51 protein-coding genes (2 of these 51 only partly in view) are annotated in these 57,671 nt (G+C 67.0%); 22 read left to right on the top strand and 29 right to left on the bottom strand.

Annotated features, from left to right (window positions below; all coding sequences use genetic code 11):
* Together OH799_RS32170 and OH799_RS32165 are read left to right on the top strand one after the other, a co-directional pair.
* Positions 1-1,539, top strand: partial view of an arylsulfatase gene (locus OH799_RS32170; protein ID WP_406272082.1) — the 3' portion only. 819 nt of this gene lie to the left of the window's left edge; 1,539 of the gene's 2,358 nt are visible here — the last part of the coding sequence; its start codon lies off the left edge, out of view; its stop codon occupies positions 1,537-1,539.
* A gap of 47 nt (positions 1,540-1,586) precedes the next feature.
* The gene (locus tag OH799_RS32165; protein ID WP_406282785.1) at positions 1,587-2,483 is read left to right on the top strand and encodes a formylglycine-generating enzyme family protein; all 897 of its coding nucleotides are present in this window, start codon (positions 1,587-1,589) and stop codon (positions 2,481-2,483) included.
* On the opposite strand, the gene OH799_RS32160 is transcribed toward OH799_RS32165, so the two are convergent.
* Complete coding sequence (locus OH799_RS32160; RefSeq protein WP_406272079.1) at positions 2,480-3,745, bottom strand: glutamate-5-semialdehyde dehydrogenase; 1,266 nt, start codon at positions 3,743-3,745, stop codon at positions 2,480-2,482. The genes OH799_RS32165 and OH799_RS32160 overlap by 4 nt on opposite strands.
* A gap of 141 nt (positions 3,746-3,886) precedes the next feature.
* On the opposite strand from OH799_RS32160, the gene OH799_RS32155 reads away from it, so the two are divergent.
* The 3 genes from OH799_RS32155 to OH799_RS32145 all read left to right on the top strand — a co-directional run bounded on the left by OH799_RS32155 (position 3,887) and on the right by OH799_RS32145 (position 7,667).
* Positions 3,887-5,260, top strand: coding sequence for a glutamine synthetase (locus tag OH799_RS32155; protein WP_406272076.1), 1,374 nt, complete (start codon positions 3,887-3,889; stop codon positions 5,258-5,260).
* Between the two features lies 1 nt (position 5,261).
* A complete protein-coding gene (locus OH799_RS32150; protein ID WP_406272073.1) occupies positions 5,262-6,353 on the top strand; it encodes an amidohydrolase family protein in 1,092 nt (363 codons plus the stop codon).
* Positions 6,354-6,443: 90 nt separating this feature from the next.
* Positions 6,444-7,667 (top strand): RtcB family protein, encoded by a 1,224-nt coding sequence (locus OH799_RS32145; RefSeq protein WP_406272070.1) that lies wholly within the window; start codon positions 6,444-6,446, stop codon positions 7,665-7,667.
* A gap of 62 nt (positions 7,668-7,729) precedes the next feature.
* Here the strand turns inward: OH799_RS32145 and OH799_RS32140 are convergent, their stop codons facing one another.
* Positions 7,730-8,212: a hypothetical protein gene (locus OH799_RS32140; protein WP_406272067.1), complete on the bottom strand. Its 483-nt coding sequence runs from the start codon at positions 8,210-8,212 to the stop codon at positions 7,730-7,732.
* A gap of 154 nt (positions 8,213-8,366) precedes the next feature.
* On the opposite strand from OH799_RS32140, the gene OH799_RS32135 reads away from it, so the two are divergent.
* The 6 genes from OH799_RS32135 to OH799_RS32110 all read left to right on the top strand — a co-directional run bounded on the left by OH799_RS32135 (position 8,367) and on the right by OH799_RS32110 (position 17,432).
* On the top strand, positions 8,367-9,296 hold the full coding sequence (locus OH799_RS32135) for an alpha/beta fold hydrolase (RefSeq protein ID WP_406272064.1): 930 nt from the start codon (positions 8,367-8,369) through the stop codon (positions 9,294-9,296).
* 247 nt (positions 9,297-9,543) lie between these two features.
* Positions 9,544-11,667: a RecQ family ATP-dependent DNA helicase gene (locus OH799_RS32130; RefSeq protein WP_406272061.1), complete on the top strand. Its 2,124-nt coding sequence runs from the start codon at positions 9,544-9,546 to the stop codon at positions 11,665-11,667.
* 787 nt (positions 11,668-12,454) lie between these two features.
* Positions 12,455-13,594 (top strand): alpha/beta fold hydrolase, encoded by a 1,140-nt coding sequence (locus OH799_RS32125; RefSeq protein WP_406272058.1) that lies wholly within the window; start codon positions 12,455-12,457, stop codon positions 13,592-13,594.
* A 3-nt stretch (positions 13,595-13,597) separates the two neighbouring features.
* Positions 13,598-15,022 (top strand): FAD-binding oxidoreductase, encoded by a 1,425-nt coding sequence (locus tag OH799_RS32120; protein ID WP_406272056.1) that lies wholly within the window; start codon positions 13,598-13,600, stop codon positions 15,020-15,022.
* An 18-nt stretch (positions 15,023-15,040) separates the two neighbouring features.
* Positions 15,041-15,688, top strand: a complete 648-nt coding sequence (locus tag OH799_RS32115) for a hypothetical protein (protein WP_406272053.1) — start codon at positions 15,041-15,043, stop codon at positions 15,686-15,688.
* 37 nt (positions 15,689-15,725) lie between these two features.
* The gene (locus tag OH799_RS32110) at positions 15,726-17,432 is read left to right on the top strand and encodes a GMC oxidoreductase (RefSeq protein WP_406272050.1); all 1,707 of its coding nucleotides are present in this window, start codon (positions 15,726-15,728) and stop codon (positions 17,430-17,432) included.
* A gap of 154 nt (positions 17,433-17,586) precedes the next feature.
* Here the strand turns inward: OH799_RS32110 and OH799_RS32105 are convergent, their stop codons facing one another.
* The 3 genes from OH799_RS32105 to OH799_RS32095 all read right to left on the bottom strand — a co-directional run bounded on the left by OH799_RS32105 (position 17,587) and on the right by OH799_RS32095 (position 19,707).
* The gene (locus OH799_RS32105; RefSeq protein WP_406272048.1) at positions 17,587-18,600 is read right to left on the bottom strand and encodes a hypothetical protein; all 1,014 of its coding nucleotides are present in this window, start codon (positions 18,598-18,600) and stop codon (positions 17,587-17,589) included.
* Positions 18,601-19,180: 580 nt separating this feature from the next.
* Positions 19,181-19,489, bottom strand: coding sequence for a hypothetical protein (locus tag OH799_RS32100; RefSeq protein ID WP_357266391.1), 309 nt, complete (start codon positions 19,487-19,489; stop codon positions 19,181-19,183).
* Positions 19,486-19,707, bottom strand: coding sequence for a hypothetical protein (locus OH799_RS32095; RefSeq protein WP_406272044.1), 222 nt, complete (start codon positions 19,705-19,707; stop codon positions 19,486-19,488). Before OH799_RS32095 ends, OH799_RS32100 begins: the two co-directional genes overlap by 4 nt.
* Before the next feature lie 85 nt (positions 19,708-19,792).
* On the opposite strand from OH799_RS32095, the gene ligD reads away from it, so the two are divergent.
* The 3 genes from ligD (at position 19,793) to OH799_RS32080 (ending at position 23,290) form a co-directional block, all read left to right on the top strand.
* A complete protein-coding gene (gene ligD / locus OH799_RS32090) occupies positions 19,793-20,767 on the top strand; it encodes a non-homologous end-joining DNA ligase (protein ID WP_406272042.1) in 975 nt (324 codons plus the stop codon).
* 147 nt (positions 20,768-20,914) lie between these two features.
* Positions 20,915-21,865 carry a D-isomer specific 2-hydroxyacid dehydrogenase family protein gene (locus tag OH799_RS32085; RefSeq protein WP_406272039.1) on the top strand — a complete coding sequence of 317 codons (951 nt, stop codon included), beginning with the start codon at positions 20,915-20,917 and terminating at the stop codon, positions 21,863-21,865.
* 330 nt (positions 21,866-22,195) lie between these two features.
* Positions 22,196-23,290: a methyltransferase gene (locus tag OH799_RS32080; RefSeq protein ID WP_406272036.1), complete on the top strand. Its 1,095-nt coding sequence runs from the start codon at positions 22,196-22,198 to the stop codon at positions 23,288-23,290.
* Between the two features lie 31 nt (positions 23,291-23,321).
* Here the strand turns inward: OH799_RS32080 and OH799_RS32075 are convergent, their stop codons facing one another.
* From OH799_RS32075 to OH799_RS32035, 9 genes are all read right to left on the bottom strand, one after another.
* Positions 23,322-23,723 carry a hypothetical protein gene (locus OH799_RS32075; RefSeq protein WP_406272033.1) on the bottom strand — a complete coding sequence of 134 codons (402 nt, stop codon included), beginning with the start codon at positions 23,721-23,723 and terminating at the stop codon, positions 23,322-23,324.
* A gap of 88 nt (positions 23,724-23,811) precedes the next feature.
* Entirely contained in the window at positions 23,812-24,717 is a 906-nt protein-coding gene (locus tag OH799_RS32070; RefSeq protein ID WP_406272030.1) for a hypothetical protein, read from the bottom strand.
* A 67-nt stretch (positions 24,718-24,784) separates the two neighbouring features.
* Positions 24,785-25,399, bottom strand: coding sequence for a nitroreductase family protein (locus tag OH799_RS32065; protein WP_406272027.1), 615 nt, complete (start codon positions 25,397-25,399; stop codon positions 24,785-24,787).
* On the bottom strand, positions 25,399-26,379 hold the full coding sequence (locus OH799_RS32060; protein WP_406272024.1) for a ScbA/BarX family gamma-butyrolactone biosynthesis protein: 981 nt from the start codon (positions 26,377-26,379) through the stop codon (positions 25,399-25,401). Before OH799_RS32060 ends, OH799_RS32065 begins: the two co-directional genes overlap by 1 nt.
* A gap of 11 nt (positions 26,380-26,390) precedes the next feature.
* A complete protein-coding gene (locus OH799_RS32055; RefSeq protein WP_406272021.1) occupies positions 26,391-27,311 on the bottom strand; it encodes a nucleoside-diphosphate kinase in 921 nt (306 codons plus the stop codon).
* Positions 27,308-28,399, bottom strand: a complete 1,092-nt coding sequence (locus tag OH799_RS32050) for an SDR family oxidoreductase (protein ID WP_406272018.1) — start codon at positions 28,397-28,399, stop codon at positions 27,308-27,310. Before OH799_RS32050 ends, OH799_RS32055 begins: the two co-directional genes overlap by 4 nt.
* A complete protein-coding gene (locus OH799_RS32045) occupies positions 28,396-28,659 on the bottom strand; it encodes an acyl carrier protein (protein ID WP_406272015.1) in 264 nt (87 codons plus the stop codon). The genes OH799_RS32050 and OH799_RS32045 overlap by 4 nt, the downstream gene beginning before the upstream one ends.
* Positions 28,656-32,219 carry an AMP-binding protein gene (locus tag OH799_RS32040; RefSeq protein WP_406272012.1) on the bottom strand — a complete coding sequence of 1,188 codons (3,564 nt, stop codon included), beginning with the start codon at positions 32,217-32,219 and terminating at the stop codon, positions 28,656-28,658. Before OH799_RS32040 ends, OH799_RS32045 begins: the two co-directional genes overlap by 4 nt.
* The gene (locus OH799_RS32035; protein ID WP_406272009.1) at positions 32,212-34,905 is read right to left on the bottom strand and encodes a phosphoenolpyruvate synthase; all 2,694 of its coding nucleotides are present in this window, start codon (positions 34,903-34,905) and stop codon (positions 32,212-32,214) included. The genes OH799_RS32040 and OH799_RS32035 overlap by 8 nt, the downstream gene beginning before the upstream one ends.
* A gap of 213 nt (positions 34,906-35,118) precedes the next feature.
* Between OH799_RS32035 and OH799_RS32030 the strand changes: the two genes are divergently transcribed.
* From OH799_RS32030 to OH799_RS32020, 3 genes are all read left to right on the top strand, one after another.
* Positions 35,119-35,823 carry an ESX secretion-associated protein EspG gene (locus tag OH799_RS32030; protein ID WP_406272006.1) on the top strand — a complete coding sequence of 235 codons (705 nt, stop codon included), beginning with the start codon at positions 35,119-35,121 and terminating at the stop codon, positions 35,821-35,823.
* A gap of 93 nt (positions 35,824-35,916) precedes the next feature.
* Positions 35,917-36,291, top strand: coding sequence for a hypothetical protein (locus tag OH799_RS32025; protein ID WP_406272003.1), 375 nt, complete (start codon positions 35,917-35,919; stop codon positions 36,289-36,291).
* Positions 36,288-37,364, top strand: coding sequence for a hypothetical protein (locus OH799_RS32020; protein ID WP_406272001.1), 1,077 nt, complete (start codon positions 36,288-36,290; stop codon positions 37,362-37,364). Before OH799_RS32025 ends, OH799_RS32020 begins: the two co-directional genes overlap by 4 nt.
* Before the next feature lie 626 nt (positions 37,365-37,990).
* On the opposite strand, the gene OH799_RS32015 is transcribed toward OH799_RS32020, so the two are convergent.
* Positions 37,991-38,287, bottom strand: a complete 297-nt coding sequence (locus OH799_RS32015; protein ID WP_406271998.1) for a DUF6968 family protein — start codon at positions 38,285-38,287, stop codon at positions 37,991-37,993.
* A gap of 628 nt (positions 38,288-38,915) precedes the next feature.
* Between OH799_RS32015 and OH799_RS32010 the strand changes: the two genes are divergently transcribed.
* Positions 38,916-40,049, top strand: a complete 1,134-nt coding sequence (locus OH799_RS32010) for an IS701 family transposase (RefSeq protein WP_406271995.1) — start codon at positions 38,916-38,918, stop codon at positions 40,047-40,049.
* Positions 40,046-40,210 (top strand): hypothetical protein, encoded by a 165-nt coding sequence (locus tag OH799_RS32005; protein ID WP_406271992.1) that lies wholly within the window; start codon positions 40,046-40,048, stop codon positions 40,208-40,210. The genes OH799_RS32010 and OH799_RS32005 overlap by 4 nt, the downstream gene beginning before the upstream one ends.
* A 14-nt stretch (positions 40,211-40,224) precedes the next feature.
* Here the strand turns inward: OH799_RS32005 and OH799_RS32000 are convergent, their stop codons facing one another.
* Positions 40,225-40,455: a hypothetical protein gene (locus OH799_RS32000; RefSeq protein ID WP_406271990.1), complete on the bottom strand. Its 231-nt coding sequence runs from the start codon at positions 40,453-40,455 to the stop codon at positions 40,225-40,227.
* Positions 40,452-40,649, bottom strand: coding sequence for a hypothetical protein (locus tag OH799_RS31995; protein ID WP_406271988.1), 198 nt, complete (start codon positions 40,647-40,649; stop codon positions 40,452-40,454). The genes OH799_RS32000 and OH799_RS31995 overlap by 4 nt, the downstream gene beginning before the upstream one ends.
* A gap of 194 nt (positions 40,650-40,843) precedes the next feature.
* Here OH799_RS31995 and OH799_RS31990 point away from each other — a divergent pair, with 194 nt between their 5' ends.
* Positions 40,844-41,611, top strand: coding sequence for an XRE family transcriptional regulator (locus OH799_RS31990; RefSeq protein WP_406271986.1), 768 nt, complete (start codon positions 40,844-40,846; stop codon positions 41,609-41,611).
* The gene (locus OH799_RS31985) at positions 41,595-42,068 is read left to right on the top strand and encodes an NUDIX domain-containing protein (RefSeq protein WP_406271983.1); all 474 of its coding nucleotides are present in this window, start codon (positions 41,595-41,597) and stop codon (positions 42,066-42,068) included. Before OH799_RS31990 ends, OH799_RS31985 begins: the two co-directional genes overlap by 17 nt.
* 509 nt (positions 42,069-42,577) lie before the next feature.
* On the opposite strand, the gene OH799_RS31980 is transcribed toward OH799_RS31985, so the two are convergent.
* A complete protein-coding gene (locus tag OH799_RS31980) occupies positions 42,578-42,724 on the bottom strand; it encodes a hypothetical protein (protein WP_406271980.1) in 147 nt (48 codons plus the stop codon).
* A 726-nt stretch (positions 42,725-43,450) separates the two neighbouring features.
* Between OH799_RS31980 and OH799_RS31975 the strand changes: the two genes are divergently transcribed.
* Positions 43,451-45,469 carry a polyprenyl synthetase family protein gene (locus tag OH799_RS31975; protein ID WP_406271977.1) on the top strand — a complete coding sequence of 673 codons (2,019 nt, stop codon included), beginning with the start codon at positions 43,451-43,453 and terminating at the stop codon, positions 45,467-45,469.
* Positions 45,470-45,538: 69 nt separating this feature from the next.
* Here OH799_RS31975 and OH799_RS31970 read toward each other — a convergent pair whose 3' ends face one another.
* The 11 genes from OH799_RS31970 to OH799_RS31920 form a co-directional block, all read right to left on the bottom strand.
* Entirely contained in the window at positions 45,539-46,372 is an 834-nt protein-coding gene (locus OH799_RS31970; protein WP_406271974.1) for a hypothetical protein, read from the bottom strand.
* A complete protein-coding gene (locus tag OH799_RS31965; protein ID WP_406271971.1) occupies positions 46,369-46,974 on the bottom strand; it encodes an ABC transporter ATP-binding protein in 606 nt (201 codons plus the stop codon). The genes OH799_RS31970 and OH799_RS31965 overlap by 4 nt, the downstream gene beginning before the upstream one ends.
* 541 nt (positions 46,975-47,515) lie before the next feature.
* The gene (gene proB / locus OH799_RS31960; RefSeq protein ID WP_406282782.1) at positions 47,516-48,616 is read right to left on the bottom strand and encodes a glutamate 5-kinase; all 1,101 of its coding nucleotides are present in this window, start codon (positions 48,614-48,616) and stop codon (positions 47,516-47,518) included.
* Positions 48,617-48,801: 185 nt separating this feature from the next.
* The gene (obgE, locus tag OH799_RS31955) at positions 48,802-50,256 is read right to left on the bottom strand and encodes a GTPase ObgE (RefSeq protein WP_406271968.1); all 1,455 of its coding nucleotides are present in this window, start codon (positions 50,254-50,256) and stop codon (positions 48,802-48,804) included.
* Positions 50,257-50,377: 121 nt separating this feature from the next.
* A complete protein-coding gene (gene rpmA / locus OH799_RS31950) occupies positions 50,378-50,644 on the bottom strand; it encodes a 50S ribosomal protein L27 (protein ID WP_327113721.1) in 267 nt (88 codons plus the stop codon).
* Between the two features lie 22 nt (positions 50,645-50,666).
* A complete protein-coding gene (gene rplU / locus OH799_RS31945; protein WP_043688633.1) occupies positions 50,667-50,978 on the bottom strand; it encodes a 50S ribosomal protein L21 in 312 nt (103 codons plus the stop codon).
* Between the two features lie 334 nt (positions 50,979-51,312).
* Positions 51,313-54,456: a translation initiation factor IF-2 N-terminal domain-containing protein gene (locus OH799_RS31940; protein WP_406271964.1), complete on the bottom strand. Its 3,144-nt coding sequence runs from the start codon at positions 54,454-54,456 to the stop codon at positions 51,313-51,315.
* A 472-nt stretch (positions 54,457-54,928) separates the two neighbouring features.
* Positions 54,929-55,345, bottom strand: a complete 417-nt coding sequence (ndk, locus tag OH799_RS31935; RefSeq protein WP_357266347.1) for a nucleoside-diphosphate kinase — start codon at positions 55,343-55,345, stop codon at positions 54,929-54,931.
* Positions 55,346-55,480: 135 nt separating this feature from the next.
* Positions 55,481-55,897: a DUF4233 domain-containing protein gene (locus tag OH799_RS31930; RefSeq protein ID WP_406271961.1), complete on the bottom strand. Its 417-nt coding sequence runs from the start codon at positions 55,895-55,897 to the stop codon at positions 55,481-55,483.
* 79 nt (positions 55,898-55,976) lie between these two features.
* Positions 55,977-57,443 (bottom strand): bifunctional tetrahydrofolate synthase/dihydrofolate synthase, encoded by a 1,467-nt coding sequence (gene folC / locus OH799_RS31925; RefSeq protein WP_408976399.1) that lies wholly within the window; start codon positions 57,441-57,443, stop codon positions 55,977-55,979.
* Positions 57,440-57,671 carry the 3' portion of a valine--tRNA ligase gene (locus OH799_RS31920; RefSeq protein ID WP_406271958.1) on the bottom strand. Its footprint extends 2,447 nt past the window's final position, so 232 of the gene's 2,679 nt are visible here — the last part of the coding sequence; the start codon falls outside the window, past its right edge; the stop codon is at positions 57,440-57,442. Before OH799_RS31920 ends, folC begins: the two co-directional genes overlap by 4 nt.

The following is a 57,671-nucleotide window of genomic DNA, read 5'->3' as shown; positions in this document are numbered from 1 at the left end:
ACCGAGCTGTCGCCTATGAACCCGTATTCGAATGTCACCAGCGCAGACGGCAAACCGTGGCCGACGCAGGACACGGTACGAGCGTGGGATTCGCTATCGGAGGACGAGAAGCGGCTGTTCCGCCGACAGGCTGAGGTGTTCGCCGGATATCTGTCCTACACCGACGCGCAGATCGGCAGACTGCTGGACTATCTCGAGGAAAGCGACCAACTGGACAACACGATCATCGTCGCGCTGTCGGACAACGGCGCCAGCGGCGAAGGAGGTCCGAACGGCACCGCGAACGAGATGAAGTTCTTCAACGGATACGTCGACACGATCGATGACAGTTTGGGGAAGCTCGACGAGCTCGGTTCGCCGAGCACATACAGCCACTACAGCATCGGCTGGGCGATGGCGTTCAACACCCCGCACAAACTGTACAAGCGGTATGCCTCGCACGAGGGTGGCATCGCCGACCCGTGCCTGATGTCGTGGCCCGCCGGGATGGCCGCCCGCGGTGAGCTGCGCCACCAGTACCTCAACGTCTGCGATGTCACCCCCACCGTCTATGAACTGCTCGGCCTCACACCTCCGGACACGGTGAAGGGTGTGGTGCAACGCCCCTTGGAGGGGGTCGGTTTCCGGACGCTGCTGGCGGACGCGGACGCGGACGCGGACACCGGCAAGCACACGCAGTTCTACTCGATGCTCGGCACGCGCGGAATCTGGCATCGCGGGTGGTTCGCCAACACCATTCACGCTGCTTGCCCGTCCGGCTGGGGGCATTTCGACAAGGACCGCTGGGAACTGTTCCATCTCGAGCAGGACCGCAGCCAGGTGCACGACGTGGCCGAGGTTCATCCCGAGAAGCTGGAGGAGCTGAAGGCGCTGTGGTTCTCGGAGGCCGAGAAGTACCAAGGGATGCCACTCAACGACCTCGACATCGTCACCACCATGACCCGTCACCGCCCGACATGGGCCACCAAACGGGACAGGTTCGTCTACTACCCAGGCAGCGCGGAGGTGGGACCGGGCGCGGCGCTGGAGATTCAGGGGCGGTCGTTCGCTCTGCTCGCCGAGGCGACGATCACCAGCTCGGATGCGCAGGGGGTGCTGTTCGCCCACGGTGGGCGACTCGGCGGGCACACCCTGTTCGTCCAGGACGAGCACCTTTACTACATCTACAACTTCCTCGGCGAAGAAGAGCAGACCATCGTTTCCGATCGGCCGGTACCGCTCGGCGATCACATCCTCGGGATCCGGTACGAACGCCACGGAACCCGCCCCGACAATTTCACGCCCAGCGGTGCGGCCGTGCTGTACATCGATGAGAACCCGGTTGGCTGCTTCGATGACATGCGGACTCAGCCCATCACGTTCTCCGGTGTGGGAGAAGGAGTCTGCGTGGGCCGTGACAGCGGCCAGTCCGTTTCCGCGCACTACCGGCCACCGTTCCCGTTCACCGGGGGAACCATGCACCAGGTCGTCGCGGATGTGAGCGGGAAACCGTACGAGGACCTGGAAATGGCGGCAGCTGCGGCCTTTTCGCGCGATTGAGAGGACCGCCAGTGGCTACCGCAACCCGCTCCGATGTCCGCCGCGGCATGATCCGGATATCCGGCAGCGGCTTCGCGATGGGATCGGACGACTTCTTCCCAGAAGAGCGGCCGGTGCACCGGGTGCGGGTCGATGCGTTCTCGATCGACCCGTACCCGGTGACCATCGCCGCGTTCCGGCGCTTCGTGAAGCAGACCGGATACGTCACGGTCGCCGAAAGAACTCCCGCAGCCGAGGATTACCCGAACGCGGAGCCAGGGAGCCTGATACCCGGTGGTCTGGTATTTCGGCCTACCGCGGGACCGGTGTCGTTGGACAATTGGCGCCGTTGGTGGCGGTATGTCCCCGGGGCAAGCTGGCGCCACCCGCATGGGCCCGGCAGCACTCTCGACGGACTGGACCGCCATCCGGTCACACAGGTCGCCTACGAGGACGCCGCAGCGTACGCGGCCTGGGCCGGCAAACAGCTGCCGACGGAGGCCGAATGGGAGTATGCGGCCCGCGGCGGATTGGACGGGGCTGTCTACGCCTGGGGCGACGAGTGCGAACCCACCGGCCGGCGCATGGCCAATATCTGGGTCGGCGCATTCCCCTGGCAATTCCACCCCGGCCGAGGACAGAGACGAACACCCGGCACCACGGCGGTCGGCACCTATTCGGCCAACGGTTACCGTCTCTTCGACATGACCGGCAACGTGTGGGAGTGGACCGTCGACTACTTCCGCCCTCGGCACCCGACGCCGGCCTGCTGCGCCCCGTACAACCCGCGGGTGGACGCACCCGAATCAGCAGTGGCACAGCGCTTTCCACGCCGCGTCGTCAAGGGCGGCTCGTATCTGTGCGCGGCTGACTACTGCCTTCGTTACCGGCCCGCCGCCCGACAAGGTCAGACCGAGGACACCTCGACCTGCCATCTCGGCTTCCGGTGCGTTGTCCGCGACTAGACAGGCCGAATCTGCCCTGCACCCCAGACGATCCACTTGGTGGAGGTCAGTTCCGGTAAGGCCATCGGGCCGCGGGCGTGCAGCTTCTGGGTGGAGATGCCGATCTCGGCGCCGAAGCCGAATTGCTCACCGTCGGTGAAGGCGGTGGAGGCGTTCACCATGACGGCCGCGGCGTCCACGCGGCTGGTGAACTCACGGGCGGCGGCCAACTCGCCGGTGACGATGGCCTCGGTGTGGCCGGTGCCCCAGGTATTGATGTGCTCTACCGCCGCGTTCAGGTCGTCGACCACCTCGAGCGCTATGTCGAGGGCGAGATACTCCTCGCCCCAGTCGGCGTCGGTGGCCGGAATCTGTCCGGGCAGGTTGCCGTGGATGGTGACGCCGTGCTCCTCCAGTGCCTTGGTCAGCCTGGGCACGGCCGTGTCGGCGATCGCGGCGTCGATGAGAACGGTCTCGGCCGCGTTGCAGACGCTGGGGCGACGGGTCTTGGCATTGATCACGATCTGCTCGGCCATGTCGAGGTCGGCGGCGGCATGCACGTAGACGTGGCAGTTGCCGGTTCCGGTCTCGATGGTGGGCACCTGCGCGTCGCGGACGACCGCGTTGATCAGGCCCGCGCCGCCGCGTGGAATGACCACGTCGACCAGGCCGCGCGCCTGGATCAAATGGGTCACGCTGGAGCGGTCCTCGCTCGGCAGCAGTTGCACGGCGTCGGCCGGAATATCCTGTGCCACAAGCGATTCCCGCAGCACCGCAACCAGTGCGGCGTTGGAGCGAGCCGCCGAGGACGAGCCGCGCAGCAGGGCAGCGTTGCCGGACTTGAGCGCGAGCCCGAACGCGTCGACGGTGACGTTGGGCCTGGCCTCGTACACCATGCCGACCACGCCGAGCGGGACCCGCACCTGCTTGATCTCCAGGCCGTTCGGCAACGTCGAGCCGCGGACGACCACGCCCACCGGATCGGGCAGGCCGGCCACCTGGCGCAGCCCGGAGGCGATCCCGTCGATGCGGGCCTCGGTCAAGCGCAGCCGGTCGAGCAGCGACTCCTCGATACCGGCCGCCTGTGCCGCGGCGATGTCGGCGGCGTTGGCGGCGAGCACCCGGTCCGCCGCGGCCAGCAGCGCGTCGGCGGCGGCGTGCAGCGCGTCGTTCTTCTGCGCGGTCGTCAGCTGAGCCAGCGCCCGCGACGCGACCCGGGCCTTGCGCGCGGCCTCGTGCACCACCGCGCGGACATCCGGCTCGGTTGTCGTTCCTACCGTCATGGGGTACAGCCTACGCACCCGGTAAACCGCTGATTCCACCGTTCGGTGGTGCCGTGCGGCGCCGCCACGCTTCTACGATCGACGCGACCGGCCCGCACAACCTCGGCTCCGCGCGCGCCCGCGCCTTTTATCGTGGTGCACATGACCACGACGCCGGATCGAATCCCCGCCGATGGCGACGCCGACGTGTTGATCGGCAGGTTGGATGCGTCGATGGTCGCTCTGAGCTTCGTCGACAACGCCGGCATCACGCGGGTGAAGGCGGTGCCCGAGCAGCGGCTCCACCACGCGGCCCGATTCGGAGTCGGCGTCTCACCGTGCTTCGAGACCTTCGCCTTCGACGATCTGATGACGGCCGGGCGATATCTGGGCGGTCCCGACGGCGACCTGCGGCTCGTCCCGGACCTGTCGATGCTGACCGAGCTGGCCTGCCAGCCGGGCTGGGCGTGGGCACCCGCCGACAAGTTCACCCAGGACGGCGCGCGCTTCGTCGCCTGCCAGCGCTACTTCGCGGCACGCCAGGCCGAGGCGGCGCACGCGATGGGGCTTCAGCTGTCGATGTCCTTCGAGACCGAGTGGTCCGTCGGCCGGAACGACGACGCGGACGGCTTCACGCCCGCGATCCACGGCCCCGCGTACGGCATCGTGCGGCTCGGTCAGGTCGCCGAGTACGCCAAGGACCTGGTCGCGACGCTGGCCAGGCAGGGCATCACGGTCGACCAGTTCCACCCGGAATACGCTCTCGCCCAGCTGGAACTGTCGGTCGAACCGTCGCAGCCGGTCGCCGCCGCCGACGAGGCGGTGTTGGTTCGGCACACGATTCGCCAGGTGAGCGCGCGCCATGGGTGGCGCGCGCTGCTGGCACCATGTATCGCGCCGGGCGGTGCCGGTTCCGGAGCACACCTCCACCTGTCCGTGCACGACGACGAGGGGCCGCTGCTCGCCGGCGGCGGGGGCCCGTATGGCATGCGGCGGACCGGCGAAGCGTTTCTGGCCGGAGTGCTGCGAGAACTGCCCGCGCTGGTCGCGGTCGGCGCGGGCAATCCGGCGAGCTTCCTGCGGCTGGAGCCCTCGCGCTGGGCCGGTGTGTGGCAGTGCTGGGGTCGCGAGGCCAGGGAGGCGGCGCTGCGTTTCATCACCGGGGTGCGTGGCACCGAGCAATGGGCCGCCAACGCCGAGATCAAGTGTTTCGACGCGACCGGAAACCCGTATCTGATCGTCGGTTCGGTCATCGCGGCCGGGCTGTCCGGCATCGCTGAGGGGCTACGCCTGCCCACCGAAATCACCGGGGACCCCGTGACTTTCGATGCGGAAGCCCGCATGATGTCGGGTGTGCGCCGACTGCCCACCACGCCGACCGAAGCCGCCGACCGCCTCGCCGAGTCCACGGTGCTGGCCACCGCGATGGGCTCGGAGCTGCACGACGCGCTACTCACCGTGCGCCGAGCCGAAGCGGAGCGGTACGCCGCCGCGAGCGCGGACGAGCTCGTCGCCCTGACCCGTTGGCGGTTCTAGCGTGCTCACCGACGGCGTTCCGCTCACCGACCAGCACTGTCACGGCGTGGTCACCGGCGATCTGGACCGGCCCGGCTTCGAGCGGTTGCTCGGCGAAGGCGCACGCGGCAGTTTCGATTCCGCGATCGGGCTCGCGGTGCGCCGCTGGTGCGCCCCCGCACTCGACCTGCCCGCCCATGTCGGTCCGGACGTCTACCTGCGTCATCGCGCCGGGCTCGGCGGACGCGAGGTCGCCGCGCGGCTGCTGCGCGCGACGGGCGTGACCCGATGGTTTCTCGACACCGGCATCGGCGGCGGGACTGGAGAGTTCGGCGAGCTGGCGGGCGGTGCGGTCCACGAGATCGTGCGTCTGGAAGACGTGGCAGAACACGTCGTCGCCGAGGTCGGCGCGGTGTCGGGTGTCTACGACCGAATCGAAGCGGAGCTGCGTGCCCGGGCCGCGAATGCCGTGGGGCTGAAGACGATCGTCGCCTACCGGTGCGGTCTGGACTTTCCGCTGCACGATCATCCGCCGACCAGTTTCGCGCCCGAACGCAGGCTCACCGACCCGCACCTACTCGGATGGCTGGTCGGTCTCGGCGCACGTATCGGAGCCGAACTCGGCCTCCCGTTGCAGTTCCACACCGGTTTCGGCGACTCGGATCTCCGACTGCACCGTTCGGACCCGTTGCTGCTCACCGACTTTCTGCGCAGGACAACCGGCACCGGGCTCTCGGTGCTGCTGCTGCACTGCTGGCCCTTCCATCGCCATGCCGCCTACCTCGCGCACGTCTTCGAGCACGTCCACCTGGACCTGGGCCTCACCATCCCGTACGTGGGACAGCGCGCCGGGGCCGTGCTCGCCGAGGCGCTGGAACTCGCTCCGTTCCGCGCGCTGTGCTACTCGTCGGACGGCTACGGGCTGCCGGAACTGCACTACCTCGGCGCCCTGCTCTGGCGACGCGGACTCGGCACGCTGATCGACGAGTGGATCGTCGCCGATGCGCTCACCGCCGCCGACGCCGAACAGCTGGTCACCGCACTCGCCCACGGGAACGCCGAGCGCGCCTACCGCGCGGCGCTCGATCGGACGCAGCATCGCTTCGCCGGCTGAGGGGAACGATCGGCCGGTCGAAAATCGGGATGCGTCGCCCGCCCTGGATGCCTACCGTTGATCGTGCAGACCAACGAAAGGATCGAGACCATGTTTCCCCTCGAGCTGCGCGGCACCAAGGCGCAGACGCTGATGTGGGCCCACGAGCACGAGATCGACCAGGCCGCGCTGCAACAGCTGCGGAACATCGCCGGGCTGAAATGGGTCCACGGCGTCCGCGTGATGCCGGACGTACACCTCGGCAAGGGGGCCACGGTCGGCTCGGTGATCGCGATGAAGGGCGCGGTGTCGCCCGCCGCGGTCGGTGTGGACATCGGGTGCGGCATGGAGAGCGTGCGGACCGATCTCACCGCCGCCGACCTGCCGGACAACCTGCATTCGCTGCGGTCGCGGATCGAGGCTGCGGTCCCGGTCGGCTTCCAGGCGCACGCGAACGCGGTGAATGTGACCAAGCTCGGCGGGGACGTGGCCGCGCTCGGCGCGAGCACCGCGACGCTGCGCACGGGCTGGGATCGGTTCTGGGGTTCGTTCAGGGCCCTCAACGACCATGTGCAGGCGCGAGAGTCCAAGGCGCACAAGCAGATGGGCACACTCGGCGGCGGCAACCACTTCATCGAGGTCTGTCTGGACCAGGACGACACGGTATGGATCCTGCTGCACTCCGGTAGCCGCAACATCGGCAAGGAGCTCGCCGAGCGGCACATGACGATCGCGCGGACGCTGCCGCACAACGTCGATCTGCCCGACCGCGATCTGGCCGTATTCGTTTCCGGGACAGCGGAGATGGACGCCTACCGGCGCGACCTCGCCTGGGCACAGGAGTACGCCGCACGCAACCGCGCGGTAATGCTCGCCCTGGTGTGCCGCGCGGTGCAGGACGAATTCACCAGTCGCAAGGTGTGTTTCGAGCAGCCGATCACTTGCCACCACAACTATGTGGCGGAGGAGCTCATCGACGGCGTGCCGATGCTGGTGACCCGCAAGGGCGCCGTGCGCGCGGGCGAGGGTGATCTGGCGTTGATCCCCGGCTCCATGGGCACCCGCTCGTATGTGGTGCGCGGCAAGGGCAATCCGGCCTCGTTCCAGTCGGCCTCGCACGGCGCGGGGCGACGGATGAGCCGCAACGCGGCCAAGCGGCAGTTCAGCGTCGCCGATCTCATCGCCCAGACCGAGGGTGTCGAGTCGCGGAAGGACGCAGGCGTCGTGGACGAAATCCCGGCCGCGTACAAGGACATCGACGAGGTCATCGCCGCACAGCGCGATCTGGTCGACGTAGTGGCGACGCTGCACCAGGTGCTCTGTGTGAAGGGGTGAACACACCGGCGGGATCTCGTGGCGGGCGAGTTGTGCTCGCCGGCTGCGAGATCCGCAGGTGTTCAGCGCCTGCGCAAGGTGGCCGCGATACCGGCCGCGATCAGCATCAGCCCGATGACGAGGGCGAAGCCGCCGAGCACCCAGTTGTGCACGGCCAGGCGCAGTTCGGGCGACAGCACGGATGACTCATCGATCAATCGCCAGGTGTCTTCCGGAGACACGATCTGCATGACGCCTGGCAGCAGACCCCACACCAGGCCCGCGATTACCGTGCCCGCGGGTGAGTACGCAGCCGATAGCGCGACCAGGAACAGCAGCAGCGCGCCGCCGATGATCTGCCCGTTGGAGCCCCATCTGTCGCCCGCACTGCCGACGATCACCCACTGTCTGGTGTCGAGTGCGCCTTTGGCTGCCAAGCCGATTCCGATCGGCGTCACCACCAAACTGATGAGGGTGCCGAGCGCGGTACGCGAAAAATTTCCGCTGGTGCGAAATTGGGCTCCCGGCGGAGCCCAGCCCGCAGGCGGCTGATAGTTACTCGACATTCTTTCCTCCTGCGCGGTTTCCCTGTGACGGAAATATTTTCAGCCCATTGTCCGTCCCGCAGGGTGGATTCGCGGTGGATGCGGTATCAATCGCACGCGAGAAAACGGGGCGCCCGGTCTGGATTCCGCGACCGTTCACCCGATACCATCGGCTATGCCCTGGCGGCCATCGTTCTTCTCGCCCGCTTCGGATTCGGACCCGGCGGCCGGTCCGCCGGAGATCCGCGGCGTGCGGCGGTCGTTCGTCACCGCGCGCGGCGTTCGCTTCCACGTCACGGAGGCAGGGCCCGCCGATGGACGGCCGGTGCTCGCGTTGCACGGCTGGCCACAACACCACTACGCCTACCGCCATCTGCTCGCGGAGCCGCCGGACGGGCTGCGGATCATCGCACCGGATCTGCCGGGTTACGGCTGGTCGGGCCCGGCGCCGCATCGGTGGGCGAAGGAAGACGTCGCGTCGGACGTGCTCGCGCTGCTCGACGAGCTCGGCCTCGACCGCGTCCTGTTGGTCGGGCACGACTGGGGTGGATACATCGCCCACCTGCTCGTACTGCGTGCGCCGGAGCGGTTCGACGCGCTGCTGGCGTTGAATATCGCCCACCCGTGGCAGACGCCGCGCGTTTTCCTTCCGCACGCGTGGCGGTTCCTGGTCTATCAGCCGCCGGTCGCGACGTTCGGCCGGTACCTGCATCAGCGCACCAGGTTCCTGGAACAGCTGATCTTCCCCGGCGCTGTACGCCATCGTGCGGAGTTCGGGCCCGAGGTGGTTCGCGCGTACGCGGACCGCTTCCGTGATCCGGTCTGCGCGCGCACCGCGACCGAGACCTATCGCACCTTCCTGCTGCGTGAAGTACCCCGATCCGCAGGGCGCGGAGAGCGACGCCGCGCAACCGTTCCAATCCGCACCCTGTTCGGTGTCGAAGACGCGGCGATCCACCCTTCACTCGCCGCCGAAGAAACGGCACGGGCCGACGACTATCGCCTGGAGCTGGTGGAGAAATGCGGCCATTTCATCGCAGAGGAGCGGCCGGACCTGGTCCGCGCCCGGTTGGTCGAATTGGCGGCGGCTACCGGGCCCGACTGACCGCACGCGGTCCTTTCGGCGGTGCCTACCCGCACTCCTGCCGGAACGCGTCAGTGGCAGCTCGTGCGGCGCGTGACGACCAGGCCGCCGCGGCCTCGATAGTTTCCGTGCCTGATGGCCGCACGTCGTACCGGCCCCGTCGTTCAGGTGCGGGCGCCGCGCCTCGGAGTTGCGGATGTCACGCCGGTCGGGCTCCGCGGTCGCGGCGCATCGCCGTCTGTCGGTACCGTCGGGCACGATGAAGCGCATGACCACGGCGACCGATGTCCCTGCGATCGACCTCACCGCCCCCGACCTGCGCGAGCGCGCGGAGCATCTGCTGCGCGAGCTGGCCGGACCGGGCGCGCGGCTGCGGGAGGACCAGTGGACCGCCATCGAGGCGCTGGTCGTGCGGCGACGCAGGGCACTGGTCGTACAGCGGACCGGCTGGGGGAAGTCGGCGGTGTACTTCATCGCGGCCAAGCTGCTGCGCGGGGCCGGTCGCGGGCCGACGGTGATCGTCTCGCCACTGCTGGCCCTGATGCGTAACCAAGTGGCGGCGGCCCAGCGTGCGGGGGTGGTCGCCGCGACCATCAACTCGGGCAACGTCACCGAATGGGACGAGATCCACGCGCGGGTCGCCGATGGCGCGGTCGATGTGCTGCTGGTCAGCCCGGAGCGGCTGAACAACCCGGACTTCCGCGACCAGGTTCTGCCCCGGCTCGCCGCGGATGCGGGACTTGTGGTGATCGACGAGGCCCACTGCGTGTCGGACTGGGGCCACGATTTCCGGCCGGACTATCGCCGTATCCGCACCCTGATCGCCGATCTCGGTTCGGACGTGCCCGTGCTCGCGACCACCGCGACCGCCAACGACCGAGTGGTCACCGACGTCGCCACCCAGATCGGCACCGACACCTTGGTGCTGCGCGGCACGCTGGAGCGCGAATCGCTGCACCTGTCGGTGGTCCGCTTCGACGACGCGGTGGAGCGCACCGCCTGGCTCAGCGGCCATCTGCACCGGCTGCCCGGCTCCGGAATCGTCTACACACTCACTGTCGCCGCCGCGCACGATCTGGCCGACGTGCTGAACTCGCACGGCCATCGGGTCGCCGCTTACACCGGCCAGACCGACCCCGCCGAACGCGAGGTGTTGGAGGCCGCGCTGCTGAACAACGAGGTGAAGGCGCTCATCGCCACCTCGGCGCTGGGCATGGGATTCGACAAACCCGACCTCGGGTTCGTCGTGCACGTCGGCGCGCCGTCCTCGCCTATCGCCTATTACCAGCAGGTCGGTCGCGCGGGGCGCGGCACCGACCGTGCCGAGGTGATCCTGCTGCCCGGCCCCGAGGACGCGCGGATCTGGAGCTACTTCGCCTCCGTAGCCTTTCCGCGCGAACATATCGTGCGCGCGGTACTCGACGCGCTGGACTCCGACCGGGCGCTGTCGACGGCGGCGCTGGAACCGCTGGTGGAGCTGAACCGCTCCCGGCTGGACATGGTGCTGAAAGTGCTCGACGTGGACGGCGCGGTACGCCGGGTACGCGGCGGCTGGATCTCCACCGGACAGCCGTGGATCTACGACACCGAACGCTATGAGCGCCTGTCCGCGGCCCGCGAGGTCGAACAGCAGGCCATGGTCGACTTTCAGTCGACTTCCGGCTGCCGGATGGAGTTCCTGCGTCGTCAGCTCGACGACCCTGGACTGCCCGCGGGCCGAGCGGATTCGCCCGGCTGCGGCCGCTGCGACAACTGCACCGGCGCCCGCCCCGACCGCACCGTGGCCGCCGATGCCGTCGCCGCGACCAGAGCTCGCCTCGATCGCCCCGGCATCGACCTCGCTCCACGCAAGCAGTGGCCCACCGGCATGGCGAAGCTCGGAATCCCGTTGTCCGGCAAGATCTCCGGTGGCGCCGAGACCGGCCGTGTCCTCGGCAGGCTCACCGACCTCGGCTGGGGACAGCGCCTGCGCGCGTTGCTCGACGGCCCGGACGCCCCCGTCCCCGACCCGGTCTTCGACGCGTGCATCGCCGTGCTGCGCGAATGGAACTGGGCAGCACGCCCCGCCGCGGTGCTGGCGCTGGAATCCCCCCGCTATCCCGCGCTGACCGCCAGCCTCGCCGCCCGGCTCGCCGAAGTCGGCCGCCTACGCGACCTCGGCACGCTGCGGACCCGGCCGGACCGGCCGCCGGTCTCCGCGGCGAACTCCGCACACCGGGTCGCGGGACTGTTCGACGCATGGGAGGTTCCCGACCTCATCGACGTAACAGGCCCGATCCTGTTGGTGGACACCCTCACCGACACCGGCTGGACGTTCACCGTCACCGCCCACGCGCTACGGGCCGCAGGAGCCGACGCGGTGCTGCCGTTCGCTCTGGCCATGCCCACATAGCGGTGCGCAAGTGCCGAAACAGGCGCGCGCGGCGTGCTGAATCAGATCTACTTCGGGCACAGTAAGATTCGCCGCGCCCGGCGTAGCTGGCGTTGACCTCCGATATCGGCGTCGTCGCGTACGCCGATCGTCCCATCTACGAAACTTGCATACCAGCTCCCCCTCGAACGGCACGGTGACCGCACCGCAGCGGTGCTTATGCCCGCATCGCCCGAAGACTGCCGTAGGCAACCGCGACCTAACACCACGGAAGAAGCTGGAAGTAGGTGGGCGCTTCAAGCAAGAATGAGCCGAGACGGCAGGGCCTGAACTTTGAAACACCATGCGGCACAGTTCTTTCATTCGAGCACAAGACGAGGTCGAGCTGCCTGGAGTCGAGCGCGTTCTGTGCGGCGCCTCATGCTCCTGCCCTGATCACGATCATGGGTCCACGGCGGTAGCAGCACTTCGAAGTCTTGTTGCGGACGTAACCGCCGATCGGCAATGCCTAACAGTGGCCATGTCCACGTCCTGACCATGGGGATCACCAATGTTGCCCCGCCGCCGTACCCGGCGATCACACCGCCGATGTGGAGTGAGTACCAAAAGACCGTTTCGGTACCCCCACCAAGCCCCTACAATAATGATTGTCACAGGGCGAGCACTGTCGGTGAGCAGCAGGTGGGCACTTTCAATGAGCCCATCAACTTTTCCCACCCAAAACTCGGGATCGAGCAAAATCTTGGGATTGACGTATGGCCGATCAGAAGGCCATTGATATCCGCGAACCCCACGGACAGGAATTCCGATGCCTAGGTCTACGGCTGATCCACTCACCAAGATAGAGATTGGTTCGGTGCCCCGTCACGTTCCGCTCTATACGCACACAGGTGTAGAGGATTGCGATTTCTCGGTCCATCCCTTCAACACAGATGATGGTCTGGGGCTGAGTATGCTTCGGTTCCGTCGAGAACCAGCTGACGACGTGGTCCTGGTTATCCATGGCCTCACCACATCCAGTGACATGTTCATCATGCCGGAGCACACCAACATGGTGACATTCCTGCTCAACTCCGGGTTCTCGGACGTCTGGACACTGGACTACCGGATGAGCAATAGGCATCCCTACAACCGCGGGATGCACCGGCACAATATGGACGATATCGCGCTGTACGACTACCCGGCAGCGCTGACCGAACTTCGCAAGCACATCGGTGACCGACGCGTGCACGTCATCGCGCATTGCCTGGGTTCTGTCTCATTCATGATGAGCCTCTTCGGCGGTGCGGTCGACGGCATTGCCAGCGTCATCGCCAACAGCGCCGCGCTCACACCGCGGGTTCCGAATTGGTCCCGGCTGAAGCTGACGTTCGCCCCGACCTTCGTGGAGTTCATACTCGGTCTGCCATACCTGGATCCGCGCTGGCACACGGAGCCGAAGCTGTCGCGCGGGTGGCTGTTTTCCAAGGGTGTCTCGCTGTTCCACCCCGAGTGTGACGAGCCCGCCTGCCACATGCTCAGCCTGATGTGGGGCACCGGCTGGCCGGCGCTTTACAGCCACGACAAGCTGCGCGAGATCACCCACGCCCGCAGCGGTGATCTATACGGCGCCACCGGACTGCACTACTACCGCCACGTTGTCGAGATGGTGCGTGCCGGCCGGGCCGTGAAGTTCGACAGGGATGCCCGATACAACGCACTTCCAGACGACTACCTCGCCAGAGCCGGCGAGATCACCACACCGGTACTCCTGACCACAGGAGGAAGAAACAACGTGTTCACCGATTCCAACATCGTCTGCTACGACCGGCTGGAAGCAGTCGCACCCGGCCGACACGAGTTGGAGATCTTCCCGGGATACGGCCACCAGGATGTGTTCATGGGACGCAACGTTCACCGTGACGTGTTTCCACGAATGCTTGACTTCCTGAAGCGTCAGGCGGTGTGACCTATGAGCCGACCATCAGCACACAGCTACCGGCCCACAAGCCATGAGCGGTGGAACCACGAGACCCTTGCCACCCTGGCCTTCGACTGGGAGCGGATCGGCGCCCCTGGCATCGCCCCCAAGCGACCGTTCAAGGTGTATCTCCCAACCACGACCGAGGAAGTCGTCCGCGCCGTGCGCGAGGCAAAGGAGCTCGACCAAAAGCTCATCGTGCGAGGCCATGGCCACTCCAGCAATAACCTTGTCACCGGGGCGAGGGCGTGTGTGCTCCTCACCGAGTGGATGGACCAGATTGTCGAGATCGACGAGGAGAGGCTCACCTGCACGATGCAGGGTGGCGCCGTCCTCGCGCAGGTCGACACTGCCCTCGCCGAACACGGCCTCGGGCTGTCCATCATCGGCGACCACGACGACATCACCGCCGCCGGTTTCGCCTCGGTCGGAGGAATCAGCCCCGCCTCGCACCGCTACGGCATGTTCGTCGACACTGTGATCGAGCTGGAGTACGTCGACTGGGAAGGCATCGTCCATACGTGTAGCCGGACACACCGACGAGAGGACCTGCTGCGTCTTCTCGCGGGCACCGGGCGGCACGGGGTCATCACGAGCCTCGAGGTGTCGATCGTGCGCGTCGACAAAAGGCGCGAGGTGTTGCGGAACGACAGCTTCGTAACGCTCGATGTGAGCAACTTCATCGAGCGCTCCGGCAAGCTGATCGAGGATCCGGGCGACGCGGTGATGGAGCGTGGGGTGTGGGCGGACCTGCCGGTCACTGGTGGCGTGAACATCCGGGTCGGTCAATTCTCGTCATACCACGAGACGACGCAGAACCCGCTCAAGTCGCTGTACAACCGGGCGGCCTACGGCTACCAGCAGCTGCTCGGCTACTGGGCCGGGCGGCTGCCCGGCCGCATCGACGTAGCCGCGAAGTACCTCGGTTTCGCCGCAATCATGCTGCCGCCCAGCTTCGCCGATTTCAAGAACGTCGAGCGGTTCACCGACCAGATACTCGACTCTACCGTCGGGGATCCGACTCGGATGCTGATCGTGCTCGCTCCTGCAGACAAGTACGGCGTGCTCTTCCGCGAGCTCTACCGCCTCTGTCTGGACGAACGCGACAACAGCGGCGCCATCACCTTCATTTCCTTGTATGTCAAGGCGATCCGTTCGAGCTATCTGTCCCGCGGTGAGGAGGACCGCCGACACTGTGAGCTGATGTTGTATGTCGGCGTGGACCCCGACCGGATGACTGAGAAAATCCTCAACGGGCTGGTCGAGCGGATCGATGCGCTGACCGTCGCGCACAGCGCCTTCCGGTACATGCACACGAGGACGACGGCCGACCCGGTGCGGCGGCAGCTGGTCGACCCGAATACAGCGTACGAGGCTGTCGAACTGGCAACGTCGGACACCGTCAACCCCCGTTGAGCGGCGAGGGAGCATGGCATGCCTACAGGACTGACCTTCCGGGAGAAGATGTTCGGACCGTTCGCCTTCGGCTGTACCGACCCCGGCGACGGAGCCGCGGTGGGCCGGCGGACGAGCTGGGACCTCACGTTGCATGGCACTGTCACGATCGACGACGTGGCCGCGTTCGTGACTGGTCCACAGCATCTCGGCAATCTGTCGGGCGAGATCGAACTGCCCGGCATCGGTGATCGGATTCCCTTCCGGGACGGTGTTTTCAAGCTGTTCGTGCCGAGCCGAGAACCCGGGCTGACGCTGATGGTCTACGAGGCACCATTGCGCGTCAATGGAGTCGATCACTACCTCGCAGGTCGCAAGAATGTCCGCGACGATTTCAGGCTGGATCTATGGCCCGACACCACCACTCTCGAAGTCCGCCTGCATCGAGGCGACAACGCGACAGGCCCGGTAGCCGGCAGCGGAGTGATCCGCCTGTCGGTGTTGGAGCTCTTCGCCTTGCTCGCCTCTGCTCGCACGAAGCATGCCGGGTCCCCGGCCGAATCAGCCTTGGCGGTCGCTGCATTCGGTCGGCTATTCCTGCGCAACCTCGTCGATAGCTACCTGCTGCGACCGACCGCGTATCTACGCACTCGTCACGGAGCAGCCGAGGAAGAAGTTCAGGAATGAACACCTCGATGCACATCTTCACCTGGAGTTGAGAACCATGTCGCAATCGGCACGCCACCACGCCCTCGAGCACGTCGATGCTGTTGTCGTCGGTTCTGGTTTCGGTGGTTCGGTAGCCACCTACCGGCTGGCCGAAGCCGACCAGTCCGTGGTCTTGCTCGAACGGGGCCATGACTACCCGCCCGGAAGCTTCGCCCGCAGCCCCGCCGAGATGCGCCGGGCATTCTGGGACCCCAGCGAAGGGCTGTACGGTCTCTTCGACATCTGGGCATTCCGCGGCTTCGAGTCCGTAGTCTCCAGTGGCCTCGGCGGCGGGTCGCTCATCTACGCCAACGTGCTGCTCCGCAAGGACGAGCGCTGGTTCGTCCACGAGGATCCACTGCCGGGCGGCGGCTACGAGAAATGGCCAATCAGCCGAGCGGACCTCGATCCGCACTACGACGCAGTGGAGCGCATGATCGGTGTGACGCGGTATCCGGTGAACAAGCCCGCGTTCGACACGCCCAAGACGCACGCGATGCGTCAGGCTGCCACCAATCTCGGGCTGGACTGGCAGTTACCGCCGCTGGCTGTCTCATTCGCCTCGAGACCGGGTGATGAACCGGAGGTGGGCGTCCCAATCGTGGAACCGGAGTACGGCAACCTGCACGGCACGCCGCGACGGACCTGCCGACTGGTTGGTGAGTGCGACATCGGCTGCAACGACGGTGCGAAGAACACCCTCGACCACAACTACCTATCCGCGGCCAGACATCATGGCGCCGACCTGCGCAGCCGGTGCGAAGTGCGCATCGTCCAGCCGCTCGAACTCGGTGGCTACGAGGTGGAGTACGTCGAGCACGACCCCACCAGCGAGGGCAAGCGCATCAATACCCGTGCACTACCGACGCGGGTGATCCGGTGCAAAAGGCTGATCCTCGCAGCGGGCACATACGGCACCACCTTCCTGCTACTCACGAACAGGCGCGCCTTTCCCGGGTTGAGCACAGCCCTCGGAACCCGGTTCTCCGGGAACGGTGACCTGCTCACCTTCCTTCTTCCCGATCGCACCATGGCACCGAGGTCGTTCGCGGCCAGCCGCGGCCCGGTAATCACCTCGGCGATCAGGATCGGCGACGACCTCGATAACGATGTCGATAAACGGATCAGCCGCGGGTTCTACCTCGAGGACGGCGGCTACCCCGGGTTTACCGACTGGATCGTGGAACGCCTCGACCTCACGGGCCGGTTCTTCCGCGCAGGCGAGTTCCTCACCCGCTGGCTGCTCGCCCGGCTGCGCCGCTCGCCGGACACCGGGATCAGCGCCGAGATCGCACGACTGATCGGGCAGGGCAGGCTATCGAATGGCGCGCTCCCACTGCTGGGCATGGGCCGTGACGTACCGGACGGAGTGATGGGACTACGCGACGGCCTGCTCGACGTGAAGTGGACCACCCGGACGAGCCTGCATTACTTCGAGCAAGTCCGTGAGACCATCCGCACGATCGCCGATGAGCTCGACGCCAAGTACGTCGACAACCCTGTTTGGTTTTTCAAGCACATCATGACCGTTCACCCACTCGGCGGCGCGCCCCTCGGGCGCAACGCCTTCGAGGGCGTATGCGATGCCTACGGCGAAGTCTTCGGGTACCCGGGTCTCTACGTGGCCGATGGTGCGGCGATGCCTGGACCTGTGGGGGCAAACCCATCGCTCACCATCGCGGCGATGGCCGACCGGATGACCACCCACCTCCTCGAGGCCTAACGGCAATGCCGCGCAATCAGGGGCCTGTCGCGCATTGACCTGTACCGTCGCCAGTTTCGAGTGATGTTGCGGTATAGGCGATTGGTGGTGACGGCATGTTCCAGCACGGATCACTGACGGCCACAGCCCGGCGAGGACGGTATATCTTGTGTTGCTATGTGTTCCCCAGCGCCGCCCACGCCCGCGCCAGGGAACGCCCGATAGGGTCGATGACCCGGCGGTCGTTCCAATACCAAGGGTGGGCCAACGGGGTCCACCCCATCCACCTCGGGCCGACGGACACTCGACGATCCGCAGTGACCTGTTCGCCGTACAAGCCGTTCAGCCGTTTCAATGGCGACGCGATGACGTCATCTGGGTCATAGACATTGACCCACTCACCGCCGATCCCCGGGTTGTGATCAGCGGCGTTCGGATGCGGCACGAGCACCGGCCTTCCCCGATCGGGTAGCCGTCCCGCCCACAGCGCGAGTGGACTGCCCAATGTGTACAAAAACGTCAGAGTTTCGCCTCGTTCGAGCGAGGTGCCGCCGTCCAGGAACTCCCTTGTCCTCGGCCCGACCAGAGATCTCGGTCTCTCCGTCTCCTCTTCGTCCGGGTAGAAGCCGTGCTCGACTTCGAGATCGTAGAAAAAATTGCTCGCGATCACCGTGCCGAGACTGTGCGAGATCACGCACAGGGGGGCCGTCGGACCCGCGACTTCGGCGAGTTCACCGAGCGTATTCGCGACAACAGCGTGCACCTCGTCGTACATTGCGCGTTCCGTGGAGTTGATCTGATACGCAACAGCGTCACCGATGTAGTGCACCGCCAGCCAACGCAAAGTGGGAAAATGGAAGTCGCGGGCACAGGGCAACCACCGTATGAGACCGCTCGCGGCCATTGTCACGAGAGCTGCAGTAGAACCCGCAGCCGCGCGGGTCCCTAGACGATTGAGCGCCCGAAAGTATTCGATCGCGCCAGCGCCGCCCACTCGGTCCAGCAGCTCGTCCTGCCCCGTTTGCAACACGGGCGCCCAGAAGGCCGGCCTGATGACCAGTGCGTCATCTGGATAGACCCCGGAAAAGCGCGCGAAGGATCGCTTGAGCAGGGCAATCGCGGTATCGGCGAAATGCGCGTCATTGATCTCGACGCCATGAATGAAAACAACCGCCAGTCTTTCGCGCATGGTGCCTCATGTCTCGGGCTGTGGTGGTGCCTCATGTCTCGCCGCCATGACCTGCCTGGATCCGTCGCCGCGAAACCTCGTGTGTAGCGGCGTGCAGGTCCGCCTTGTTCCCGAGGATGGAGCTGCGGTGATCAAGGGACCTGGCGGCGACATACCAATCACTCTAGAAGCGGCAGTTCTGACGATGGCTCGTCTTCCTGACACGCGCTGAAGCAGGGAACCACCAATTGTTGGGCAGTCGATATCGGATGGAACTCAATAAAGTATGCGCCCGTGGCTTTCGCCGCACTGGACGCCACGCCGGAGACGAAGGGCCTGAACATGCGCCAAGACCCCCGCAACGAAACACTGGAACCGCTGGGTGAGCAGAAGGGATATATCTTCCGTGATTGGTACGCGGAGCCCACGGGCGATCTAGACCCGGAGAATATTTTCCCATACCGAGTGAGGCCGGTCGGTCAATAGTGATGGTCCATTCTCGAGGAGGACCGCACATGACCGACAATGATCTCACCGACTGCCTTGGACGGGAAGTACGGAGCGATTCGGCCAGCGGGTCGGTGCACGTCACCGCGCCCCCTCACAGACTGAGCGTCGCCCGCAGCCTCGCGTCGAGGGATTCCGTCTCAGCCGCGGTCAGGACGCCGAGCTGTTCGGTGAGCCACGGCCGGTAGGCGCGGAGGAGCTCGAGGGTGTCCGCCCAGCCGTGCTCGGTCCGAGTGGCCAGTACATGGCCCGGGTCCGCGTCGCGCAGCGGGACGACGTGCAGCCAGCGGTAATGCGAGGTGATCACCGCCGAGTCGGACACCAGCACGACGGTCGGACGCCGCGGAAACAAGGCGCCGTCGCGCAGCGTAGGAGAGTAGCGCCAGACCTCGCCGCGCTTCATGCCGCGCCACCGGCGTCGCGCTCGGCGGCCTGGGTGAGCCGCACGTCGTCGTACGCGGCGGCCAGCTCGGCCTCCTCATCGATGACCAGCGCGGTCAGGCTCTCGTGCACGAGCGTGGTGCGCAGCGCGGCGTTGATCATGGAGGAAAGGCTGCGGTTCTGGCGATCGGCGGCCTCCCTGGCCCATGCGGCCACCTGGGGATCCAGTGTGACCGTCACGCGCGCCGCCTTGCTCATACTCGTATGCATACCAGAACGGTGCAACGCCCGAAACCTGTCCGGGGCATCGGTTAGGGTCGGACGGGTGGCCAGCAAGTCTGCGGCGCCGGCTATCGAACTCGAGGTCGGCGGCCGCACGATCCGCATCTCCAACCCGGACCGGGTCTACTTTCCGGAGACCGGCGCAACCAAGCTCGACCTGGTGCAGTACTACCTGAGCGTCGGGGACGGCATCGTCAACGCGCTGCGCGACCGGCCATGCATGCTGCATCGGTTCCCCAAAGGGCTGGCGGGAAACAAAGTGCACCAGAAACGGCTCCCCGCGGGCGCGCCGGACTGGATTACCACTGTGCGGGTGTTCTTCCCACGCTACGGCAGGCACGCCGACGAGCTCTGCGTCACCGAACTCGCCGATGTCATCTGGGCGGTGCAGATGTCGACGGTCGAGTTCCATCCGTGGAACTCCCGCGCCGCTGACACCGAAAGGCCCGACGAGTGGCGCATCGACCTGGACCCGATGCCGGACTGCCCGTGGTCGCGAGTGCGGCGGGTGGCCGGAGTCGTGCGCGAGGTGCTCGACGAACTCGGCGCGGTCGGCTGGCCGAAGACCTCCGGCGGCAAAGGTCTGCACATCTACGTCAGGATCGCGCCGAACTGGGGATTCAAGGACGTCCGCCGCGCCGCGCTCGCCTTCGCCCACGAGGTCGAGCGGCGTGCGCCCGACGACGTGACCACCACCTGGTGGCGCCGCGACCGCGACCCGGAACTGCTGTTCGTCGACTACAACCAGAATGCGCGCGACCACACGATCGCCGCCGCGTACTCGGTGCGCGGCGTCCACGCTGCGACGGTCTCCACACCGTTGCGGTGGGACGAGATTTCCGACATCGATCCGCGCGACTTCACCATGTCCACCGTCCCCGCCCGCTTCGCCGAACTCGGCGACCTGCACGCGGGCATCGATGACGCGATGTTCCACCTGGATCGACTGCTGGAGTGGGCCGACCGGGACAAGGTGGACGCCGAGTTGGACGCGCAGACAGATCTGGACGAGAACTAGCGAGGGCCGATGTGGGCGGGTGCTGTGCGACACTGCGCCGTCCACGACCAGGCGGCGATGCTACCGTCGCTGCGGCGACCGTGGGTCGTCGTTCACCTGTTCGCACCACCGCCGACCACGCCGTATTGCACCGAAGGAGGTCCATCCATGAGCCGACCGGCAGTACCGATCGCGGTGGGCCCGGCCGAACCTCCTCCCGCGCTGGTGGAGAAGGCGGTGCAGGAGGCGGGGGCCACGGTGTCGGAACTCGATGAAGCGCGCGCGCTGGTCTGGGCCGGTGGTCCCGGTGAGTTCCCGGACGAGCTGCCCGCCACCGTCGAGTGGGTGCAGCTCCCCGCCGCCGGCATCGAGGACTGGTTCGCCACGGGCATCTTCACGAAGTATCCCGATGTCCGATTCACCTCCGCCGCAGGCGCTTTCGCGGCAAGTGTGGCCGAGCACGCGCTCATGCTGCTGCTCGCGGGCGTCCGGTATCTTCCCGAACACCTGCGGGCCGTGCGCTGGCGCCAACAGGACTTCTTTCCGCACGTCGGCACGCTGCGCGGCAAGACGGTGACCATCGTCGGCGCGGGCGGAATCGGCCGCGCGCTGATCCCGATGCTGGTTCCGCTCGGCGCACACGTGATCGCGGTCAACCGCAGCGGGCGACCGGTCACCGGTCCCGGCATCCCGGACACCGTCGAGACACTCTCCGCCCACCATCTCGCCCGGATCTGGCCGCGCACCGACCATGTGGTCATCGCGGCGCCCGCCACCCCCGACACCAGGCACCTCCTCGGCGCGGACGAACTCTCCCGGCTCAAGCCGTCGTCCTGGGTCGTCAACGTGGCTCGCGGCAGCCTCATCGACACCGACGCCCTGGTGGCGGCGCTGGCGTCGGGTGCGATCGGCGGCGCCGGGCTGGACGTCACCGACCCGGAACCGCTTCCGGACGGCCACCCGCTCTGGGGGCTGCCGAATGCCATTGTCACGCCACATGATTCGAATCCGCCGCAGCTACGGTTCGCGGCGTTCGCGGATCACGTCGGTGAGAATGTCACGCGGTTCCTCGCCGGACGCGAGCTGCTGGCGCCGATCGATCCCGCCCGCGGGTACTGAGACGAAAACACACCCGAACCGCCGCGCGTGTCGATGTCGGGTAGGCACTCCTCGTCCGACACCCTGGGCTGGTTCGGCGCTGCCAAGACCACCGTCGATTCCGTGATGATTCCCGACCTCTCAGCGCGTCGCACACCAGTGATTTCCACGGGCCGCACAAGCGGAGACCCGTGCTCAGCTGCCCGAAACGACCGACGACCACTGCCCCGCTCGACCATCCGGGGCCGCAGGTCAAGCGCACATTCCCGTGGGTGTGAGCCCGAACGGACCCACTGGGACGTACGCTCCTAGACGAGCGCAGAGCGCCGACCTTCGACGGAAGGGGTCACTATGGTGTCCAACCGGCCGAGAATCCCACCGCAGCGGCTGGTGCACGCTGTCGAATCGGTCCGCACTGTGCTGGCGGTAGCGTTCCGCAAGCTGGTGCCGGGACATATCGCGCTGATGGAGCTGATCGCCGCCGGATGGATCACCCAGGCGATCCATGCCGCGGCTGCGCTCGGGATAGCCGACGAGCTCGCGGCGGGGCCACGGTCGAGTGCGGAGTTGGCCGCGGCGGTCGGCGCCGACGAGGACGCGTTGCGGCGGCTGCTGCGGCTGCTGATCAGCCACGGCATCTTCACCCAGCGCCGGGACGGCAGGTACGCACTGACGCCGATGGCGCGGGCGCTGCGCCGCGACGCCGACGTGTCGCTGCGCGACGCAGTGCTGTTCTTCGGTTCGCCTGGCCACCGCAACCACTGGTCGCACCTGGTCGACGCCGTCCGCACCGGCAAACCGGTCGGCGAGGAGCTGGACGGGATGCCGTTCTTCGACTACGTGCAGAGCGATCGCGAACTCGGCGAGCTGTTCGACCGCGCGATGACGAGCATCAGCACCCTGGCCATGGAACCGCTGTTCGCGGCCTATGATTTCGGCCGCTACGAGACCATCGTCGACGTAGGCGGCGGAGAAGGATCTCTGCTCGCCGAAATCCTGCGCCGCGCACCACGCTCACGCGGGATCCTGTTCGACCTGCCCGAGGTGGTGGAGTCCGCGCCTGCCCGGCTCGCCGAACTCGGCCTGGCCGACCGCTGCTCGGTCGAGAGCGGATCGTTCTTCGACACCGTCCCGAAGGGCGGCGACGCCTACATCCTCAAGCACATCCTGCACGACTGGGCCGAGCCGGAGGCGGGCCACATCCTGCGCGCGGTACGGGCGGCGATGACGCCCGACACGCGGTTGCTGATCATCGAGTTGGTCATTCCCGAACACCCTGGTCCGCACCCGAGCAAGTACATCGACCTGGAGATGCTGGTCAACGCAGGCGGCCGGGAGCGAACCGAGACCGAGTACCGCGAGTTCCTCGCCCGCCACGGGTTCACGCTGACAAGCCTCGTGCCGACCGTGGCGCCCGACAATGTGCTCGAGGCCCGGCCGAGCTAGCGCCTTCCTGGCTCCGTTCCCGCCGCACGGCTTATGGCGCGGCAGGCATCACGAACGCAGCGGTCGCGATTCCCAGTGTGTTGTCGGATACGCATGTGACGCGCATCGCCCTGCCGACCGGCGTCTGCTGTGACTCGAATCCGCTGTAGTAGCCGAACACCGGTTCGGACTGCGCAGGCGGGACGAAGAAGCCGAGGCACTCGGCCTCCAGCACCGAAGTCCCCTCGCCGCTATGACAGAGCGCGGCGGCGTCGGTGAGCCCGCGGTCGACGAAACAGCCTGCCGGTTCGGCGGAGGCGGTCCCGGCTCCCGTGAGGACGAGTCCGGCCGCGATTACCAGCAGACCACCGCCTCCGCTTATCCGCCGCATCATGCGGTGCACTGCAACCCTTTCCTCAGCAACCCCGGTGTGCCCGCCCGGGGCCCGGACCATCACACCATCCTCGAGTCGCAATCCCTCAGAGGTAATCTCACCAGAATCGGGCAGACCGGTCGAGTTCGACACAACCGAAGCGCGCCGTTCAGGGAAGGACCAGAGCCTGCGCGATGAGGACGAGGTAGAGCGCGAGAATGAACACGACCGCGGGAAGCACTGGATGATCCGGCCGAACCCCGGCGACGAACCGCCACGAGCCGAAGGCAGGAATCAGCAACAGCGGCAACGCGATCCAGGCGATCAAACTTCCGAGCCCCGAACGCTCCCACGGCCGGACCAACGCGAGATCGCCCGCCACGGCCACCGCGGCACACAGCAGCGCGGCGGCCGCACTGCCTTTTGCGCCCAAAACATTCGAGTAGAGCATCGCGTCCGAACGCCCGGCCCGGGTCGTCTTCCTCGCGAACTCGAACTGGAGGAAAGCCCCCGCGAAGACGACAGCGACAGCCACCGCCTGCCACCGCGCGCCGACGGCGCCGGTGTCGATCGCCGAAACGATGACATATGCGGTGACCAGTAGCTGCACCGGATAGGTGACAACGAGGTTGAGCAGAATGTTCGTCCGGATCATCTCGAAAAGGCGCTCCATGCCCCACAGCGCAAGCCCGTAAACCAGTGCCGTGGCGATCATCACGGCCGATCCGACCGACAGCGCGAGACTCGCGGCGCCGGCGCCGACCGCTATGAGGACCATGGCAATACGCAGGTCGGCGGCCCTGACCGCGCCGGTGACCAAGGGACGATCGGGATTGTGCACACGGTCGTATTCGAGATCCTTCTGCTCGTCGACCATGCGGAGGTACAACAGCACGAACGCGACGACCACGATGCGCACGACGGTGGCACCGGCCGGATGCCAGTCCAGGCCGGTCACCAGCGCGGCGGTGCCCTCCAGTGCGAGCACCCAGAGGATGCCGTAGAGCAGGTAATGCGGCTTGTACATCACCGCGGTGAAGCGGGTGATCCGTGTGGCGGAGGCGAGCACGCTCATGCTGTGGCCTCCTCGGCATGCGCGGGCACTCCGTGGATACGCAAGCTGCCTCCTCCAGGCCTGACCCTCATGCTGTGCCCCACCGATCCCACATGGTCACCTCGGTGGCGGGCGCGCGTCGAGCGGCCACGGACGGCCCCGGCCGCAGATGCGCCACCGGGATCAGCGCCACCTGTGCCACCTCGTCGAACGGGATGTCGAGCAACTCGGCGATCTCGCGCTCGTAGTACAGATGCGCGGTGGTGAGGCAGGAACCGAGCCCGCGCTCGTGCAGCGCGAGCATGAAGTTCCACACCGCCGGATAGATCGAGCCGTAGAAACTCGCCAGGCGAAGCGGCGAAGCGGGTTCCGGCGGGCGACCGATCGTGCAGACGAGCACCAGCGCGGGCACCTCGTGCAGATGGTCGGCCAGGTGGCGGGCGGAGGACAGGTCGCCGAGCTCGTCGGGGCGCGGGGTGCGGCCGGAAAGGTTGGCGGCGAACGCTTTTCGGTAGTACTCGGCGATCCGCTGCTTCGTCTGGTAGTCCTGCACCACCACGAAGCGCCACGGCTGGCGATTGCTTCCGCTCGGCGCGTGGACCGCGATCCGCACACAGTCCAGCAGATCCTGGCGGGCCACCGTGCGGGTCAGGTCCAACCGGCGACGGAAGGCCCGGGTGGTGGTGAGCAGTTCGATGCCCATCAGATGCCGTCCACGTTCAGGTCCACGTCCTCCTCGTCCGTGACCAGGTCGTCCTCGGCGAATTCGAGGTCGACCGCGGCGGCGACCGCGCCGCATTGGCGGATCTCACAGTGCACCACGGTCCGATCGGCTTGGCTGCCGGTGATCTCGGCGACGCATTCGGCGGGACGGTCCAATTCGACGAACCGCTCGAACATACTGCCGACGCACTCGAGCCGGGGCGGCTGCGGGATCACCATGGCCAGCGCGGTCTGCCTGCACGCCTCGATCAGCAGGCTGCCCGGCACGTGATCGAGCTGGTGGTCGAACAGGAAGGGGTGGTTGAGGTCCGGCGCCAGCGCCGCACGAGCGACCGCGCCGGCCAGCTCTGGAGGGCCGATCACCACGTTGCGCCAGTTCTCCCTGCCCACCGCGGCGCAATCGGCGCGTTCGGTGTGCGCGACGGCGCCGACGAATGGGCCGAGGCCGAGGCTGTCGCGAAACTCGGAGCGCAGCGCCGACCAGTGCTGCGGCGTCGTCCAAGAGAACGATCCGTCGACCGTCATCATCAACTCGGCGCCGGCATCGATTTCGAGCACCATGTCCAGGCCGATCAGCGTGTCACCGCTGTGGTGGCGTCGGGGCACCCGGACCTTCATCACCAGATCCGCCGGCGCCGTGGCGATATTCCACGCAGCGGTGTCGGCGCCGGTGCCGTTGAAGGTGCGCACGATGAAGGCCATCTCCGGCGGCACGCCATAGAACTCGTGGGTGAGCGCGATGGCGCCCTGCCGAGCCGCCTCCATAACCAACAGTGGGTCGTAGTGCAGGCCCAGCTGTCCGGCGTGGTCACCGTAATAAGCGTGCATTCTGGGAAGTTGGGCGCCGACCACGAATTCGTCCTCGCCGAGGGCATCCAGCGAGGTGACGAACACCTCCGACACCGCGCATCGGTGCGCCAACTCGCGGGAGATCGTGCGGAGGTGGGTTGCTGTCTTCACCGTTTGAACATTCACGGTCGTTTCTCCAACCATTCTTGCGCCGACACCGGCCGCAGTGTCTGCGGCTGCGTACCGGTCCGCATGGGAAGTACGTGGGACCCGAGCACGATCACCGACCACGGGTCGAGCTCTCGATCCTCGGCCCACGCGGCGTCCAGCAGGCGCGCGCAGTCCGCGTCCGCCGCCGGATCGAACTCGGACGGAACCGACACCCCGGCCCGCTCGAGGTCGCGCAGGATGCGCTCCAGTGCGTCGCCCCGGTCGAAGCTGCGGGCGGGCACGCGCGCGTATAGGTCTCGGGCGATCGCGACGGCGTCGGACGCACGGTCGGCGCCGGTCGCGATCTGCGTGAGCACCGTCGCCCTGCTTCGCTCGTCGAGGTAGATGGCGAGTTCCCGCAGCACGTCGGCGGGATCGTCGGGCGAGTGCACCAGATTCAGCAGATAGCTGTGGCGCCCGAGCAGGTAACGCAATTCGCCCGGCTTGCGCTTGCGCGGGTCGGTCGCGCCTTTCGCCTCGGTGAGCCGGACCGGGACCGGCAGGTGGCCGTCCTCGCCCCGCACCACCAGCACCAGCACGTCCGCGATACGAACAAGCAGATCGGCCAAGCGCCTGCGCTCGGGCGAGGCGATGTTCCACGTGAAGTACCACAACGCACGGGCCAGGTGCCGGTCCGCCGGGACGCGGCGGGCCGACACGACCCGGAACCCGTTCTCCCCCAGCCACTGCACTGTGGGCTCGATCGCCCTCGCGACGACCGCGTCCGGCTTGAGCAGCAACAGGGAATGCTCCCTGGCGAACTTCCCCGCATCGATACCGAGACGATCCAGCTGATCGACGGTCTCCTGCAGGTAGGTGTCACCCAGGTACGCGTCCACCTTCTCCGGCTGCGGCGTCAGCGCGGCGAGCAGCTCGCGCGGCGGAGCGTTCACCGGTCTGCGCCGTCGAAGTCGTTGCCGGCCAGCACTTCCTCGATACTCGGGAGCGGGACACCGAGGTAGCCGGATTCCAGGCAATGGTCGAGCAGCAACCGCAGATACTCCTTGCCGGTCGGCGGGGAAGGTCTGCCGGTCAACACCTCGGCGTGTGTGGTGTCGAAGACCAGGCGGCGGTGGAAGTAGCTGGTGTAGAGCTTCCCGATTCGCCGGTAGTATTCGCGTTCGATCGCGCCGAGATCCTCCTCACGGAAGGTCGCTGCCGGCACGAACGTCGCGACCTCGAACGACGGGTACTCGGCCAGGACATCCGAAACCTCGCGCACCGACAGCGTGTCGCGGCCGAGTGCGTGCAGCGTGCGCCCGTGTGCCGAGTCGAAATCCAAAACCGCCGCGGCCACCACGTCGGCGACGTGGTCGACCGGCGCCAGCGACAGGGTCGCGTCGTAGCGACCGGGCAGCGAGCGCAACTTGCCCTCGACCATGAGTTTGACGACGGTGTAGAGGTTCTTGTACTCGCGGATCACGCCGGTGTCGCTCGCTCCGGTCACGATGCCAGGCCGCACGACGGCCGAGCGCACACCTTGCTCGCTGGCGGCGCGCACCAACTGCTCGGCCCGAAACTTGCTGCGCTCATAACCGTTTCCGAAGGACTGCCCCAGATCGAGTTCGTCCTCGGCGATGATCCCGCCCCGCATGCCGCACACATACGCGGTACTGACGTACACCAGCGGCACGTCCCACTGCCGGGCGAGGGCGATCGCGTTCGCCGCTCCCCGCACGTTGAGTTCGTCGTACTCGGTTTCGGAGGCGTCGAACGCCGTGGTCGCCGCACAGTGCACGATCATCCCCACCCGCTCGGCGAGATCGTTCCGGTCGCGGTCGGACAGGCCGAAGCCGGGGGCGCGGATGTCGCCCGCGACCGCCGTGCCCGCGCCGATCTCCGTGCCGTCGTTACGGACGATGCGCGCCTTGCTGTGCAGCACGGCAGCGACCGGTCTGCTCGCGGCGGCGAGCCGGGCGACCACTTCGGCGCCGACCAGTCCGGTGGCGCCGGTGACCAGCACCGTGTCACCGCCTGTCACGACGAGCCTCCCGCCACGCTGTGCCCGACCAGGGCAATCACCTCGCCCACCCGGCGGACACCGACCAGTTCCTCCGGCCGGTAGCGCGGCAGGCCGAACGCACGCTCGAGCACCACGGTCAGCTCCATCAGCCGCAGCGAATCGAAGCCGAGGTCCTCCACGAGCCGCCGGTCGTCACCTGCGGGCGCCCCGTGATCGGGCGCCATGGCACGGACCAGCCCACGTACCCGTTCGGCCACTGCGATATCTGCGGCGGTCATGTCCGGCCCCCTTTCCGTAGATGGGGTTGCTGCCCACCCGAGGCCAGCAGGTCGCGCGCCTCGTCCAGGGGCAGTTCGGTGTCGAGATAGCCCGCGATGCGCAGCCAGTCGTACCCGATCGCCAGCGTGCGCCGCCACTGCTCGCGCGAGTCGAACGAGGCGGGGAAATCGGCCGCACCTGCTGTCGGATCGGTTCCCGCGGCGACCCGACGCACCAGGGTGACGAAGTCGTCGAGCATTGCCAGACCAGCCATGGCGTCTCCACCTGCGGCGATGATCTCCGAGAAGCGCACGCGCTGAGCGGAGTCCAGTCCCGCGAGCAGGTCATCACGGTGCGCGGCAGAGGACGGAAGGATCCGGCGCAGCGTCGCGGCGGGAGCCACGTCGGCGGGCAGCGGATGGAAACCGAAGGCGCACAACACTACCCGCACGGACATCGCCACCAACCGATGCGCCGCGATGTCGGCGACCGCGCCCTGGGCGTTCTTCACCGCGCCCGCCAGATCCTCGCGCGCGTTCTCCAGCACGATGTTCGACCACACAAGGTTCAGCGCGCATTCGGTAAAGCGCCGTGCAGGCAGCGGCGAGAGCGTGGCGACCGCATCCGCACGAGCCGCGCCCTCCACTCCGAGCGCGGGCGCGATCGTCGAGGGCACCGGGGTATAGGGCCGCAGCGGTGCGCACATCGCAAGCGCCGGGGTGATGATTTCACCACCGCGCCACTGCAATTCGACCAGCCCGAGCCGGAGGAACTCGGTCAGCTCGACGGAGATGTCGCGGTGCGCGCGCGCCAGCACGTCGGCCAGCGAGTGGCGGAACACCACCGACCGCCACGCTGGGGCGCCGCTGTCGGATAGCGCGAAGACGTCGCTGTCGCCGCGCAAGACGTGGATGCGTGAGCCGATCGTCCAGGTGGTGACGCCGGGGACCCTGGCGAACAAGATCCGCTGTGGATCGTCGACCGGTTCCGCTACGCCGAGGTCCGCGGCCAGCTCCAGCACCTGTTCCCAGGGCCCGGCTTCGGACCGGGCGCGAGCGGTCGCGACGCCGAGGACGCTGGACGGGGTGTCGCGGAAGGCGCATGCCTCATCAGCATCCGCCCACACCGCCGGGTCGCTCAGGTCCCGGTAGCGGTCGATCAGGTCGCCGCCGCCGATCCGATCCAGCTGCTGGGGTAGCCACTTGGTTTCCAAATAGGTTTCGCCGCGACCGGCCGCCCACCCCTTCATCGCCTGGAGCAGCCCGTCGAGCGCCCAGCCGATGGCCTCGTCGCGGGCCCGCAGGATCCACAACGCGGCGGCATAGCGCAGGGCGTGGAGCGCACGGCGGCGCCACCAGTCCGCGATGATGCCCGCGAAGGTGGGATGCGGCAGCAGAGCACGCAACTCGGTGACGTCGGGAGCATCCGGCGCGGTGCGCACCACGGTGGCGCGCAAAAACCGTTGGCAGCGATTGAGCACATCCTCGTCGAGTTCACTGGGTGTCGCGGCGTTCGCCACCTGGTCGAGCCGGCGGCGCAGCTGCGCCACCGAGCAGGTGCGGATCTCCACCCGGCGGCCGTCGACGAACAGCACTGTCGGCAAGGTCGGCAGTTCCTCGTCGCCGGGCGCCAGGACCAGAAAATCCACATCGGAGCCCTCGTTGCCGAAACCTTCGGCGAGCGAGCCCTCGAAAAGGATGGTCGAGTTCGCCGGAACCTCGACGCTGTCCATGGCGTGGGCGAGCAATATGGCCACTCGGTCGGCGGGCAACGTCGGTTTCGGTGTGCCGCCCGCGACGGTGGGACCAGCGACAGATGCGTTCTCCTCGCCTGTCGCCGTCACCTCGGCCACGCCGTCGGAGTACGCGTCCAGCGTGCCCGCCGTCATGATGCCGTCGGCTTCGTGCACCACCGCTTCGGCCAGTTCGCCGTCACGGAACTGCTGCCACATATGCCTGCGGCGCGGCTTGCCGCTGGAGGTACGCCGGATGATGCCGCGCGGTCCGGTAACGATGGTCACCGTCTGCGCGGGCCCGAGTTCACCGCGAATGATCTTGCGCGCCTCCGTGATCCACTCTCCAGGCGCGGATTCCGCGAACAGCGCGATGCCCTGCGAGCCGGGATCGGTGATCGCGACGGCTGCCAGCTTGCCCTTGGTGATCCCGGTTTCCCCGGCCACCCGCGATTCGATGTCCTCCATGAAGACCGAGCGTCCGCGCACTTTGAGGCTCGACCCCATCCGCCCCAGCACGAAAACCTCACCGCGGTGCAGGAACCCGGCGTCTCCGCTGTAGAGCGCGCCGTCGGCGATCCTGGTGGACGCGGTGGCCGAATCGTCGGAGTAGCCGAGGGCCACCGAATCACCGACCACCACCATCTCACCGAGCACCCCGTCGGGCAGCTCCCGTCCCTCCTCGTCCACAACCCGCACGGTCGATTCGGGCGTCGAGTAGCCGAGTCCGGTGATCCAACCCGCACCCTGGGCGCGGTGCGTGTCATCGAGCAACTCCTCGTCCAGGATGCGCACCGGCTCGCCGAACCGCAGGCTAGGGTTGTCGATCCGCAGCGCGGTGATCGGCCGGTTGCGTGCGGACGAGGTCACCATCAGCGTCGCCTCGGCGAGGCCGTACGCCAGCGTGTAGGCCTTCATCGAAAAGCCTTGGCTGCCAGCCAGGTTCGCGAACGACTGCAGATCGGCCACTTCAACCGGTTCGGACCCGACGGCGAGCGTGCGCCAGCCGGACAAGTCGAGGTCGGCGATTTCCTCGTGCCGCACCCGGTGCGCGAGATAGCCGAGCGCGAACGACGGCGAGGAGGAATGCTGGGCGTGTGCCATGGCGCGCAACCAGCGCACCGGATCACGAACGAACTGATCGGGGCGCATCAGGTACAGCTCGCCCTGGTTGGTCACGATGGTCAGGAACGAGCCGACCAGACCCATGTCGTGGTAAAGCGGCAACCAGGAGACCGCCGCCTCGCCATGACGCCAGTCGATCAACGTCGAGATCATAGCGATGTTGTTCGCCAGATTGTGCCAGCTGACCCGCACTCCGCGTGGTGCGCCGGTGGAGCCGGAGGTGAATTGCAGCAACGCGCACTCGTCCGGTTCGCCGAACTCGCGCACCTCGGGCGGCGCGGGCAGGGTCGCCGCATCGATCACGAGTGGCTCGTCGGTGCGGCCCGCAGCCTCGGCCGCCTGCCGCACCAGCTGCTCGAACTCCGGGGAAGTCACCACCAGCCGGGGACTCGCTGCGGTCAGGATCGCCGCGATGTGCGCGACGATCTGGGCCAGGTCGCCGAACATCGGTGGTGCGACGGGTGTGAAGACGCCGCCACAGGCCCACACGGCGTAGAACGCGGCGACGCAGGGGAAGCCGGTCGGCATGATCACACAGGCGCCGTCACCGCTGCTCATCCCGTTCGCACGCATCAGCGCGGCGATGGACCAGGTCTGGTCGGCGAGTTCGGCGTAGCTGCGGAACTCCCACCCGTCTGCCTCGTCGGCCAGGTGGATACCCGTGGTACTCGTGGGCTCGGCCAGCCAATGTCGCACTGCCGCAACGTCTTCGTCACTACGCATCGTGGTGGTCTCCTTCGGACAGCACAGTAACCGTTCCATTGGTGCCGTCCACCCGAATCTTCCTGCCGGTCCGTATCTTTTTGGTGACGTCCTTGACCTGGACCACCGTCGGAACGCCCAGTTCTCGCGCCACAATAGCCACATGAGTGAGTGGGCTTCCGCGCTCGATCACCAGCGCCGCGGCCGAGGGCAGCGCGGCCACCCATCCGGGATCGGTCCGGTAGGCCACCAGGATTCCGCCGGCGACGTCGCGCGGCTCGTCGACCACGACGGCTGTTCCCTCGGCGACGCCCGCGCCCGAGGGCGTCCCCGTAAGCACCGTCCCCGCGTCGGCCGCCGGGGTGTCTGTGATCGGAACCCACCCCTGGCTCGCCAGTTCCGCGCGACCGAAGGTCGACCCGACAGTGACGAATCGCGCCGGGGCGGCCAGCCCGGAATCCTTGGCGCGGTGCGCCTTCCGCGCCGCTACCAGCCCGCGCAGACCGCTGGTCTCGGCCCCCTCGTAGCTGCCGCGCAGCTCCTGCACGGTCAGGTGGAACACATCGGAGAACTCGTCGATCACGCCACGCTCGGCCAGATCTCGGCCCATCACGCGGATCATCCGTTTGACCATACCGAAGGCTCTCGTACGGCAGAACCGCAGCCGCTCACGGTGCGCGGCGCAACGGGAAACCTTGCCGCGCAATTGTTCATAGATCCGGCGACGGATACCCACCAGGTGCGCGTCGAGGTACTCCTCGGCGTCGTCGCCACGGCCGAGTGGTGCGTCCGGAATGGCGCTGCGCAGCATGACGAACAGGCTCGCCGGATCCTCGCGCAGATCAGGGGTTTCGAGTTTGAGCTCGTCGAGGCTGCGGTAGCCGTAGCGGTCGATGTACTCGTCGACCCGTGTACGAAATTCCGGATGAGCGGTCAGCGCGGGGTAAATCCGTTCCGGCTTCGTCGAATTCACCAACACGTGCAGGTCCGGATCGGCACGTACCAACTCGGCCATGGCTCGCATCGCACACGCCGGTTCGGCCGACTCGACGTCGGCGCCCGGCCCGACCACGGCGTAGAGGAACCACTCCGGCGCCTTCGGCAGGAACAATTCGGTCAGCAGGTACATCAATCCGGTGCAGGTCAGCAGGATCGCGTCCAGCACCATCAGCGGACCCCAGCGTTCGACCAGATCCTGGTCCACCCTGCGGTAGGCGGCATACGCCTGCTCACCGGAAAGCGCGGTGTAGTCCAGGGTGTCGTACTCGTCGTAGACGCGGTAGAAGTCGGTCATGAACCGCTCGACCATCTCGTCGATCCCGAACAGTCTGCGCAGATAGATCGCGGTGGTGACCGCACGGGACCGCGCCTTGGCGAATGGGCTTCGAAAAGTAAAGGGGTGAAGCGACTTTGCGACGTCATCGGCGAGTGGCTCGTCCACGCCGAGGGCGGCCTCGAGCACTTTGCGGTTGAGCGGGTAGCCGGGGGCGATGCCCACCATCCGGTACCAATGCAGCAGGTTGTAGTAGACGCGGCCGTGAAAATAACCCAGCAGCACCGAAGTCCAGTTCTCGGTCTGACGCAGCTGCTCGCGTGGCACCCACAGCGATTTCGCGTAGCCGTGGTACACGCGGCCGTAGATGTCGGCGGCGGTCGTGTAGGTCAGCGGTGAGGTGACGCCACTGAAACTCTCGATGATGTTGGAGTTGTCCCAGATTCGCTTCTCGTCGTCGGCGACATCCTCACCGGCGCCGCGGAGGATCGCACCGTCCGACACGACGACGGCGGTGGTGATCGGCCGGGATTGCAGCAACCACAGGCCGTCCTCGTCGATTGCCCACTCGATGTCCTGGGGCGCGCCGAAGTTCTCCTCCACCCTGCGACCCAGTGTTATCACCTCGGCGATTTCAGCCTCGGACAGCGTCGGCTCGGCCCGTCGTGATTCGTCGACCTCGGTGACAACGAGGCCTTGGCCGTCCGTCGGCGCGTAGTACCGGTCCTTGTCCCCCACTACGGTCTCCAGCACCGCACCGGAGGATTTGTCGACCACCATCGAGTCGGCGTCCACCGCGCCGGACACCAATCCCTCGCCGAGCCCGTAGACCGCGCTGATCACGAGTTCGTCGGAGGCGCCGCTGATCGGGTTCGCGGTAAACGCCACACCACTCGCCCGCGCCGCGATCAACCGTTGCAGCACAACCGCGGGCGCGACCACCCTCGGCTTCCCATCGGCGAAGGCATACCGGACCGACCGCTCGGAGTAGGCCGAGACCCAGCAGTCCCGCACCCGGTCGAGCACCGCGTCCAAGCCGTGGACGTTCAAGAACGTGTCGAATTGGCCCGCGTAGGAGTGCTCGGCCCCATCCTCGGCGGCCACGGAGGAGCGCACTGCGATCGATCCCGCGCCGAGCCGGTCGTACGCCTCGGCGATCAAGGCACGGATCTCGGGTGGAAGGGGCGTCGCGCCGATCGCCGCGCGCGTCGCCTGGGCCGCGGTGAGCGCCGCGTCGAGATCCGCAGCCGACGTGACGTCGGTCACGTTCACCGAAGGGGATGCGGCGAGGAATCGGGCACAGACGTCCGTGCCGAGCACCGTCCATTCGGGGACTCGGAACCCACCCCGATGCAAGCGGTGCAGTCCACGGGCCTTCCCGCCGCCAAAGGCGGATATTGTCGCGGTATCGCTCCACGATCCGAGAACCTGCACGCCACACTCCCATCACCCCGATACCGTTGCGAGCCCAGCGCTCCGGCACGATCGAGCCGAGCAAAGCAGAGGGGGTTCCCTGTTGTATATCCGATAATCCACTGCGGCGTTAGCCCACAATCCTGGGTCCACCTGTGCGACATGCCCGATCCGCCCTTCGGACCGCTAGGCTGCGAGCAGCATTGGTGGATTCGGTGAGGATGTGATTCGGCCGTGGATTGGACCTTCACTCCGGACGAGTTCGCCCACATCTGGCGTGAAACCGACCTCGATCGCCACCCGTATCCGCTGCACATCCTGGAAACGCCACGAACCGAGGACCAGGCCGAGAAGCTGCGGATCGCACTCGCCGAGCGGATGCCGCTCCGCTCCGACCCGGACTTGTCTGCTTGCCTTCGCATTCTGGCGAAGCCGCACACCAGGATCGTGGCGATCGGCAGCACTCACGAGCCGGGCAGTGAACTACGCCTGCTGGCCGCGACAATCTACGATCGCGCCGTGCTCGCGGTGCAGGAACCCGGCGCGAGGCCGGATTTCGGTGGCCACGTTCGTGTTTCGATCGGACACAGCGGCAAGTTGGGGGCGCGGATCACGGCGCTGTTTCCGAATACCCCGCCGGGCACGCAGCCTGCTCGTGTCGCGCCGGCCGACACGGTCCGCGACGAGGAGATCGTGCGGGCGCGGCAACCAGCCGGGCCACGGATCCGCAGGCTGCTGCTCGCGCCGCACACCGCCGAGGGACACATCCGGATCGAGCCGCGGCTGGACCGTCCGACTCCGCCGCCGCCGATCCACTACACCTGGATCGATGTGCGGAATGACGGGCGCTATCTGATCAAGGCGGGCGACGAAGTGCGCATCACCCCTGCCTCGCCCGAACAGATCGCAGCACAACTGCAAAAACGCATTCCGGCATAGGCTCTCGTCTCCTGCACCGGCCGGTGGCTACTGCTGACCGGGCACTCACTTCCGGTTAGTCTGAGTCCGACCGACCGATCTCAGGGGTGCACGATGACGATCGAGACCAGCCGAGCCGATATCGTCCGATTCAAGAAAGCGGCGCAGGCAGGGACCGTCCAGTTCGATCCGGCGGCGGCGCGGCGGTGCGCCGAACAATACGACCAGCAGGCCGATCGGCTGATCCACCTGAAGCAGCGCCTCGAATCCGCCGCGGATCTGGACGGATTCGGCGGATTCAACTCCGCGCAGCAGCTGCGGGCAGGTTTCGGTCACAAGGCGCGCGACGCCGCGGCACTCCTCGATCACTACATCGAGGCCGCCTATCGAATGAAGGAGGCATTCCTGATCAGCGGCGGACTGCTCGAAGAGGCCGACGCCGCGAACGCCGCCGCCCTGCGCGCCATCGAATCGAGGTTGCCCCGATGACCGGCTCAGACCCCACCTACATCAGCGCGATGGAGCACTTCGAGTCGATGCGGCACGAAGAGATCTACGCCAAGGCACAGCAGATCGACGCCGCGCAGGTGCTGCGCGCCTCGGCGATCTGGCTGGAGGCGGCCGGGACGCTCACCACCTCGTTCCCACTCACCCGGGACAGCGTGGACCGCGTGCTGAACTCGACGGAGTGGAAGGGCGCCACCGCCGACGCCGCGTACGTCAGCGCACGCAGCTTCGCGGCGTCCGTAGACGAGCTGGCCGCGGTCTTGGGCCAGGTCGGCGCCCGGCTCGGCGGCGTCGCCGCGGCCGCGGAGGCGGTGAAACTCGCTGTGGCGCCCCCCGGTAACTCCGGACCGATCAGCACCGTGGCGAAACTCCTGGAGGCCGCGCACGTCATCAACGCGCAGATGGCCCAGGAAGCGCTGCGGCAGGAGGCCGTGCTCGCGATGAACATGGTCTACAAGCCCGCTTACACCCTGGCGGGAACATCGGTGCCCGCCCTGCCCACGCCGCCCCAGGCGTCCGCTCCGAACTCGCAGTTCGCGCCGCAGGCCGTTGCACCCGCGGAGCCAGGCCATTCGACGCCCGCCCCCGTGCGCCCGGACGGCGACCAGTCGACGCCGAACACACCACAACCCGCGCCCTCCGCGCCGGAATCCCGAGCACCATCGCAGACTCCGGCACCGCCGACGCAGCAGCAGCAGACGCCCGATTCGCCGCCGACGCAACAGGTTCCGCCGACGCAGCAAGCACCCTCGAACCCGCAGGCACCGTCCACACCGCCAACACAACAAACACCGTCACCCCAACCGTCACCACAGATCCCGGAACCCGCGCAGCCGCCCGTCCCACAACCCGCACCCCCGACACAACCACCCCACCCGACTTCCCCACCCGCACCACAGATCCCGCAGCCTGCACCGCCCCCGCCGAACCCCGGCCCCGCCGGGCCGCCGGTACAACTACCCGGTCCGGGCGACCAACCGGGCGTCACCGGCCCGGTGCAGGAACACCCCGAGCAAGTACCTACCACCAACCAGCCCGGCGTCGTCCCGTACTGACGGCCGAGCCGCACGTGCACCACTTACCCGCACCGACCCCGGATCTCCGGAGGCCGCCTCGCGTAATAGTGACCTGCGGAACAATGGCCTGACCCAATGTGAAAGAAATGATTCTCGGGTCACGACGCAGTTAATAGCCGAGTACATAACCAAGGCCTGCACCTGCCTCGCCAGGTCTTTTCGGAGCCACATCGCACTGTGGACTTCTGACCATTCGCACTTCAGGGCCGTGGTTCCACGGCCGCTGTAGCCTTAAGACCATGTCTTACGTGGTCGTGATTCGTGTGTGTTGTGCCGGAATCGGCTGTGCTGCATGACGTTCGGGTCAGGAGCCACCGCCGGGTGTCTCTACCAACCCACGGCACCGGAAGACGGGCGGTGCCTAGTCTTTTGCCCTCATATGTATATGGGTGTAACAAATCCTGGGTTTTTCATGTTTCCCAGGTCGAGGAAAGCAAGTGATCTACATCACAAAGATGATTCTTCTATCCTGGGGTTTTACTGACGCGTGTCAGCGTGTCGGGAACTCGGCGCGTCGTGTCGGCCTCGCGAGAGGGTCATGTCGCGTGCAAACGCAGAAACCCCCTAGCGTCCAAACCAGGGGGCTTTCTCGGCGGGTTGCAGGGCTACCGGTTGAACGGAGGGAAGCCCAGATCAGGGCTCCCGTCGAACGTGAACCCGTCCTCGTGTGTGTCGAGTAGCCGACCGGCCCAAGCCATCGCCAGCAGCAACGCTTGTACTGCGTCGCCTCCGTAGATGCGCCGCGTGAACGGCTCCGGGTCCATGCCATCAATGCGTACACCGCACGAGTACGCGCCGTCGTCCTCTACGGGCTTGCCGAACGTCACGGTCACCGCCTGGTCACCCTTGCGTAGTTCCCGGCTTGCGATCGGCTCCCCCAACTCGTCCATCTGCATGGCCATGACTCGCACTCTAGTCACGACGGAGCGGGACCTCTCGGGACATGTGCCCGTACGGCGGGTGGACCTTGCCCGCGACGCAATCTGCATACCATTGCGCCGCAGCCGCCCAGCATGTCTCAGATTTTCTCCGCCTACACTCCGGCACCAACGTCCCTTCGTAGTACATATCGCACGCGCGCTTTTCGACTTCGGACGGTCCCTCACGGACTACCACAAGCTTTGTGCAGTGTGGTGCGGTGATGGTTGGCTGCGCCAACACGACCGGCGCAACCGGCAACGTGAGCAGAGCGCCAATGATGCTGGACACGAACAGATTTCGCATAATTCCCCCACGGAATCGAAATGGAACAACTCTGTTTCACTTAGGAAGTAGGTACCAGGGCTGTCGTTGGTCTTCCCCGGCTGATGAGTACCGGGGGCCCGAGTGTGCCTACCTCCCTCGACTGCGTGCTTGCCGGTAGAAGTTCTCGGTTGCCGCTTTCAGCCGCTCTAGCACCGGCCCCGTCTGCGGCTCCCCGTTCCAGTGCCACGCATCCGACGCCGCGCGATACTCCCGAAGCGCTCTCCTGTACTCCTCGCCTAGTACTGCAACGACACCTGTGTGAGTTGGTGCTGGTAGATCTGTTGTGTGGTGTTGGATCGTGTTGTGGCGGAGTTGGATTCGTTGATGTCGCGGATCGGGGGTCGGTTCGCGCGTTCCGAGCCGCGGGCTCGGGCGCGTGAGTACGTGTCGGGGCTGGTGGCGGGTTTGGAACGCAAGAATGGGTGGACACTGGCGGAGCGTGCTGGTGAGGCAGGCCCGGAGGGGATGCAGCGGCTTTTGCGTAAGGCGGATTGGGACGTCGACGGGGTCCGTGACGACGTGCGCGCCTATGTGGTCGCCCACCTGGGCGATCCAGAGGCGGTGGTGGCCGCCGATGAGACCGGTTTTCTGAAGAAGGGTGTGAAATCGGCCGGGGTGCAACGCCAGTATTCGGGTACCGCCGGACGCACGGAAAATTGCCAGATCGGCGTGTTTCTGGGGTACGCATCCCGGCATGGGCACGCTCTGATCGACCGGGAACTTTATGTTCCCGAGTCGTGGACCGATGATCGGGACCGCTGCCGGGCTGCGGGGATCCCCGACGACGTGGAGTTCGCCACCAAACCGCGGCAGGTCATCGTGATGCTGGAGCGGGTGCTGGCCGCGGCGGTTCCGTTTGCGTGGTTCACCGCCGACGAAGCCTACGGCCAGGCCGGTTATCTGCGCGGCTGGCTGGAGTCTCGCGACGTGTTCTACGTGATGGCCACCCGCTGCGACCAGCAAGTGACCACTCGCGCGGACCGCGCCGCGCGCGCCGACGAGCTGATCACCGAACTACCTGCCACCTCGTGGCAGCGGTTGTCGGTCGGCGCTGGCGCGCACGGGCCGCGCGAATACGACTGGGCACGCCGCCAGATCGACGGCACCTGGGCCCGCGGACGCGGGCACTGGCTGCTGGCGCGGCGCAGCATCAGCGACCCCACCGAGATCTCCTATTACCTCTGCTACGGGCCACACTCGGCCCGGCTGGTCGACCTGGCCTGGACCGCCGGATCCCGTTGGCACATCGAAGAAGCATTCCAGCAGGCCAAGAACGAGGCCGGGCTAGACCACTACCAGGTCCGCACCTGGCGCGCCTGGTACGCCCACATCACCTTGTCCATGCTCGCCCTGGCCTGGCTGGCGGCATCGAAAACCATTGCCACAAAAGGGGAATCGCCGACATCGCCGAAGACATGATCGCCCTCACCATACCGGAGATCCGACGCCTGCTCATCGCCTTCGTACTCACCCGCCACCACCCCGCCGACCACATCTGGGCCTGGTCGAGATGGCGCCGCCGCCGACAACACCAAGCCCGCCTATCCCACTACCGGCGCCGCGGCCACCCACTCACCTGAGTGTCGTTGCAGTACTAGTGCCACTGGACCCCCTTCGGGTCCTTGAACGGTTCGAGGTACAGCCGCTCGTTCGGCAGTCTGGGCAGCCCCTCAGCGCTCCCCGGGACCACGGTTGCAGCGTCGACGTAGTGACGGGCGCGGTGCTCTTGCATGAACGCGTAAGCCGCTGGAGCGCTCGCCGCGAAGTCGAGCCGGACACCGTGTAGCCAGACCGACAGATGTACGTCTGAGGTTTTCGTGGTCACTCGAACACCCTCGAATCATGCTGGGGATCACCCGGGTACGGGGAGGGTTCACCCGTACCCGGGGAGTCTTTGTAGGCCCAGTCCGCCATAGCGTCCGCGTACAGCCAGAGCATGAGCAGCGGCGGAGGCTCGTACCGCCGTCCGCCTGGGACGTCGTAGCTTCCTGGGACACGTTGGGTCAGGTCTCTTGTCATGTCGGACCCCCTGAGGTTCACAGGCTTCGGGTGGGCTTCGTCCGCCCCGAGCACCGGGGACCGAATCGACCGGTGCTGAGCGCTGTCTCAAAAGGTATGGATGCACAAGGGACGCCAGAACTTCGCTGAGGACGTTTTGCCGGACATTTGAAACGTCCCGTGTGTCTCTGGGGGACCTTTGGGAAGATGGGCGTATGACATCTCGACTTGAGTCCGCGATGCTGAGGGCCGGACTCGACTCCGCAGCGATGGCGGCAATCGCCAGCGTGGACGTGAAGACCGTCAACCGGTGGCTTGCCGGTCGGGCACCCCACCGCCGGACCAGGATTCAGATAGCCGAAGCACTCCAGGAGACCGAAGAGACCCTATGGCCTGTGGCCCGGCCGGACCTGCAATCCGGCGCACCGGCTACCGCAGAGGTCATCAGCGCCTACGCGCACCGAGCAGACATCCCCAACGATCTATGGACTTCGCTGCTACACAAGGCAACTGAACGAATCGACATCATCGGGTACGCGTACCCGTTCGTGTTCGAACTGCTACCGAGGGCAGCCGATATCATCGCTGCCAAGTGCCGCTCAGGATGCGAGGTCCGGCTAGGCTTCGCCGATCCGGATTGCGCTCACGTCATGGAGCGTGACGCGCTAGAGCAGATGGGAGGGACCCTCCCCGGCCGGATACGCAACGCGCTGTCCATGCTGGGACCGCTTGCAGATACCCCCGGATGCACCGTGGGACTTCACTCGACCCATCTGTATAACTCTGTGTTCCGGTTCGACTCCGAAATGATCGTGACGCCGTACCTGTTCCGTGCCCGTGGCTACCAGCACACGGCGCTGTATCTGCGCCGGTTGTCGCAGCACGGGATATTCGAGTCGTTCGCCGACCAGTTCGAACAGATATGGGGCACTATCACCCCGTACTCAACGACGGAAGGATTCGCCAATGGGCTCACGGCGTGACTACTACCGAGATCCGAACGCGCCCCGCCCAAACTCGCTGAAGCCGGGAGCTTCAGCGTTGGTGACTGACGAGAACGGGCGTGTGCTGATGCAACGCCGTGGCGACTCGGGTAACTGGTCTCTCCCCGGCGGAATCATGGAAGTAGGCGAGACCCTTGAGGATTGTGCGGTTCGGGAGACCCGCGAAGAGACCGGACTAGACATAGAGATCACAGGTTTGCTCGGTATCTACACCGACCCTGAGCACGTGATCGAACACGCGGACGGAGAGGTCCGGCAAGAGTTCGCAGTAGTCTACTACGGCAGAGTGACCGGTGGGGAAATCTCCGTATCCGATGAATCGACCTCTGTTGAGTTCCTACGACTCGAAGAACTCGAGACGCTGCCCGTACACGAGACTGTTCGGCTCCGGTTGCAGCACCACGCAGCACAGCGCACGGGTCCGTATCTGGGTTGAGAGAGATTGCTCAATACGGCCGAGCGTTCGACGTCCTAGCGAAACAGGCCCTGGCTGGTGAAGCGGCGCGGATGCTCATCCGGCGAGCGCTTGAAACGCGGTCTAGATAGCCGGTAGACGGACGAAAACCGTCTAGGCATACCGGAGGACACCTAGACGGTTCTGCGGTTCTTAGAGAGACATTCCGCCTTCCAGGCGACGGCGGTAATCGTCGTCCGGGGATTCCGGCGGATCCGCCGGAGGTTCGTTCTCTGCGGAGACAGCGGCATTAGCCCGCTGTGCTTGCCAGGCCCGGAATCCTTCCCGGTTTCGGGCGAACTGTTCCGCCTGCCGTTCCTCGTAGTCGTGTTGGCCGTACCCGGCTGCCACCTTATCCAGCTCCGCCGAAGGGCTCACGGAGTATTTCGAATCGCGCTGGCCGTGCCTCAGTAAAAGGCCGTGGCTGACCAGCCGGGGAAGGTATGTCCGTAACGAGCGGAGCGAGATACCTGTACCGGCCGCTATCTGCTTCACGGTCCGGCCGTCTCCGGCGTCGCATCCGTAAACATGTCCACAAGAGCTGTCTCGCCCCGGTGGTGCCGCATATACATCAGCGGCACCGCTACCACTGCGGCATGAAATGCCTTATCCAGCGGGCGCATCTCTCCGATCTTCACCGCCGACAGAACGCGGACTTAAGCAAGTCGTCGGCCTTCTTGGGGGTGTCCCAGCAGGGTTGCTTGGTCGGCCATGCCAGCGAGCACATGAGCGCCCAAAGCTGGATCTTTCGCTTCGTCGGCCAGACGAAGCGCCTGGATCAGGTGCCCCTTACTGCGGCGGGCGCACACTGAAGAGGCAGTCCGCGACGTACAACGACGCATGATGGCATTCGGCCCGCACCCACTCATCGCAGACTTCAACGAGCGGGCGAGGACGCTGCTCGCGGCATGACTCAGAACCGTCGAAAGCCCGGCACGGTCAACCAGTAGCCGACTGTTCCGGGTTTCGTCATGTTCGCGGAGCTATGCGACCGAAGTGAGTCGCGAAGCGACATAAGTGACCGAAAGTTGCTCAGCTGCAACGAATATCAGGCGCAGTCATGTGCCACTCGTCCGTGCCGCGGGGCGGGTGAGGTGCGCGGTGCGGTGTGGTCATTGCCCTTCGCGCCGCCGATAGTCGACCCCAAGGTCCTCAGTGTGGTTCTGCCGGCTGGTCAACCGGGCGGGATGTGCACGCGTGATCGGGGAGGTACTCACCCCCAACGGCATCCCCCAACCGGCTCCACCCAAGTTATGTATGCATCAAAATTGGTCGATACCAACACCTTCCGCAGGCGGTGGTGTCAAATAGCCATTGATCGGCGGCGTTGTCGATGACCGATGTAACCAGTCAGGAGTGCCCGCGTGCCACGTGAAAACGATTCGGCTGTCTTCCCCCACCTGGAGGCCGACCTCGACCGCGTCCGAGACGTCCTCGGACCCATACGGTTGGAAGGCAGGCCCGAACTGACCGCACTGACAGACGAAGGACCCGACACCTCTCGCCGCCTGGTCCGTCCCACCTTGACGTTGCTGTCGTACTACCTGCTCACCGATCCCACGGTTCCGGCCGACGACCGGGTCGTGCGCGCCGCTGCTGCCGTGGAGTTGCTGCATCTGGGTTCGCTTTACCACGACGACGTCGTCGATCACGCCTACCAGCGTCGCGGCCGTCCCAGCGCCAACGCGGTGTGGGGATCGCATATGGCCGTATTGGGCGGGGACTCCGTGATACTCACGAGCGTGCGCATGCTGGCCGAACTCGGCCCGCGCGAAGTTCTCGCGGGGGCGACCGCCGGTGAGCAGATGTGCGCGGGCATGGTGATCGAGGCCGCCGACCTCTACGTGGCCTCCCGCAGCGAGCAGTCCTACCTGGACGCGATCGACGGCAAAACCGCGGCGGTGCTCTCGCTGGCATGCCGGGTGGGTGCGATGCAAGCCGGCCGCTCCGAAGATGAAGAAGAGGCGCTGGCGCTGTTCGGCCGTCACTTTGGACTGGCCTACCAGCTATATGACGACATCCTCGACCTGACCTCGACCACCGACGAAACGGGCAAGCCCGTCAACGCGGATCTGCCCGAAGGCATCTACACACTGCCCGTCATCCGCGCCGCCGCCCGCGACCAGGACCTTGCCAACCTGCTGCGCAGAACAATGACACATGAGCAAGCCGCACATGCCCACGAACTCGTCATCGCCTCCGGCGCCGTGGACGAAGCGCAGGCGAGGGCCGACGAATTCATGGACCAGGCCGCCGGCCAGCTCGCCGCCCTGCCCGTCGACCCGAGCGCCCGCCACGCATTGACCGCCTACACTCGGTCCATACTCGACCGGCGAACTCCTGCCCCCGCGATCCCCCAGCAGGCGACACAGACACCCGGGGCTCACAGTGATGCGTTCCCGCCGCAGGTCGCGCAATCGTTGAAAAGCTGGATGGTGGACACCGGCCTGGCCCTCACCCTGGACGAGGCCGACTACCACCGGTGGACAGGAGCGATCCGGATCCCGCGAAAGTGGGTCCCAGCAGCGGACGCGGCCGTTGAACAGACCGCCTACCGCATGGCCGTGCTGCTCCTTGCGTGGGACGACCTGTTCGAGGATCCGCAGCTGACCGACCCGGAAGCCGTCACCGCGCTGAGGCGTGGCATGGTGGCGACACTGCGCCAGGACCCGGAGAAACCGTGGAGGCCCGGCGCGATCCCGACGTCCTGGGCGAGTTTATGGCCGCGCCTGCGCGAGGGCCGGACCCTCCGCTGGCAGGAGCAGTTCCTCGACAACCTCGAGCAGTGGTGCGTAGCCTGCGAACGCGAAGCGCACCATCGCATCAACGGCTACATCCCGCCCACAGCCGACTACCTGCCGCTGCGGATGTCGACCAGTGGGATCGACACCGCCCTTTCCGCCATGGAGGTGCACCAGAACCGGGAGCTGCCCTCGACGCTGCGCAACCACCCCGTGATCCGCCGTCTCGAGGAACTCGCCTTCTGGGTGACCTTCGTGGAGAACGACCTGGTGGGGTTGGATCAGGACGAGGCCGATCAAGTCCCCTACAACCTGGTCAGGGCGGTCTGTCATGAGACCGGCTGCACCCGCGGCGAAGCCGTCGAGCAGCTGCAGCGCCAAGTGGCGGATCAGCGCGCCCAGCTTCAGGCGCTGATCCGCTACCTCCCCGCGCTGCTGCGCGTGCTTCCCGGCCTGTCGGGCAAGGGGAAGGACTACGCGGAGATATACGTGAACCTGACGAACGTAGGGCTCTGGGCGCGTGAGAGCGACCGGTACGAGGAAACCTCCGGTTCCGCGGTTTCCGCGGCGCCGGACTTGGAACGCTTGCGCCGTGAGATCTACTACTACCCGGCCGCCGAACCTGCTCCTACCGCGCCGTAAACCCCGCCAGCCGGTAAAGCAAGGTGTGTGTCCCGCGCGGTCCACCGTGATGGTCGCGCGGGACACCCCTCAGTGCTTCGCCGGCTGTCCGGACCTCGTCTGTGCCGGGATGCGAGGTCCAGGAATGCGAATCCACATCGTAGGTCGAAGAGACGAGCGGGTGCGCAGATGGAAAGCGACCAGTCCGACGAGGGCGCTCGCCGTGAACCAGGCCAGTTGCATGGCGAAACCCGCGAATGGCGTGGTATCGGAGAAACCGGCCGTGGTCGAAGCCTGCATTGCCCCGTAGGAGGGCAGCCAGCGCACGAATTCGCTGTCCGCCCCGATGCTGGCGATGGGGTTCTGCACGGCCATGTCGAAGCAGCTGATCATCGCGATAGCGAACATCCCCTCCACCTCGCGGCGCAGCAGCGCGCCGAGGGCGACACCCAGCGCCCCGTAGGTCATCGCCGCGCAGAAAAGCGCCGCAGCTAGCAGAACAGGTTGCCGAGGCGACCAGTAGCAGCAGATGACAGCGGTGGCGTACGCGGAGACCATCACCGAGGCGACCACCAAGCAGGCAATCTTCGCCAGCGCCAGCGCGACCCGGGGATATCCGGCCATCGACAGTCGCCGGTCGAATGCTCCGCTGCTGAAGGTCGCCGCGAACATCATGAACCCGATGATCAGTGAGACCGCGGTCAGGGCGCCGCTGATCTGGGCGAGCTCATTGCCGTTGGCGCGCAGAACGAGACCGGTGTCCCGAAGCCGGAACGGTACCTCGATGTCCGTGACGGCCACGCGCACCAGCGTGATCAATAGGGGAACGAAGACAGCAACCAACAGCATGGCGAACCGGTTACGTGCATGCTCGATGAGGCCGTAGCGCGTGGCGATCACGAACAGCCGCACACCCCCGCTCATCCAACCTTCTCCTGTCTGCTGTGTAGGACGCCGTCGCGCAACCGCCACACCTGATCCAGCTTGTCGGTGTCGTGGGCCAGATGCGAGACGACCAGAACCGACCGGCCGGTGTCACGGAACTCGGCGACCAGATCCCAGAAACGCAGATACGTCTCCCAATCGAAGCCCTGATACGGCTCGTCGAGCAGCAGAACCTGCGGATCGTGCATCACCGCCAGCGTCAGGTTGAGCTTCTGCCGCGTGCCGCCGCTCAGCGTCGCCACCCGCTCACCGGCATACTCGGAGAAACGCAAGATCTCCATGGTCTCCTCGGCCCGCCGCAAGTCCGGGATCGCATAGGCCGCGGCGAAGAAGTCCAGGTGCTGGCGAACTGTGAACGCGTCGTTCAGGACCACCTGTTGCGGGCAGTAACCGAACCGCCCACGGTGCCGGACCACCCCCCGGTCCGGTCGCAGCCCTCCAGAGAGGACCTTCAACAACGTCGACTTGCCCGCCCCGTTCTCACCGACGATTCCCACCAGCGCCCCCGCAGGCAACACGATGTCGATGCCACGCAGCACCGACCGCCTGCCATATGCATGGTGGACGTCCTCCACTTCCATCAACGCCCCTTACCTTGCCGCCGACGTAGTGGGCCGACAGTCATTCGCATGCTACCAATCAAAGACCAAAAGCCGTGGCAGGACGGCCGATTCGCGGACGACGTCGATCTTGGTCGAATATTCTCTCTCCCAGCGGTTTCGCTGCCCTATATCGCGACACGTGAATTCCCCCAACACGTCCGGTTCGACCTCGAACCCGCCGCTGACTGAGCGGCCGTGCGATCAACCGGCACCAGCGTAGGTGCCTCAGTGATCGAGGAATCCCGTTGTCGTTCCATGCATTCGGCGGCGCACATCAATTCGGCTGCCCGGCCGACAGCGGCGTACCCGCATCCGAGCGTGGTCCAGGATGCAGTCCCCGCGCGCACACAGGGGCACCGCAGCCTCGCCCACGGATAGCCGGCGGCCCGTAAACAAGGAGTTGACACAGAAGCGCGACACGGCCCCGTGCCAACCACGGATGCGGTCGAGCGCCACCCACGCGGGACACCGCGGCCTCGCCTTGATGACCGCGGAAGCCGGTACTGAAGGAGCCGTGCGACTACACCTTGACCAGGTCGTCGGCGTGGATGACCGGGCGCTGCATCGTGTCCGGGAGTTCTGCCGTCGAGCGGCCGAGCATGCCCGCGAGTTCGGTGCTGTCGTATTCGACAACACCGCGGGCGACGAGGCGATTGTCGGGAGCCACCAGGTCGACGACGTCGCCGCCGTAGAAGCGGCCGCGGACCCCGGTGATGCCCGCGGCGAGCAGCGAGCGGCGCCGATGCGCCACCGCCTGCACCGCGCCGTCGTCGATGAGCAGCGCACCGCGGCTGTCGGCCGCGTGCCGGACCCAGAACTTGCGGGCGGACAGGCGAACCGAGCGCGCGACGAAGGCGGTGCCGACGGTGCCGGTGGTCAGTGCGGTAGCGGCCGAGGAGGCGGCCGCCAACAGGACGGGCACCCCCGCGTCGGCGGCGAGCCGGGCGGCGGACAGTTTGGACGCCATGCCGCCGGTGCCGAGCGCGCCACCACTGCCCGCGATCACGCCGTCCAGATCGGCGCTGCTGCGGACCTCGGGGATGAGGGCTGCCGCGCCCTTGCGCGGATCGCCGTCGTAGAGGCCCTCGACGTCGGACAGCAGCACGAGCGCGTCCGCGCCGACCAGGTGGGCGACCAGCGCGGCGAGCCTATCGTTGTCACCGAAGCGGATCTCTTCCGTCGCGACGGTGTCGTTTTCGTTCACCACGGCGACCGCGCCGAGGGAACGGAGGCGGTCGAGGGTGCGCTGCGCGTTTCGGTGGTGCTCGCGGCGGGCGAAGTCGTCGGCGCTCAACAGCACTTGTCCGACCGTTCGGCCATAACGGGCGAACGACGTACCCCAGGCGTGGGCCAGCGCCAGCTGCCCGACGCTCGCGGCGGCCTGCTTGGTGGCCAGGTCGCGCGGACGGCGGCTCAGCCCCAGTGGCGCGATGCCCGCGCCGATGGCACCCGAGGACACCACGACCACATCGGAGCCGGCGCGCATCCGCGCCTCGATCGCGTCCGCGAGCCGATCGAGCCGCGCGGTATCCAGCCCGCCCTTCAGGCTGGTCAGCGCGGACGAACCGATCTTCACCACCACTCTGCGCGCCGACGCGATCGCCAGCCTGGCCGGACTCAGGCCCGACGTCGAATCCGCCTCAGCGGTACTGGAACTCACCTGCATCGCCACCGAACTCCCTGCACCACGATCGAATCCACGGTCGTCCCGGCGAATACCCGGACCAGACCCGGACCGTAGCCGATCGGACTCGCCACGCGCGGCATACATCCCGCACGCGCGGCGACTCGACCGACGTACACGTCCTATTCCTCGTCCTCGTCCACCAGCCCGCGGCGCACCCGGGACGCGTGCTTGCGCTCCGCGGCGCTCACCCGGTCGGACTGCTCCAAACGGATGTCGGTGCCGCGACCGGTGGGCACTACATCGATGCCCGCCGAGATCTGCGGTTCCCACTCGAAAGTCACGTCGCCGATGGTCACCGGCGCGCCGGGCTCGGCGCCCAGCTTCACCAGTTCATCCTCGACGCCGAGACGGGCGAGCCGGTCGGCCAGGTAGCCGACGGCCTCGTCGTTGTCGAACTGGGTCTGGTGCACCCAGCGTTCGGGCCGGGTGCCGCGCACAATGAAGCCGCCCGGCTCCTCGGGATCGGCGAGCACGCTGAATCCGGTCTCGTCCACCGCGATCGGGCGAATGACCGGGCGCTTGGGCGCAGCCTTCGGATGCTCCTCGCGGTATCGGTGCACCAGATCGGCGAGGGCAAAGGTCAAGGTGCGCAGGCCGGCGCGGCTCACCGCGGAGATCTGGAACACCGGCCAGCCCCGCTCGGTGAACTCCGGAGTCACCATCTCGGCGAGTTCGGCGGCGTCCGGCACGTCGATCTTGTTCAGGATCACCACGCGCGGTCGGTCGGCCAGATCACCGAGACCGGCATCGGCGCTCAGTGCAGGCTTGTAGGCGGCCAGTTCGGCTTCCAGCGCGTCCACATCCGACACCGGGTCGCGGCCCGGCTCCAGGGTGGCGCAGTCCACCACGTGGGCCAGGACCGCGCAGCGCTCCAGGTGCCGCAGGAAGTCCAGCCCCAGACCACGGCCATCGCTGGCACCCGGAATCAGGCCGGGCACATCCGCGACGGTGAAGGTGGTGTCGCCGCTGGCGACCACGCCGAGGTTGGGCACCAGCGTGGTGAACGGGTAGTCCGCGATCTTCGGCTTGGCCGCCGAGAGCACCGAGACCAGCGACGACTTTCCCGCCGAGGGAAAGCCGACGAGCCCGACGTCGGCGACCGACTTCAGCTCGAGCACCAAGTCGCTCTCTTCGCCGTCCTCCCCGAGCAGCGCGAACCCAGGTGCTTTGCGCGCCTTCGAGGCCAGCGCGGCGTTACCGAGCCCGCCGCGGCCACCACGGGCGACGATGAAGCGGTTGCCAGCGCCGACCAGGTCGACCAGTACCTTGCCGTCGTCGTCGAGCACCACTGTGCCGTCGGGCACCTTCAGCACCAACTCGGCGCCCTGCTTGCCGTCGCGATTGCCGCCCTCGCCCGGCTTGCCGTTGCCTGCCTTCGCGTGCGGGTGGAAGTGGAAGTCCAGCAGGGTGTGCACGTTGGAGTCGACCTCGAGGAGCACGTCTCCGCCGTTACCGCCGTTACCGCCGTCGGGTCCCCCGAGCGGCTTGAACTTCTCGCGGTGCACCGAGGAGCAGCCGTGGCCACCCTTCCCCGCACGCACATGCAGTACGACACGGTCGATGAACTTGGACATACGCCGAATCATCCTCCTTCGGGACTGGTCGTACTTCAGGCTGGTCGTACTTGAACACGAAAAACGGGCCAGGGCTTCGAGACCCTGACCCGCTCGCTGTTGTCCGGAAGTGGTGAGGCGGTCAGGCCTGAACCGGCTCCGGGACGACGATGTTGACGGTCTTGCGTCCGCGCTTGTTACCGAACTCGACCGCGCCCGCCGCAAGGGCGAACAGGGTGTCGTCACCGCCACGGCCGACGTTCACACCGGGGTGGAAGTGGGTGCCACGCTGACGCACCAGAATCTCGCCCGCCTTGACCGTCTGGCCGCCGAAGCGCTTGACGCCGAGTCGCTGGGCGTTGGAATCGCGTCCGTTCCGGGAGCTGGATGCACCCTTCTTGTGTGCCATAGCTGAATCTCCTCGGGGTGTCTTACTTGATGCCGGTGACCTTCAGGACCGTCAGCGGCTGACGGTGACCCTGGCGCTTGTGGTAGCCGGTCTTGTTCTTGAACTTGTGGATGCGGATCTTCGGGCCCTTGGTCTGCTCGACCACCTCGGCGGCCACCGAGACCTCGGCCAGCTTCGCGGCGTCGGTGGTCAGCTCGGCGCCATCGACGACGAGGACCGGATCCAGTGCCACGGCGGTACCCGGCGCACCTTCGATCTTCTCGACCTTCACCAGGTCACCGACCGCGACCTTGTACTGCTTTCCGCCGGTCTTGACGATCGCGTACGTTGCCATCGGTCGGCTGCCCTTCTTCCTGTAGTGCTCGGCACTTGCTCACGCGGCAGTTCCTCCGGCCGAATGATGCCGCCGGAGACCGCCACACAAATGGTCTGGTAATCGCCGCCGCCTCGGTGCCTGGTGGCTCTCGGTATCGAACTGTCGAGAACCGGGCCACGAAGACAGAACATGCTGTCACCGGGCAGCGACTGTCCAAGATTACAGGACGCCCACCGCCACAACCAAACCGGCGTCCTGATGCCCGCCCTGTCGACGCTGTGGATTCGCTGTCGTGGCAGGCACGTGGCCCCGTCGATCACACCGACGGGGCCACGTGGACGTGCACGACGACTTACTGCGACGCGTCAGGCGCTCCCGCCGCGCGGCCGACCGCCCGCCTGCGCGGCCTCCTGCGCTGCGGCAACTCGGCCGGCTCCGGCTCGGAGTAGTCGATAGCGGGCGCGGGCGCCTGCTCCCCGGTGGGCAGCACGAACACCGCGCCGGAGCTGTCCGCGGCGGGCGCGGCAGCCGAACGAGCAACCCGGCGGCGACGGCCCGGACGGGACGCCGCTTCCGACGCCCCGTTCACCGCGGATGCGGCGGACGACTTCGGGGCCGGCGCGGGCTCGATCTCTTCGATGACCTCGACGACTTCGGCGGGTTCGGTCTCCGGTTCTTCGGCGGGCACCGCCACCGCGGCATGGACCGTCCCCGCGACCTCGCTCACGGCGGGCTCGGTCTCGGCGAGGGCGTCACCTTCGGCAGCCGTATCGGGCTGGTCAGCCACGGCCTCGACCACCTGCATGGCCTCGCTCACGGCGGGCTCGGCGACCACCGACTGCGCCGCGTCGACCGGCTCATAGGTCTGCTTCGGCGACTCCTCCGGCTCCGCGTCCTCGGTGTGCTGCGCGGCCATCGCCAGCGCGACCGGGTGCGCCCGCTTGACGGCGGCATCCTCCTCGGTGTTCTCCGGCACGGGGGCGGCACCGTTCAGGGCCGGAGCCTGCGCGGCACTCGCCGCACCCTTGTCCCTGCCACGGCGCCTGCGCGAACCGCTCTCGCGGGTTCGCCCCGCGTTCTCGTCGCCGGAGCCGGGCTCCACCGGGTACGCGTGCACGAGGAGGCCGCGGCCGTGGCAGTGCTCGCAGGTGGTGGAGAACGCCTCGACCAGGCCGGTGCCCAGCTTCTTGCGGGTCATCTGCACCAGACCGAGCGAGGTGACCTCGGAGACCTGATGGCGGGTGCGGTCGCGGCCGAGTGCCTCGGTCAGGCGGCGCAGCACCAGGTCCCGGTTGGACTCGAGCACCATGTCGATGAAGTCGACGACGATCATGCCTCCGATGTCGCGCAGCCGCATTTGGCGCACGATCTCCTCGGCAGCCTCCAGGTTGTTCCTGGTGACCGTCTCCTCCAGGTTGCTGCCGCCGGAGCCGGTGAACTTGCCGGTGTTCACGTCGATCACCGTCATGGCCTCGGTGCGGTCGATCACGAGGGTGCCGCCGGAGGGCAGCCACACCTTGCGATCGAGCGCCTTGGCCAGCTGTTCGTCGATCCGGTAGGTCTCGAACACGTCCACGCCGTTGTTCTCATGCCGAGAGACTCGCGCGAGCAGGTCCGGCGCGACGGTGCCGATGTACTTCTCCACCGTGCTCCACGCCCGGTCACCCTCGATGACCAGCCTGGAGAAGTCCTCGTTGAACAGGTCGCGGATGACCTTGACCAGCAGGTCGGGCTCCTCGTAGAGCGTCTTCGGCGAGCCGCCGTCCTTGCTCGCCTGCTTGTCGATCGTGCGCCAGGTCGCCTGCAGCCGTTCCACGTCGCGGGACAGCTCGGCCTCGCTGACGCCCTCGGACGCGGTGCGGATGATCACACCGGCGTCGGCGGGCACGATGTCGCGCAAGATGTCCTTGAGCCGCTTGCGCTCGGTATCGGGCAGCTTGCGGCTGATACCAGTGGAGGTGCCACCCGGCACGTACACCAGGAAGCGGCCGGCCAGGCTGATCTGGGTGGTGAGACGGGCTCCCTTGTGGCCGACCGGGTCTTTGCTGACCTGCACCAACACCTGGTCGCCCGGCCTGAGCGCCTGCTCGATCTTGCGCTCCTTGCCGCCGAGCTTGGCGGCCTCCCAGTTCACCTCACCGGCGTAGAGCACGCCGTTGCGGCCGCGGCCGATGTCGACGAACGCCGCCTCCATGCTGGGCAGCACATTCTGCACCTTGCCCAGGTAGACGTTGCCGACCATGGACGCGGAGCCGGTGCTGGTGACGAAGTGCTCGACGAGGATGTCGTCCTCGAGCACCGCGACCTGTGTGGCGGTCGGGTGATCCGAGAAGGACTTCTCGCGCACGACCATGACCCGGTCCACTGCCTCGCGGCGGGCCAGGAACTCCGATTCGGTCAGGATCGGCGGGCGGCGGCGGCCTGCCTCGCGGCCGTCGCGGCGGCGCTGACGTTTGGCTTCCAGCCGGGTCGAACCGGTGATGCCCTGGACCTCGTCGACGGCGACGCGGCCGCGGCTCTTGTTGCGCGGCTCGCGCTCGTGCACGACGGTGTTCGGCGGATCGTCCTCGGAAGGCTCGTTCTCGCCGGACTCACCCGCCACCTTGCGACGGCGACGGCGGCGACGACGACGACTCGCGCCCTCCGGCACGCCGTCCTCGTCCTCGGAGTCGGCGGTCTCGGCGGAATCCTCGGATTCGGCCTGCTCGGCGGTCGGCTCGTCCTCGGCATCGGAGTCGGTCTCGTCGCCGTCGGTATCGGAGGACTGCTCACCGCGCCCGCGGCCACGGCCACGACGGCCACGACGCCTGCGGCGCGGCTGGCCCTCACCGTCATCCTGCTGCTCCGACACCTCATGGTCGTCCTCGGCGACCTCGGTCTCGTCCTCGATGGGCTCCGGGGTCGGCTCGACCCGGCGGACCTCGCGTTCCGCGCGGCGCTGCCTGCGCGCCTGCTCGACGGCCGCGGCGTCCGGCGAAAGGAACAGCGGCGCCTGCACGACGGCGGTGGACTCGAACACCACGGGGGCGACGGGCTCCGGCTCCTGCCGCACCGGGTGGGTGAACAGTTGCGTCGAAGGCTGATGCGCCGGACCGCTCGCTGCCTCCGGCCGCTGCCCGTGGATGGGCGCGTCCGGCGCGGAGAAGACGACGCCGGGACCGGCGAAAGGCGCCTCGGCCCGCGGTTGCCGCGCGGGGTGCTCAGGGATGTCGGGCGCTGGTTCGGTGTCGCTCGCCCGCACAGCGGAGTCCGCCTGCCCGGGCGGCTCGGCCGGAGGTCCTCCCTCCACCGGAACCAGGGCCTCGCGCACCGACTCGGCGACGGCACGGTCGACATTCGATTGCGCGCTGCGGGCCTCCGCCCCCAGCTCGGTCAGTTTCGCCAGGATGCGTTTGCTCGTCACCCCCAGCAGCTTGGCTAGTGCGTGAACTCGGATTCGCTCCGGCAATTGTTCGGCATCCTGTGATGTTGTTTCCAGCGGCTCTTGATCGGCCACGAAAGTCTCCTCGGGCCCCCGGGCGCGTCCCTCCCTGGTGGGAGTGACGCGGCCGGCGCGGGGGCACTGTCTGTTCGACTCACGCCCAGTGGCGCGAGGTCAAGTGGTCTCGCCCCGCGTGCCCGGTTATCACCTATATCGTTCATCGTTCGGGCTAACTGGTCACGCGGCGCCTGGCTGTGTGGTTGAACTCCGCGGATCGAGCGCTCATCCAGCGTGCCGACGCGAACAGCGAGCCCCAGCAACGGGCTGTTTGTCCATGGCAGCGATGATCGGCATCGAACCGTGGTGTCATCCGGCTGCGATCGTCACCTCGCGTGCGCGCACCTGCGCGAACAGTCGGCGTCGAGTACAGCCGATGTCAGTATCCCACACCGGGCGCCGGGCGTTCGCCATCGGCGCTCGGCTCCGCCCCGCCCGCAGCGCGTTCGCGCTGCTCCCGGCCGCAACAACCCGCGATCAAGAATTGTGATCAGGCCGGAAGCTCGGGAAACCAGAGGGTGATCTCACGCTTGGCCGAGTCCGGCGAATCAGACCCGTGCACCAGGTTCTCCTGGGTTTCCACAGCGAAGTCTCCGCGAATACTGCCGGGCACCGCCTTCTCGACCGGGTCGGTGCCGCCGGCGATCTGCCGGAACGCGGCGATGGCGCGCGGGCCCTCCAGGATGGCCGCGACGACCGGACCCGAGGTGATGAACTCGATCAAGGAACCGAAGAACGGCTTCTCGGCATGCTCGGCGTAGTGGCCCTTGGCCAGCTCCTCGGACACGTGCTTCAGCTCGAGGGCGACGATCTTCAGCCCCTTGCGCTCGATCCGTGCCAGCACCTCGCCGACAAGGCCACGGGCCACACCATCCGGCTTGATGAGTACCAACGTCTGCTCAGTCACGGCGCACAGCCTAACGGGCGCCCGTCCGGGAACCGAACCAGCGGTCAGCGAATCCACCGACCGTGAGACAACCACACCATGCCCGCAGCCCGACGGATCACCGAATCGACATGGAACCGGGCCTGGTGAGCGGGACTACGAGCGAGAGATGCGCTGGCTCGGCAGCAGACCCTTCTCCATTCGACTCCGCACGTCGGCACGCAGCACCAGGATGAAGCCCCACACCACGGCGAACACCACACCGATGACGCCGATCGACACGTGGATGAACGTCCCGAGCAGGACGAAGACCTGCAGGCCCAGGTTGAACGGCAACGCCAAGGAGCGTCGCTGCATCCCGGCGCCCAGGAACATCACCGCCGCGAGCGCCACAAGGTAGGTGCCCGACAGCCAGGTCACCCCGCCGCCGACGTCGGCGACCACCGGCAGCGCGAGCAGCACCACGATCGCTTCGAGCACCAGCGTGCCCGCCATCACCCCGCGCAAGCCCCTCCACGGATCGGTCGCGGGCGGCGGCACCGGCCGCTCACCCTGGTCGGCGGGCTCACTCATGCCTGCGCCTCGCTGACGCTCGGCTCCATCATGACCGAGCGATGCTCGGCGGCACCCATCGATCGCTCGCTGCGCTCACTCATGCCGGGTCCTTTCCGAACAGCGCCCGCGTCACGCCTGCCGTCACCACCGAGCCGGTCACGACAACACCCGCACCGGACACCATTTCGTCCTGCTCGCCGCTCTCCTCGGCCAGCGCGATCGCGGTCTCCAGCGCATCGGGCAGGGTCGCCGCGGGGACCACCCGTTCGTCGCCGAACCGCTGTACCGCGAGATCGGCCAGCGTCTCCACATCCATCGCGCGACGCGAGCCGTTGCTGGTGACGACGATCTCGTCGAATACCGGTTCCAACGCCGTGAGAATGCCGTCGGCGTCCTTGTCGCCGAGCACCGCGACCACCCCCACCAGCTTGCGGAAGTCGAACTCGGCGGTGAGCGTCGCGGCAAGCGCACGCGCACCCGCCGGGTTGTGCGCGGCGTCGATGAAGATGGACGGCGCGTTGCGGATTCGCTCCAGCCTGCCTGGGCTGGTCACGCTCGCGAAACCCGCGCGAATCGCGTCGACGTCGAGCTGCCGCTGGGCACCGGCGCCGAAGAACGCTTCCACCGCGGCGAGCGCGAGCACTGCGTTGTGTGCCTGGTGCTCCCCGTGCAGCGGAAGGAAGATCTCGCCGTACACGCCGCCGAGGCCCTGCAATTCGAGCTGCTGCCCGCCCACAGCGATCTGCCTGGCGAGCACGCGGAACTCCGCGCCCTCGCGCGCCACCGCGGCGTCCACCTCGACGGCGCGCCGCAGCAGGACCTCCATCGCCTCCGGCTCCTGCTCCGCGATCACCGCGACGTTGTCGCGCGGGATCAAGCCTTCCGGCGCGCGCTTGATGATCCCGGCCTTCTCCCCTGCGATGGACGCCAGGTCGGGGCCGAGGTAGTCGGTGTGGTCCAGGCCGATCGGGGTGATCACCGCCACCTGTCCGTCGACGACGTTGGTGGCGTCCCAGGTGCCCCCCATGCCGGTCTCCACGACCGCGACATCGACCGGCGCCTCGGCGAAGGCCGCGAATGCCATGCCGGTGAGCACCTCGAATTTGCTCATGGCCGGCCCATCCGCGGCGGCCGACTGCTTGTCGATCATCTCGACATAGGGCAGCAGTTCGCGGTAGGTCTGCACGTATTCGGCCGGCGAGATCGGCGAGTTGTCGATGCTGATCCGCTCCGTGGCCAGCTGCAGGTGCGGGCTGGTGATCCGGCCGGTTCGCCGGTGGAGCGCGGTGAGCAGCGCGTCGATCATCCTGGTCACCGAAGTCTTGCCATTGGTGCCCGCGACGTGGATCGCCGGATAGCTCTGCTGCGGCGAGCCGAGCAGGTCCATCAGCGTAGCGATCCTGGTCAGCGACGGCTCGATCTTGGTCTCCGGCCAGCGCTGGTCGAGTTCCGCCTCGACCAGCGCCATCTCGGCCAGTTCCACCGGCGAGGGACCCGAGTTCAGGCGCGCGCCATCGCCACGGCGCTCGTCGTCGCCGTACTGCGGCTCCGGCTCGCTGTTCATTTGCCGCTCAGCTCGGTGAGGCGGGCACCGATGCGCGCCACTTCGTCGGCGGCGACCTGCTGCCTGCTCTTGATCTTGTCGACGACCTGCTCGGGCGCCTTCGCCAAAAAAGCCTCATTGCCGAGTTTTGCGGCGGTGCCCTGGAGTTCCTTCTGCGCGGCGGCAAGGTCCTTCTCCAGGCGGCGTCGTTCGGCGTCCAGGTCGACCGTGCCAGAGGTATCCAGCTCC

It is taken from the genome of Nocardia sp. NBC_00881 (genome assembly GCF_045207455.1).
Classification (GTDB): Bacteria; Actinomycetota; Actinomycetes; order Mycobacteriales; family Mycobacteriaceae; genus Nocardia.
The sequence above is the reverse complement of the archived record's forward strand: the minus strand, read 5'-3'. Positions and strand labels throughout refer to the sequence as shown.

Coding starts and splice junctions, on each gene's coding strand:
- OH799_RS32105 (WP_406272048.1), bottom strand. CDS start 18,600: ATGCGCGAAAGACTGGCGGTTGTTTTCATTCATGGCGTCGAGATCAAT.
- OH799_RS32065 (WP_406272027.1), bottom strand. CDS start 25,399: ATGGGCATCGAACTGCTCACCACCACCCGGGCCTTCCGTCGCCGGTTG.
- OH799_RS32110 (WP_406272050.1), top strand. CDS start 15,726: ATGTCGCAATCGGCACGCCACCACGCCCTCGAGCACGTCGATGCTGTT.
- OH799_RS32120 (WP_406272056.1), top strand. CDS start 13,598: ATGAGCCGACCATCAGCACACAGCTACCGGCCCACAAGCCATGAGCGG.
- OH799_RS32040 (WP_406272012.1), bottom strand. CDS start 32,219: ATGCGTAGTGACGAAGACGTTGCGGCAGTGCGACATTGGCTGGCCGAG.
- obgE (WP_406271968.1), bottom strand. CDS start 50,256: ATGTCCAAGTTCATCGACCGTGTCGTACTGCATGTGCGTGCGGGGAAG.
- OH799_RS32015 (WP_406271998.1), bottom strand. CDS start 38,287: ATGGCCATGCAGATGGACGAGTTGGGGGAGCCGATCGCAAGCCGGGAA.
- OH799_RS32115 (WP_406272053.1), top strand. CDS start 15,041: ATGCCTACAGGACTGACCTTCCGGGAGAAGATGTTCGGACCGTTCGCC.
- rpmA (WP_327113721.1), bottom strand. CDS start 50,644: ATGGCACACAAGAAGGGTGCATCCAGCTCCCGGAACGGACGCGATTCC.
- OH799_RS31985 (WP_406271983.1), top strand. CDS start 41,595: ATGGGCTCACGGCGTGACTACTACCGAGATCCGAACGCGCCCCGCCCA.
- OH799_RS32075 (WP_406272033.1), bottom strand. CDS start 23,723: ATGGTCCGGGCCCCGGGCGGGCACACCGGGGTTGCTGAGGAAAGGGTT.
- folC (WP_408976399.1), bottom strand. CDS start 57,443: ATGAACAGCGAGCCGGAGCCGCAGTACGGCGACGACGAGCGCCGTGGC.
- OH799_RS31995 (WP_406271988.1), bottom strand. CDS start 40,649: ATGACAAGAGACCTGACCCAACGTGTCCCAGGAAGCTACGACGTCCCA.
- OH799_RS32155 (WP_406272076.1), top strand. CDS start 3,887: ATGACCACGACGCCGGATCGAATCCCCGCCGATGGCGACGCCGACGTG.
- OH799_RS31990 (WP_406271986.1), top strand. CDS start 40,844: ATGACATCTCGACTTGAGTCCGCGATGCTGAGGGCCGGACTCGACTCC.
- OH799_RS32020 (WP_406272001.1), top strand. CDS start 36,288: ATGACCGGCTCAGACCCCACCTACATCAGCGCGATGGAGCACTTCGAG.
- OH799_RS32145 (WP_406272070.1), top strand. CDS start 6,444: ATGTTTCCCCTCGAGCTGCGCGGCACCAAGGCGCAGACGCTGATGTGG.
- OH799_RS32080 (WP_406272036.1), top strand. CDS start 22,196: ATGGTGTCCAACCGGCCGAGAATCCCACCGCAGCGGCTGGTGCACGCT.
- OH799_RS32130 (WP_406272061.1), top strand. CDS start 9,544: ATGACCACGGCGACCGATGTCCCTGCGATCGACCTCACCGCCCCCGAC.
- OH799_RS32045 (WP_406272015.1), bottom strand. CDS start 28,659: ATGACCGCCGCAGATATCGCAGTGGCCGAACGGGTACGTGGGCTGGTC.
- OH799_RS32125 (WP_406272058.1), top strand. CDS start 12,455: ATGCCTAGGTCTACGGCTGATCCACTCACCAAGATAGAGATTGGTTCG.
- OH799_RS31930 (WP_406271961.1), bottom strand. CDS start 55,897: ATGAGTGAGCCCGCCGACCAGGGTGAGCGGCCGGTGCCGCCGCCCGCG.
- OH799_RS32160 (WP_406272079.1), bottom strand. CDS start 3,745: ATGACGGTAGGAACGACAACCGAGCCGGATGTCCGCGCGGTGGTGCAC.
- OH799_RS32070 (WP_406272030.1), bottom strand. CDS start 24,717: ATGAGCGTGCTCGCCTCCGCCACACGGATCACCCGCTTCACCGCGGTG.
- rplU (WP_043688633.1), bottom strand. CDS start 50,978: ATGGCAACGTACGCGATCGTCAAGACCGGCGGAAAGCAGTACAAGGTC.
- OH799_RS32025 (WP_406272003.1), top strand. CDS start 35,917: ATGACGATCGAGACCAGCCGAGCCGATATCGTCCGATTCAAGAAAGCG.
- OH799_RS32165 (WP_406282785.1), top strand. CDS start 1,587: ATGATCCGGATATCCGGCAGCGGCTTCGCGATGGGATCGGACGACTTC.
- OH799_RS32085 (WP_406272039.1), top strand. CDS start 20,915: ATGAGCCGACCGGCAGTACCGATCGCGGTGGGCCCGGCCGAACCTCCT.
- OH799_RS32140 (WP_406272067.1), bottom strand. CDS start 8,212: ATGTCGAGTAACTATCAGCCGCCTGCGGGCTGGGCTCCGCCGGGAGCC.
- OH799_RS32135 (WP_406272064.1), top strand. CDS start 8,367: ATGCCCTGGCGGCCATCGTTCTTCTCGCCCGCTTCGGATTCGGACCCG.
- OH799_RS31965 (WP_406271971.1), bottom strand. CDS start 46,974: ATGGAAGTGGAGGACGTCCACCATGCATATGGCAGGCGGTCGGTGCTG.
- OH799_RS32100 (WP_357266391.1), bottom strand. CDS start 19,489: ATGAAGCGCGGCGAGGTCTGGCGCTACTCTCCTACGCTGCGCGACGGC.
- OH799_RS31970 (WP_406271974.1), bottom strand. CDS start 46,372: ATGAGCGGGGGTGTGCGGCTGTTCGTGATCGCCACGCGCTACGGCCTC.
- OH799_RS32005 (WP_406271992.1), top strand. CDS start 40,046: ATGATCGCCCTCACCATACCGGAGATCCGACGCCTGCTCATCGCCTTC.